Source organism: Bacteriovorax sp. PP10, from assembly GCF_035013165.1.
GTDB lineage: Bacteria > Bdellovibrionota > Bacteriovoracia > Bacteriovoracales > Bacteriovoracaceae > Bacteriovorax > Bacteriovorax antarcticus.
The window spans coordinates 1,784,244-1,841,914 of the sequence record NZ_JAYGJQ010000001.1; the positions used below are offsets into that span (position 1 = coordinate 1,784,244).

At 38.9% G+C, this 57,671-nt stretch carries 55 protein-coding genes, 1 tRNA gene and 1 pseudogene (2 of these 57 cut by a window edge); 30 read left to right on the forward strand and 27 right to left on the reverse strand.

The genetic code is table 11. The features are described 5' to 3' along the window. Together SHI21_RS08765 and SHI21_RS08770 are read right to left on the reverse strand one after the other, a co-directional pair. Positions 1-755: pseudogene (locus tag SHI21_RS08765) on the reverse strand (SulP family inorganic anion transporter); it reaches 776 nt to the left of the window's first position. 335 nt (positions 756-1,090) lie between these two features. Continuing rightward, positions 1,091-1,179 (reverse strand) — tRNA-Leu (locus tag SHI21_RS08770). Positions 1,180-1,331: 152 nt separating this feature from the next. Here SHI21_RS08770 and SHI21_RS08775 point away from each other — a divergent pair. The 7 genes from SHI21_RS08775 (at position 1,332) to SHI21_RS08805 (ending at position 8,903) form a co-directional block, all read left to right on the forward strand. After that, the gene (locus tag SHI21_RS08775; protein ID WP_323575981.1) at positions 1,332-2,690 is read left to right on the forward strand and encodes a hypothetical protein; all 1,359 of its coding nucleotides are present in this window, start codon (positions 1,332-1,334) and stop codon (positions 2,688-2,690) included. A gap of 113 nt (positions 2,691-2,803) precedes the next feature. Then, a complete protein-coding gene (locus tag SHI21_RS08780) occupies positions 2,804-3,388 on the forward strand; it encodes an NADH-quinone oxidoreductase subunit B (protein WP_323575982.1) in 585 nt (194 codons plus the stop codon). 14 nt (positions 3,389-3,402) lie between these two features. Then, the gene (gene nuoD, locus SHI21_RS08785; protein ID WP_323575983.1) at positions 3,403-5,136 is read left to right on the forward strand and encodes an NADH dehydrogenase (quinone) subunit D; all 1,734 of its coding nucleotides are present in this window, start codon (positions 3,403-3,405) and stop codon (positions 5,134-5,136) included. Further along, on the forward strand, positions 5,133-5,645 hold the full coding sequence (locus SHI21_RS08790; protein WP_323575984.1) for an NADH-quinone oxidoreductase subunit NuoE family protein: 513 nt from the start codon (positions 5,133-5,135) through the stop codon (positions 5,643-5,645). The genes nuoD and SHI21_RS08790 overlap by 4 nt, the downstream gene beginning before the upstream one ends. Next, a complete protein-coding gene (nuoF, locus tag SHI21_RS08795) occupies positions 5,645-6,946 on the forward strand; it encodes an NADH-quinone oxidoreductase subunit NuoF (RefSeq protein WP_323575985.1) in 1,302 nt (433 codons plus the stop codon). Before SHI21_RS08790 ends, nuoF begins: the two co-directional genes overlap by 1 nt. Before the next feature lie 2 nt (positions 6,947-6,948). Continuing rightward, the gene (locus tag SHI21_RS08800; protein ID WP_323575986.1) at positions 6,949-8,382 is read left to right on the forward strand and encodes a 2Fe-2S iron-sulfur cluster-binding protein; all 1,434 of its coding nucleotides are present in this window, start codon (positions 6,949-6,951) and stop codon (positions 8,380-8,382) included. After that, the gene (locus SHI21_RS08805; protein WP_323575987.1) at positions 8,379-8,903 is read left to right on the forward strand and encodes a NuoI/complex I 23 kDa subunit family protein; all 525 of its coding nucleotides are present in this window, start codon (positions 8,379-8,381) and stop codon (positions 8,901-8,903) included. Before SHI21_RS08800 ends, SHI21_RS08805 begins: the two co-directional genes overlap by 4 nt. Positions 8,904-8,988: 85 nt before the next feature. Here the strand turns inward: SHI21_RS08805 and SHI21_RS08810 are convergent, their stop codons facing one another. From SHI21_RS08810 to SHI21_RS08835, 6 genes are all read right to left on the reverse strand, one after another. Further along, positions 8,989-9,519 (reverse strand): hypothetical protein, encoded by a 531-nt coding sequence (locus tag SHI21_RS08810; RefSeq protein ID WP_323575988.1) that lies wholly within the window; start codon positions 9,517-9,519, stop codon positions 8,989-8,991. 589 nt (positions 9,520-10,108) lie between these two features. After that, positions 10,109-11,362, reverse strand: a complete 1,254-nt coding sequence (locus SHI21_RS08815) for a YiiX/YebB-like N1pC/P60 family cysteine hydrolase (protein ID WP_323575989.1) — start codon at positions 11,360-11,362, stop codon at positions 10,109-10,111. A gap of 99 nt (positions 11,363-11,461) precedes the next feature. Continuing rightward, positions 11,462-12,097 (reverse strand): leucyl/phenylalanyl-tRNA--protein transferase, encoded by a 636-nt coding sequence (aat, locus tag SHI21_RS08820; protein ID WP_323575990.1) that lies wholly within the window; start codon positions 12,095-12,097, stop codon positions 11,462-11,464. A gap of 3 nt (positions 12,098-12,100) precedes the next feature. Then, a complete protein-coding gene (locus tag SHI21_RS08825; RefSeq protein ID WP_323575992.1) occupies positions 12,101-13,228 on the reverse strand; it encodes an arginase family protein in 1,128 nt (375 codons plus the stop codon). Beyond that, on the reverse strand, positions 13,225-14,175 hold the full coding sequence (locus SHI21_RS08830) for an NAD(P)-dependent oxidoreductase (protein WP_323575993.1): 951 nt from the start codon (positions 14,173-14,175) through the stop codon (positions 13,225-13,227). Before SHI21_RS08830 ends, SHI21_RS08825 begins: the two co-directional genes overlap by 4 nt. Beyond that, the gene (locus tag SHI21_RS08835; protein WP_323575994.1) at positions 14,153-15,862 is read right to left on the reverse strand and encodes a YiiX/YebB-like N1pC/P60 family cysteine hydrolase; all 1,710 of its coding nucleotides are present in this window, start codon (positions 15,860-15,862) and stop codon (positions 14,153-14,155) included. The genes SHI21_RS08830 and SHI21_RS08835 overlap by 23 nt, the downstream gene beginning before the upstream one ends. A gap of 110 nt (positions 15,863-15,972) precedes the next feature. Between SHI21_RS08835 and map the strand changes: the two genes are divergently transcribed. Continuing rightward, positions 15,973-16,737, forward strand: coding sequence for a type I methionyl aminopeptidase (map, locus tag SHI21_RS08840; protein ID WP_323575995.1), 765 nt, complete (start codon positions 15,973-15,975; stop codon positions 16,735-16,737). Positions 16,738-16,743: 6 nt separating this feature from the next. After that, complete coding sequence (locus SHI21_RS08845) at positions 16,744-17,544, forward strand: (2Fe-2S)-binding protein (protein ID WP_323575996.1); 801 nt, start codon at positions 16,744-16,746, stop codon at positions 17,542-17,544. On the opposite strand, the gene SHI21_RS08850 is transcribed toward SHI21_RS08845, so the two are convergent. Continuing rightward, positions 17,497-18,150, reverse strand: a complete 654-nt coding sequence (locus SHI21_RS08850; RefSeq protein WP_323575997.1) for a hypothetical protein — start codon at positions 18,148-18,150, stop codon at positions 17,497-17,499. The genes SHI21_RS08845 and SHI21_RS08850 overlap by 48 nt on opposite strands. A 95-nt stretch (positions 18,151-18,245) precedes the next feature. Between SHI21_RS08850 and tatC the strand changes: the two genes are divergently transcribed. The 7 genes from tatC (at position 18,246) to SHI21_RS08885 (ending at position 23,135) form a co-directional block, all read left to right on the forward strand. Then, complete coding sequence (tatC, locus tag SHI21_RS08855) at positions 18,246-18,986, forward strand: twin-arginine translocase subunit TatC (protein ID WP_323575998.1); 741 nt, start codon at positions 18,246-18,248, stop codon at positions 18,984-18,986. Next, positions 18,986-19,483 carry a DUF4149 domain-containing protein gene (locus SHI21_RS08860; RefSeq protein ID WP_323575999.1) on the forward strand — a complete coding sequence of 166 codons (498 nt, stop codon included), beginning with the start codon at positions 18,986-18,988 and terminating at the stop codon, positions 19,481-19,483. The genes tatC and SHI21_RS08860 overlap by 1 nt, the downstream gene beginning before the upstream one ends. Continuing rightward, positions 19,480-20,457: an ADP-glyceromanno-heptose 6-epimerase gene (gene rfaD, locus SHI21_RS08865; RefSeq protein ID WP_323576000.1), complete on the forward strand. Its 978-nt coding sequence runs from the start codon at positions 19,480-19,482 to the stop codon at positions 20,455-20,457. The genes SHI21_RS08860 and rfaD overlap by 4 nt, the downstream gene beginning before the upstream one ends. Positions 20,458-20,469: 12 nt before the next feature. After that, entirely contained in the window at positions 20,470-20,898 is a 429-nt protein-coding gene (locus tag SHI21_RS08870; RefSeq protein WP_323576001.1) for a FliG C-terminal domain-containing protein, read from the forward strand. A 537-nt stretch (positions 20,899-21,435) separates the two neighbouring features. Beyond that, the gene (locus tag SHI21_RS08875; protein ID WP_323576002.1) at positions 21,436-21,894 is read left to right on the forward strand and encodes a hypothetical protein; all 459 of its coding nucleotides are present in this window, start codon (positions 21,436-21,438) and stop codon (positions 21,892-21,894) included. A gap of 203 nt (positions 21,895-22,097) precedes the next feature. Then, positions 22,098-22,550, forward strand: coding sequence for a TraR/DksA family transcriptional regulator (locus tag SHI21_RS08880; RefSeq protein ID WP_323576003.1), 453 nt, complete (start codon positions 22,098-22,100; stop codon positions 22,548-22,550). Between the two features lie 234 nt (positions 22,551-22,784). Then, positions 22,785-23,135, forward strand: coding sequence for an FHA domain-containing protein (locus SHI21_RS08885; RefSeq protein ID WP_323576004.1), 351 nt, complete (start codon positions 22,785-22,787; stop codon positions 23,133-23,135). Here the strand turns inward: SHI21_RS08885 and SHI21_RS08890 are convergent. The 8 genes from SHI21_RS08890 to htpG form a co-directional block, all read right to left on the reverse strand. Next, complete coding sequence (locus SHI21_RS08890) at positions 23,132-23,953, reverse strand: hypothetical protein (RefSeq protein ID WP_323576005.1); 822 nt, start codon at positions 23,951-23,953, stop codon at positions 23,132-23,134. The genes SHI21_RS08885 and SHI21_RS08890 overlap by 4 nt on opposite strands. A gap of 48 nt (positions 23,954-24,001) precedes the next feature. Next, positions 24,002-25,585, reverse strand: coding sequence for a hypothetical protein (locus SHI21_RS08895; RefSeq protein WP_323576006.1), 1,584 nt, complete (start codon positions 25,583-25,585; stop codon positions 24,002-24,004). A gap of 4 nt (positions 25,586-25,589) precedes the next feature. Next, positions 25,590-27,281: a hypothetical protein gene (locus tag SHI21_RS08900; RefSeq protein WP_323576007.1), complete on the reverse strand. Its 1,692-nt coding sequence runs from the start codon at positions 27,279-27,281 to the stop codon at positions 25,590-25,592. Between the two features lie 90 nt (positions 27,282-27,371). Then, positions 27,372-28,979, reverse strand: a complete 1,608-nt coding sequence (locus SHI21_RS08905) for a hypothetical protein (protein ID WP_323576008.1) — start codon at positions 28,977-28,979, stop codon at positions 27,372-27,374. A gap of 67 nt (positions 28,980-29,046) precedes the next feature. Next, positions 29,047-30,642: a hypothetical protein gene (locus SHI21_RS08910; protein ID WP_323576009.1), complete on the reverse strand. Its 1,596-nt coding sequence runs from the start codon at positions 30,640-30,642 to the stop codon at positions 29,047-29,049. A 16-nt stretch (positions 30,643-30,658) separates the two neighbouring features. Further along, positions 30,659-32,224 (reverse strand): hypothetical protein, encoded by a 1,566-nt coding sequence (locus SHI21_RS08915; RefSeq protein ID WP_323576010.1) that lies wholly within the window; start codon positions 32,222-32,224, stop codon positions 30,659-30,661. 124 nt (positions 32,225-32,348) lie between these two features. After that, positions 32,349-33,005 carry a hypothetical protein gene (locus tag SHI21_RS08920; RefSeq protein WP_323576011.1) on the reverse strand — a complete coding sequence of 219 codons (657 nt, stop codon included), beginning with the start codon at positions 33,003-33,005 and terminating at the stop codon, positions 32,349-32,351. 143 nt (positions 33,006-33,148) lie between these two features. After that, positions 33,149-35,065, reverse strand: a complete 1,917-nt coding sequence (gene htpG / locus SHI21_RS08925) for a molecular chaperone HtpG (protein WP_323576012.1) — start codon at positions 35,063-35,065, stop codon at positions 33,149-33,151. 74 nt (positions 35,066-35,139) lie between these two features. Here htpG and SHI21_RS08930 point away from each other — a divergent pair, with 74 nt between their 5' ends. The 6 genes from SHI21_RS08930 to SHI21_RS08955 all read left to right on the forward strand — a co-directional run bounded on the left by SHI21_RS08930 (position 35,140) and on the right by SHI21_RS08955 (position 39,818). Further along, positions 35,140-35,676 carry an asparaginase domain-containing protein gene (locus SHI21_RS08930; protein ID WP_323576013.1) on the forward strand — a complete coding sequence of 179 codons (537 nt, stop codon included), beginning with the start codon at positions 35,140-35,142 and terminating at the stop codon, positions 35,674-35,676. Positions 35,677-35,679: 3 nt separating this feature from the next. After that, positions 35,680-36,342: a hypothetical protein gene (locus tag SHI21_RS08935; protein ID WP_323576014.1), complete on the forward strand. Its 663-nt coding sequence runs from the start codon at positions 35,680-35,682 to the stop codon at positions 36,340-36,342. 192 nt (positions 36,343-36,534) lie between these two features. Then, entirely contained in the window at positions 36,535-38,367 is a 1,833-nt protein-coding gene (locus tag SHI21_RS08940; RefSeq protein WP_323576015.1) for a hypothetical protein, read from the forward strand. 52 nt (positions 38,368-38,419) lie between these two features. Next, the gene (gene mce, locus SHI21_RS08945) at positions 38,420-38,839 is read left to right on the forward strand and encodes a methylmalonyl-CoA epimerase (protein WP_323576016.1); all 420 of its coding nucleotides are present in this window, start codon (positions 38,420-38,422) and stop codon (positions 38,837-38,839) included. 4 nt (positions 38,840-38,843) lie between these two features. After that, a complete protein-coding gene (locus SHI21_RS08950) occupies positions 38,844-39,587 on the forward strand; it encodes a rhomboid family intramembrane serine protease (protein ID WP_323576017.1) in 744 nt (247 codons plus the stop codon). A gap of 63 nt (positions 39,588-39,650) precedes the next feature. Further along, positions 39,651-39,818 carry a hypothetical protein gene (locus tag SHI21_RS08955; protein WP_323576018.1) on the forward strand — a complete coding sequence of 56 codons (168 nt, stop codon included), beginning with the start codon at positions 39,651-39,653 and terminating at the stop codon, positions 39,816-39,818. Positions 39,819-39,875: 57 nt separating this feature from the next. On the opposite strand, the gene SHI21_RS08960 is transcribed toward SHI21_RS08955, so the two are convergent. From SHI21_RS08960 to SHI21_RS08975, 4 genes are all read right to left on the reverse strand, one after another. Next, on the reverse strand, positions 39,876-40,379 hold the full coding sequence (locus tag SHI21_RS08960) for a hypothetical protein (RefSeq protein WP_323576019.1): 504 nt from the start codon (positions 40,377-40,379) through the stop codon (positions 39,876-39,878). A 123-nt stretch (positions 40,380-40,502) separates the two neighbouring features. After that, the gene (locus SHI21_RS08965; RefSeq protein WP_323576020.1) at positions 40,503-40,985 is read right to left on the reverse strand and encodes a flagellar basal body-associated FliL family protein; all 483 of its coding nucleotides are present in this window, start codon (positions 40,983-40,985) and stop codon (positions 40,503-40,505) included. 197 nt (positions 40,986-41,182) lie between these two features. Then, the gene (gene ald, locus SHI21_RS08970; RefSeq protein ID WP_323576021.1) at positions 41,183-42,289 is read right to left on the reverse strand and encodes an alanine dehydrogenase; all 1,107 of its coding nucleotides are present in this window, start codon (positions 42,287-42,289) and stop codon (positions 41,183-41,185) included. 115 nt (positions 42,290-42,404) lie between these two features. Next, on the reverse strand, positions 42,405-43,223 hold the full coding sequence (locus SHI21_RS08975; RefSeq protein ID WP_323576022.1) for an MBL fold metallo-hydrolase: 819 nt from the start codon (positions 43,221-43,223) through the stop codon (positions 42,405-42,407). A gap of 87 nt (positions 43,224-43,310) precedes the next feature. Between SHI21_RS08975 and SHI21_RS08980 the strand changes: the two genes are divergently transcribed. Both SHI21_RS08980 and SHI21_RS08985 read left to right on the forward strand, forming a co-directional pair. Continuing rightward, positions 43,311-44,732 (forward strand): M16 family metallopeptidase, encoded by a 1,422-nt coding sequence (locus SHI21_RS08980; RefSeq protein WP_323576023.1) that lies wholly within the window; start codon positions 43,311-43,313, stop codon positions 44,730-44,732. Next, on the forward strand, positions 44,732-46,126 hold the full coding sequence (locus tag SHI21_RS08985; protein ID WP_323576024.1) for a M16 family metallopeptidase: 1,395 nt from the start codon (positions 44,732-44,734) through the stop codon (positions 46,124-46,126). The genes SHI21_RS08980 and SHI21_RS08985 overlap by 1 nt, the downstream gene beginning before the upstream one ends. 96 nt (positions 46,127-46,222) lie before the next feature. On the opposite strand, the gene SHI21_RS08990 is transcribed toward SHI21_RS08985, so the two are convergent. From SHI21_RS08990 to SHI21_RS09000, 3 genes are read right to left on the reverse strand one after another with little or no spacing between them, the layout of a single operon-like run. Beyond that, positions 46,223-46,555 (reverse strand): bactofilin family protein, encoded by a 333-nt coding sequence (locus SHI21_RS08990; protein WP_323576025.1) that lies wholly within the window; start codon positions 46,553-46,555, stop codon positions 46,223-46,225. A gap of 9 nt (positions 46,556-46,564) precedes the next feature. After that, complete coding sequence (locus SHI21_RS08995) at positions 46,565-47,419, reverse strand: hypothetical protein (protein ID WP_323576026.1); 855 nt, start codon at positions 47,417-47,419, stop codon at positions 46,565-46,567. Then, positions 47,419-48,456, reverse strand: coding sequence for a L,D-transpeptidase family protein (locus SHI21_RS09000; protein ID WP_323576027.1), 1,038 nt, complete (start codon positions 48,454-48,456; stop codon positions 47,419-47,421). The genes SHI21_RS08995 and SHI21_RS09000 overlap by 1 nt, the downstream gene beginning before the upstream one ends. A 185-nt stretch (positions 48,457-48,641) precedes the next feature. Here SHI21_RS09000 and SHI21_RS09005 point away from each other — a divergent pair, with 185 nt between their 5' ends. Genes SHI21_RS09005 through SHI21_RS09015 form a run of 3 tightly spaced genes read left to right on the forward strand, consistent with a single transcriptional unit; the run spans position 48,642 to position 52,450 of the window. Then, the gene (locus SHI21_RS09005; protein ID WP_323576028.1) at positions 48,642-50,348 is read left to right on the forward strand and encodes a hypothetical protein; all 1,707 of its coding nucleotides are present in this window, start codon (positions 48,642-48,644) and stop codon (positions 50,346-50,348) included. Then, positions 50,349-51,368: a GGDEF domain-containing protein gene (locus tag SHI21_RS09010; RefSeq protein ID WP_323576029.1), complete on the forward strand. Its 1,020-nt coding sequence runs from the start codon at positions 50,349-50,351 to the stop codon at positions 51,366-51,368. It begins immediately after the preceding gene. 5 nt (positions 51,369-51,373) lie between these two features. After that, positions 51,374-52,450, forward strand: a complete 1,077-nt coding sequence (locus tag SHI21_RS09015) for a metallophosphoesterase (RefSeq protein ID WP_323576030.1) — start codon at positions 51,374-51,376, stop codon at positions 52,448-52,450. A 26-nt stretch (positions 52,451-52,476) separates the two neighbouring features. Here SHI21_RS09015 and SHI21_RS09020 read toward each other — a convergent pair whose 3' ends face one another. Then, positions 52,477-52,815, reverse strand: a complete 339-nt coding sequence (locus SHI21_RS09020; protein ID WP_323576031.1) for a hypothetical protein — start codon at positions 52,813-52,815, stop codon at positions 52,477-52,479. 21 nt (positions 52,816-52,836) lie between these two features. After that, on the reverse strand, positions 52,837-54,606 hold the full coding sequence (gene nadE, locus SHI21_RS09025; protein ID WP_323576032.1) for an NAD(+) synthase: 1,770 nt from the start codon (positions 54,604-54,606) through the stop codon (positions 52,837-52,839). Between the two features lie 40 nt (positions 54,607-54,646). On the opposite strand from nadE, the gene SHI21_RS09030 reads away from it, so the two are divergent. From SHI21_RS09030 to SHI21_RS09040, 3 genes are read left to right on the forward strand one after another with little or no spacing between them, the layout of a single operon-like run. Beyond that, positions 54,647-55,552 carry a DMT family transporter gene (locus SHI21_RS09030; RefSeq protein WP_323576033.1) on the forward strand — a complete coding sequence of 302 codons (906 nt, stop codon included), beginning with the start codon at positions 54,647-54,649 and terminating at the stop codon, positions 55,550-55,552. Between the two features lie 53 nt (positions 55,553-55,605). Further along, positions 55,606-56,547 carry an NAD-dependent epimerase/dehydratase family protein gene (locus SHI21_RS09035; protein WP_410198817.1) on the forward strand — a complete coding sequence of 314 codons (942 nt, stop codon included), beginning with the start codon at positions 55,606-55,608 and terminating at the stop codon, positions 56,545-56,547. A gap of 9 nt (positions 56,548-56,556) precedes the next feature. Continuing rightward, positions 56,557-57,654, forward strand: a complete 1,098-nt coding sequence (locus SHI21_RS09040; RefSeq protein WP_323576035.1) for a glycosyltransferase family protein — start codon at positions 56,557-56,559, stop codon at positions 57,652-57,654. Here the strand turns inward: SHI21_RS09040 and SHI21_RS09045 are convergent. After that, positions 57,629-57,671, reverse strand: the 3' end of a protein-coding gene (locus SHI21_RS09045; protein WP_323576036.1) for a hypothetical protein. The gene runs 1,148 nt beyond the window's last position; the window shows 43 of its 1,191 coding nt (coding positions 1,149-1,191); the start codon falls outside the window, past its right edge — the gene reads right to left on this strand; its stop codon occupies positions 57,629-57,631. The two genes, SHI21_RS09040 and SHI21_RS09045, sit on opposite strands and share 26 nt — an antisense overlap.

Here is a 57,671-nt window from a genome sequence, read left to right on the forward strand (position 1 = left end):
AGAGTAAGTAAAGATTCTATTAAGCCAACTCCGGCCATGATTAATGAGTAAGGAAGGATAATTTTTAGTGTTTCAAAATTAAAAGCGATGTTTGGTATTTGAAATATTGGAAGACCACCTTTTATTGAGGCAAGATCACCTACTGACTTTGTAGGTAAATTAAAAAATATAACTATCGCTGAAACAATGACGATTCCTACAAGGGAAGAGGGGATTGCTTTAGTGATTTTAGGAAAGAAATGAATTATTGCCATTGTCACGACAATGAGAGCGATCATAAGGTATAGGGGGGAGCCACTGATCCATTCCAATCCATTTCCTGAAGGAGAAGGGATTTTAAATTGACCAAACTGGGCCATAAAAATGACGATAGCAAGTCCGTTTACGAATCCATAGATTACCGGCTCTGGAACAAGACGAATAAATTTTCCAAGTTTAAGTCCACCTAAGATAACTTGAATGATTCCCATTAAAATAACTGAAGCAAATAGATATTGAACTCCATGGTTAGCAACTAGTGAAACCATTACAACGGCCAGTGCACCTGTAGCTCCAGAAATCATTCCAGGTCTACCGCCAAATATTGAAGTGATCAGGCAGACCATGAAAGCAGCATATAGACCAACAAGAGGTGAGACTCCAGCTACAAATGCAAAGGCTACAGCTTCTGGTACTAGAGCTATGGCCACTGTAAGGCCAGAGAGGATTTCGATTTTTAAATCAGCTTTTCCAACAAAGCGTTCGATATAAGACATAAGTATCCTTAATAAATTTAAAATTAATAATGGAAGAAAAGATTAAAAACTAGAATTCAGGGTGGTGTGATTAAAGAAGATTTTTTTGAAATAAAAAGCATATACAAATTTTTAACAGAGAAGCGTAGTGATTACAATTTTAAAAATTGATAGCTATAGATTTAGAGAATAATCTTTGAACTAAAATTGTTTTTGATTCATACTTAATTATAAGAAATAATTTATGGGGATAAAGTTTTTGTAGAACTGCAGAAATAAGCTAATTTTAGAACCGATATAGAACCGATGATAAAAAATAGTCAAAATTCATGAATGATATTAAGTAGTTATAAAAATGGTGCCCGAGACGAGACTTGAACTCGTACGACCGGTAAAAGTCGGCAGATTTTAAATCTGCTGTGTCTACCGATTCCACCACCCAGGCACATTTGAGATAGTTTAAAAACGAATTCGGCGAACCACGATTTTGAGTAATTTATGAACAATTGTCAATTTAAAAACACGACCTTTTCACTTCTTCTTAAAAGTTTCTGCCTAATCTATTTAGTTGGATGTGCAGAAACCCCAGTTGCCCCAGTGAAAAAGGATGATCGACTGATTGTGGCCCAGTGGAACAAGTTACCACTGAGATTCTCCGATCGTGAAGTCAAAGATGATGCGTTCGTTACAAACCCATTTTTTGATATTGATCCGAAGATTGAAAACTTTAAAGATAAAGAGCCGGACAACTACGGCATTCGTTATTTCGTTTCAACACCAATAGATAGTCAGTTCCAATACAACATCGATCTTTATTCAGGGAAACTCTACCGCGAGAGAGCGTTCTGCGCTCAGGATGATATCTGGGATAACTACAGTGGAGATCTGCTAACCCCAAATTTCACTCAAGGATTTGTTCCGCGAGTTTATGATGAAGCAAAACAACCGCAACGAATGATCGTCATCTCTAATAAGGAAGCGATTGAACCATTTAAAGAGCAGCCTCAGTATTTCGACCTCGCTCGAGTTATTGGATCAGTAGTAGTGGAGCGATGTGAAAATTTCCCATGCGACCAAAATGAAAAATGGAAAGCATCGCAGATTTTAGTAGGTGTGAGTGCGCGTGAAGTTCAGTTGAACTCACTTGACACTTTTACTGCGTTAAAGAAAAAAATCAATTGGAACTATGCGAAAGCGATGATTGCCAACATGAATGGGTACCATAAACTTGGTGGGCGAACTCACGCGGCCTTTAGAATTTCGAAAGAATTAAACTTAAAAGATACCTACGCATACTTCACGAAAAATTCTAAAAAAATAACGAACGAAGAGTTTGCTGGCCTAAACACTTGGCGTGTTGGGTGTATGAAACTTTACGATTCGATATGGGATGAATCAGAAAAAATTAGAACTCAACCACATGGTCAGGCCGAAAGTTTTCTAAAATTATTCAAAGAATTTTATGCGAAAAGTTCAAACGAATTTTATGAATGCCAGAAGCTTGTTCGTCCGGCCAATATTGTTGAAAATCATAGGAGATTATGGTTTTTCTCATACATCCAGGCCTTTAATTTATTAGAAAAAAATGGCTTCTATTATAGTTGTGTAGACAATGCTTGGGCCTACAATCCAAGAGTGGATAGCAGCAAATATTATGTCGATCAAAATAAAGAATTGGCACGATGCCGTGCTAAGAATTTTGAGAAAGCATTCGATCAAGCTATCAATGGAATGAGTTTAATGAGAAATCAAACAAACCGCCAATTCCGTTTTATTGAGTACGATAATTCCCATGGCGGAAGTCATCAAAAAATCTACAGTTGGGTTTTTGACAAGAATCAAAACTTTGCATGTAAATACGACTCGAAGACTCCAAATCAAATTCCTTTTGAGATTTTTCCGCAGGACGTTGTATGGGAAAATTTCAAACAAGAAGAGAACGGCGTAGTTCGATAGCGCATCATGGAAATTTCTCTCTCAAACAATGTAAGTAATTGATTTACATTTCTTCGTAACGTCCATAAAATATAGCCACGTAATGACATTAATTTTTTTCAAATAGGAGACGTATGTCGACTAATAAAAGACTCGTGAGCCCGCTTAACTCGAAAAGTGAAGAAGACTTCGCACTAGATCGTTTAATTGTAACGACGAAGGCAGGTACTTTTTTAGAATGGGCAAAACGCTGGGGACAAGCAAATTCACTTTGGCCGTTTCCTTTCGGAACTGCATGTTGTGCAATTGAGTTCATGGCCGTTGTTGGTCCCAAATACGATTCATCTCGTTTTGGTGCAGAGGTAGTTCGCTTCTCTCCACGCCAATCAGACATGATGATCATCGCTGGTACAATCACAGAAAAACAAGCACCGGTACTAAGACGTATCTACGATCAGATGGCAGAACCTAAATGGGTTATTGCTATGGGCGCGTGTGCATCTTCTGGTGGTTTCTACCGTGCATACCACGTTGTTCAAGGTGTATCTCGCGATATCCCTGTAGACGTTTATATCCCAGGTTGTCCTCCGACTCCGGAAGCAGTTATCCAAGGGATGATGCAGATTCAAGACCGTATTAAAAACGGTGTTTCAGCTTCTGTTGAAAGAATCACAAGACAACAAAAAGAATTAGACAAACAAGCAGCAGCTAATAATTAAATAAGGTTTTACCAATGACGGAAACGACGACAGATTCAACTGCGACTATTGAAGGTGGAAACACTTCAAGTTATTCTGCAGTATTAATTTCAAAGTTTGGCGAAAAAGATTATTCATACGCTTTTGGAGATCACGTTTTATTTGCAACTCCGACAACACTAATTTCAGTGATGACGAAGTTCAAAGATGAACTTGGTTTCAATATGCTTCTAGATGTATGTGGAGTAGACAACTCTGGAAGACCAAAAACAGAGTGGGCACACGGAAAACAATTCGAAGCTGTTTACCACCTGCTTAACATGGAAAACAATGAGCGCGTTCGCGTTCGTATTCCAGTTGATCCAGATGGTGGAGAAACAATTCCTTCTGTTATGCCTTTATGGAAAGGAGCAGACTGGTTCGAGCGTGAAGCTTGGGACATGTACGGGATTAACTTCGAAGGAAGAAAAAAAGAACGTCTACTAACTCACCACGAGTTCGTAGGTCACCCGCTGAGAAAAAGCTACGCAGCTACTCACAACCAACCATTATCTGAATCATTAGATATTAACTTTGATCCAGATCCAACAATCACTCACGAAGAATCATTAAAGCGTGAATGGATTAACATCGGACCTTCGCATCCTGCTACTCACGGTACACTTCGTATCATGGCAGAGATTGAAGGAGAGGTAATCAAGAGATCAAAACTTGAAATCGGATACCTTCACAGATGTTTCGAAAAAATGACAGAAAACCACCTGTACAACCAGGTTGTTCCTTATACTGATAGATTAAATTACTGTTCATCTCCAATGAACAACATCGGATGGTGTAAAGCTGTTGAAGACATGATGGGAATTGAAATTCCTGATCGTGCAAAAGCTATGCGTATGGTTCTTGCTGAACTTTCACGCGTCATCGACCACCTTGTTTGTATCGGAGCTGGAGCTGTAGACTTAGGTGCTCTTACAACGATCTTCTTCTGTCTAGAACAAAGAGAGCGCGTGTATGAACTATTCGAGAAACTTTGTGGTGCTAGATTAACTGTATCACTTACTCGTATCGGCGGGATGGCACAAGAGCTTCCAGTTGGATGGGTTACTGACTGTCTTGAAGTTGTAAAAATCATTTCAAAAAATATTGAAGAAGTTGACCGTCTACTTACGAAGAACCCAATTTACGTTGGAAGAACAAAAGTAACTCCGGTTTCAGCTGCTGACGCTATCGCTTGGGGATACACAGGGCCGTGCTTAAGAGCTGCCGGTGTTAACTACGATATCAGAAAAGCTAATCCATATTACTTCTATAAAGATGTAGATTTCGAAATTCCAGTTGGACACGCTGGGGATCCGTACGACAGATACCTGGTTCGTATGGAAGAGATGAGACAATCTTTAAAGATCGTTAATCAGGTTTTAGCAAACCTACCAAGTGGACCAGTTCAATCTCTTGATAAGAGAGTTTGTATTCCACCAAAAAGAGAAGTTTATACAAACATCGAAGGTTTAATGAACCACTTCATGCTTATCATGAAAGGTGTTCGTCCACCTGTCGGTGAGATTTATTCTGCAACTGAAGCTGCTAACGGAGAATTAGGTTTCTACGTTATCTCTGACGGCGGACCAAATCCATTCAGAGTAAAAGTTCGCCCACCTTGTTTTGCGATTTTCCAATCGTTCAATGAAGTGTGTAACGACTGGATGATTGCTGATGCTGTTGCTCAGCTTGGATCAATGAACATTATCGCAGGGGAGTTAGACAGATGAGTTCGCATACTTCAGAGGTATCAAAAAGCCAGGGCGCGCCTTTTAAATTTACAGATGAAAACTTGGCAACATACCAAGAGCTTCTTACTCGTTACGACGATGTTGAATCAGCTCTTCTTCCAGTTCTTCACCTTGTTCAAGAACAAAACAGATGGATTCCAATTGAGGCCATTGAGTACGTAAGTGTACTTATGAACATCCCTCAAATTGCGATCAAAGAAGTTATTTCGTTCTACGATATGTTCTACGATATTCCAGTAGCAAGAAACATGGTTCACGTATGTACAAACATCACGTGCTCAATGTTCGGTGGAAGAGAAATCTATCAAGGTCTTTTAAAGCACTTTGATACAGATTACTTAACTCCAACTCGCGATGGAAGAATTTCTCTACAAAAGATGGAATGTTTAGGTGCATGTGAAATGGCACCTTGTATGCGCATTAACAACGACTACGTTGGACCACTTGATTTGGTTGCTGCCATTCAAAAACTAGAGGAGCTACCATAATGGAAAGCACGATGGAAAAAAACACAGCAAACTACAAAGACTATTCTCTTCTAAGCTACCACCACATCCCGGAAGTTCATAAACTTGAAATTTTCGAGCGCGCCGGTGGATACGAAATGATGAAGAAGTGTTTCGCTATGGAACCAGACGTAATTAAGGAAGAAGTAAAAGCTTCTGGATTACGCGGTCGTGGTGGAGCTGGTTTCCCAACTGGTGTTAAATGGGGATTCTTCTCTAAAGATAGAAACGCTCAAAAGTACTTACTATGTAATGCTGATGAGTCTGAGCCAGGAACTTTCAAAGATAGATACCTAGTTGAAAAGAACCCACACATCCTGATTGAAGGGATGATTATCTCTGCATGGGCACTGGGAACTCAAAAAGGTTACATCTACATTCGTGGAGAGTTCTACCAACAAGCAATGATTTTAGAGCGTGCTTTAAAAGAAGCTTACGCAAAAGGATACTTAGGTAAAAACATCATGGGTAAAGGTTTCGACTTTGACCTATATGTTCACAGAGGAGCTGGAGCATATATCTGTGGAGAAGAAACAGGAATGATTTCATCTCTGGAAGGTAAAAAAGGTCAGCCAAAACTAAAACCACCATTCCCTGCAATCAAAGGTTACAGAGGACTTCCAACGATGGTTAACAACGTTGAGTCTCTTGCTGCTGTTCCATGGATCATGAGATTCGGAGCTGCTGAATACAAGAAATGGGGAACAGAGAAATCTGCAGGTACAAAACTTTTCTCAATTTCTGGTGACGTTAATAAGCCGGGTGTAATTGAAGTGCCATTGGGAACTTCATTAAAAGACATTATCGAAATTCACTGCGGTGGAATGAGAAATGGAAATAAACTTAAGGCCGTTGTTCCAGGAGGATCTTCTTCTCCAGTTTTCAACCATGATCAATCATACGTTGTAAAAATGGACTATGAAGATGTCGCTGCAAACGGATCAATGCTTGGATCAGGAGCAATCGTTGTTCTTGATGAAACAAGAAACATTGGTGACCTAATGAAGTGGACACTTGAATTCTACCACCACGAATCTTGCGGACAATGTACTCCATGCCGCGAAGGAACTGGATGGCTTGAATCAGTATTCAAGAGAAGAGAATCAGGAAAAGCTCATAAATCAGATATCGACGTACTAGATAAAACTGCAGCTTCAATGAGAGGACAAACTATTTGTGCTCTAGCAGACGCAGCAGCAATGCCCGCTCAAGGTATGATCAAATTATTTAGATCAGAACTTGAAGAGTATGTAACGACAAACGTAACTACAGGTAAGAGATAGTCATGACTGAAAAAGTAAAAATCACATGGAACGGAAAACAAATTGAAGCTGTAAAAGGCTCAAACCTATTACAAGCTGCTCTTGATAACGGTCAAGAAGTGGCGCACTACTGCTACCACGCAGGTCTATCGATCGCGGGTGTTTGTCGTATGTGTATGGTTGAACAGGACGGTGTTCCTCGTTCATTCCCAGCATGTAATGCAACTTGTGGCGAAGGTATGGTTATCCGTAACGATACACCAAAAATCAAAGCTGCTGTTGAAGCGACTCTTCAATTCCACTTATTAAACCATCCGCTTGACTGTCCAGTTTGTGACCAGGCCGGAGAGTGTGGACTTCAAGATTACTACATGAAGCACGGTCAGTACGACTCTCAAATGATCGACAAAAAAGTTCATAAAGAGAAAGTTCAAGATATCGGTAAAAACGTTATGCTTGATGCTGAAAGATGTATTCTTTGTTCACGTTGTACTCGCTTCACAGAAGAAGTGACAAAAACAAATGAACTAGGAATCTTAAACAGAGGTGACCACGCGGAAATCACTGTTAACGAAAACCTAAAAAATGATTACGCTCAAAACCTTGTTGATATCTGCCCGGTTGGAGCTCTAACTTCAAAAGACTTCCGTTTCAAACAACGTGTATGGTTCCTTGAAGAAGTGTTCACAACTTGTATCGGATGCGAAACAGGATGTTCGGTAAAAGTTTCTCAAAACAAAAACGGTTCTTACAGAGTAAAACCAGTATTTGATGAAGCAGTTAACGGTCACTGGATGTGTGATGATGGTCGCTCAATTTACAAACACGTTTCAAGTCCAACAAGACTTCAAAACGCGTCTGAAAACATGAACGGTCTATTCGTTCCAGCTGATGAATTAAAAATCGTTGAAATGGTTAAAGGTAAAAAGTCTAAGTTCATCTTATCGACTTCTTTAACAAACCAAGAATACGCAAGCTTCTTTGCATCTGTTAAAGGATCAAACTCAGAAGTGGCACTATACACACTTCCATCAGTTGGACCTGAGTTCGATGGAATCCTAAGACGAGGGGACAAGAACGCTAACCTTCGTGGTGCTCAAGCGGCCTTCTCTGCAGCTGGATTTGATCACACTCAAGCAGGCCTTGATAAAATTCTTAACAATGTTGGATCATCTGATGTTGTGTACGTTGTAGTTCCAGAAATTCTTTACAACGAAGATCACTTCAACACGCTTCTAAAGAAAATCGAAAAAGCTTCTACAAGAATCGCTTTAACTCCAGGTGAAACTCTTTCTTCAATGAAAGTTTTCAACTACCTGTTACCAGTTCCAAGCTTCCTTGAAAAAGAAGGCGACATCGTTAACTTCCAAGGAACAGCGAGAAAGTTAAACGCAGGTCTAAGCTACGGTGAAACAACAAAAGACATTAGCTACTACGGAAAATGGGTGAACGTATGATTTTAAAAGCTGACCTATACAAACAACACGGTTTCTTAAAAGGTTTATACCTTGGTCTAAAGATCACGATGATCGGGATGCTTAAGAACATTTTTAAGCACGATCGTATGACTTTAAACTATCCAGAAGAGAAGTATTTCTACTCTGATAGATTCAAAGGTAAACACGTTCTAACAGTAAAAGAAGACGGAACACTAAGATGTACATCTTGTATGCTTTGTTCAACATACTGTCCTGCTCAGTGTATCCACATTGTAGCGGCAGATGACTCGGATAAAGAAGTAGAGAAGGCACCAGTATCTTTCGAGATTGAAATGCTTCGTTGTGTATTCTGTGGGTTCTGTGAAGAAGCTTGTCCTGTTGATGCTATCCGTTTGACTGGAGAGTATGAGCTTGCAGGACATGCTGAGCAGGAGTGGGTTGCGGATCATTATGAGCTAGCGTTTAGAAAGTCTCTGAACGGTGGGCGTGGGATTGTGTCGACTGTTGATGATAAGGATAGATTGAAACTACGTTTATAGTAGGTTCTTGATCGTATATTTTTCTTCCATAAAAAAAGGCTTCCTTAGGGAAGCCTTTTTTATTTCAGTATTAAAGTTTAAAAGATTATCTCTTTAGAAAAACACAACGACTCTGACGCCCTTTAAGATTCGACATTTTCGTAAGAACACCATTGCTCTCAAGAACTAATGTATTCGTAAACGCCATATTCGCCACTCTCACAACCGATCTCAACTGATTCGCTTCCTGAGTTACAACCACAGCACTATCTGGTGGAGGTGGGTTACGATCTGGATTCGGTGGATTTCTGTCGTTACCGTTAAGTCTCATTTCACCTCTATTAACGTTACAGAAGTCTTCTGGGTTTGAGTTGTTGCTTAACAATCTATATCCATTGCACAGACGCTCGATTCTAATGGCAGCTCCACAGTCGCTAGAGTCCATTCTTACGATGTCGTAGTTCCCTTCGAAGTTAACTAGGTTAGCAGGGGCCGGTGTATCAAGACCGTTCGTTCCTGTTGTCCCTGTAGTTCCAGTTCCTCCAGCAGCGCCAGATCCTGAGTTAACAGTATTTTGAGTTTTGCTTCCGCACGAGACGACAGCAAGAACGCTTAAAAGTAATAATAAATTTTTCATTGTGAACTCCTAATTATGTTCAATAGAAGTGCTTGGTATCACCTCGAAGAATTTGATGCAAATTTGTTTTCACGATTAGGTGATATTTACATCTTCATTGGGAAATGTGAGTTTTTTGGTGTCGTAGTGACACTGAAAAAGATTAAATTTTTCGATAGCTTCTCTCTGTAGACAAAACTTCTTAGGCAGAATTTAGTTTTATGGAAAGTGATGATTACAAATTAAGGACTTAAAAGGAGCGGTGACTCAGTTGAAAGGATTTTTTTGTTAAAAAGCCAAGGTTTTAAGCAGTGGGCAGCATTTGTTTTCAGTAAAATAAGATAGATATGATTAATTAACGGATTGTCGAGTGCTGACTCCAGTAGGCCATAAAGAATACATAAAAGGAGCGAGTCCATTGAGAATTATCCAGACCCGTATTAACCTCTATACAACACAAGAACAAACACTTTTTGAAATCGAGTAGGAGTTAAGAATGAAGCTTGTAGAAACAAATCTTCGCATTGATGCACTTTGAGTTCTGGCAAACTCAGTATCAAAACTGCAATAAGAGATATGTGGATAACAAGAAGGGAGTAGAGGGCCTAACCTATTTGGCGAATAGTTTAGACCACTCTTCGAATCCTAAATTTTGAAACGTAGTTTTATCCTTATTTCCCTTAAGAAAAAGGACGAACTCAGACTGAGCATTATCTCCCAGCGTAGTTAAGGCCATATCGTCTGGACGAAGGCTTACCTGGAAAAGAGTTTTAGTTTCATGCCACTTGATATCTCCATAGCTGAAAGCAATGAGTTCCGTACAAGTTAATTTATCAGCAGAGCGAGCGTCGAATTTGAAATCGTATGTCTTATTAAGTTGTTCACTTAAATTAGAAAAAACATACTCAGCATTGTCGAGAATGTTTTTTACTCTCGTTACGGCCATCTCATCTAGATTGATAAAAGAATCTAGAGACTGATAATTGATCCCTTGTTTTCTAATTTCAACAATATGCTTTCCAGCTTCAACCTGAGCTCTGAAGGGTTTAAAATACTCTTGATCCCAAACATTTAAAGCGATCAATTCTTCTTTTGTTCCCAGCCAAATTCCCACGTGTCCGAAGTGTCCAGGGATAGTGTAGTTAGAAAGAACGAAAGTTCTTTTTTCATACACAAGATCTAATGGTTTTAATTTTGAAAGTAATAAAGCTTTTACTTCTTTATTATCTTTCATGCGGCCTTCTCTCCAAGACAAGTGGTCAGAAATAAATCCCCACGCGCGAGCGATACCGGCAACAACCGAAGTAGTTCCTTTAATTCCATAGTCAGAAACAGCAATCGTAGAAGGAGATCCTTCGATTGACTCAAATTGATCTTTTTCAGCTTGATCAATTTCTTCAGACTTTTCAATTTTTTCCTGAATGTACTTAATCAATTTTTTGTTCGTGTATCTGTCGTAATAAGCTTTGAAGTCAGTCAATTTGTAGTCAGGGTGTTTTACAAATCCTAAAACTACACGGCGAAGAACTTTCGAAGAAAAAACAGTGTCTCCAATCTTGGAAAAATCATAAATTGCTACTGCTGTCGGCATGATCTTAGTAGGGCAATTTAGTACTTCATCGTCATACACATTGAATAAATTCTTTAAGCTTAAAAATCTCTTCGTTAATTTCTTTTGTAATTGAGTAATTTCATATGAGCTGATCTGGCCCGCGTGCTCATTGATTTGCCTGATATAAGTATCAGTCGTAGTGATTAATTCTACGTGCTCAGCAAGAGTGGTTGTACACACATTCTCGTCAGCAGCATAAGAGTTGCTAAAACCAAGAACCGCCATAAATGTCATAAGTATTAAAGTTTTCATGGACAAGACTATAGAATGAAAAAAAATTCTGATGTGAAATGTTGAAATTTTTTCAGGAAAAAAGTGACGACTAGTTAGACAGTCGGATTTTCGGAGGGTCTATTTGATTGAAACTGCGAGCATTTTTAGGTAGGTCTCCCGTGTAATTTCTACACCCCCCAAAGATTCAACCACCGGAGTTACCATCTGAGTGTCGAGCCAGCCGATGTCTTTTTGTTTAAGCTGGTACAAAAGAGCGATCAGCGCCACTTTAGAAGCGTTGTCGGCCGTATGGAACATAGACTCGCCTGAGTAGAAGCGGTTGATGCAAACGCCGTATACGCCGCCTACTAAGACGTCATCCAGATAGGTCTCAACTGAATAAGCGAAGCCATGTTTGTGGAGATTGATATAGCTGTCGATAATATCCTGTGTGATCCACGTGCCCTGATTTTCAGCGCGGGGGACCTTTGCACAATTCATGATGACGGCCTCGAAATTTGTATTGAATCTGATTTCGTAAGGATTTTTTCTTAGAAACTTTCTTAGGCTTTTTGAAAGATGTAATTTATCGAAAGCGAGGATCCCACGCGGGTCCGGTGAAAACCATGCCAGCGGGTACTCTTCGGAAATCGGCCATGGAAAAATTCCACGAGAGTAGGCAAGTAAAAGGGATTCAAGTTCAAGATCTCCACCAAGGGCAAGAAGCCCGTGTTCATCAGCATGTTCTAGTGGTGGAAAATCCGCGATGGCCATGACTTACTTACTTCCCATTGCCTGGATTAAAAATGTTGAAAGGCTGCTTGCCACCATCAAAGTTGTTTCCGGTTCGATTTGTTTAATCGCGGCCGATTTTACCTGTGGAGCAATCTCCACCATGTCCGCTCCAGAAATTCTGAAATTTTCAAATAGAGTTTGCATGATGAGCATTGGTTCGTGTGGGCTAAGGCCGCCTGTTTCAGGAGTTCCAGTGGCACCAGCATATTCCTGGTCAAGAACATCAATATCAAAACTGATATAGATCTCTTCAACGTCTAATGCTTTTAACTCGGCAACAATTTGGTCAGCGACAGCGTTTGCTCCGCGATCGAAAACTTCCTGTGCCCAGATTTGCGTGTGGCCAAACTTTTTTTCCCAGTGGTCGCGCTCTTTTCCGCTCGCACGGATTCCGATTTGAACTAAATGTTTTGGGCTTTCCAGATAAGGGATCACTTGAGAAGTCCATGTTCCAAAACATAGATCAATTCCAAGACGCTCTTCCATTAAATCAGTGTGAGCATCAAAGTGAACTAACGCCACTTTTTTACCCTGAGCTTTTTTAGCTTCAAGATAAGCTCTGACCATTGGATAACTAACCGAGTGATCGCCACCAATCATGAAAATCGTTTTTGATGGGAACTGTTCGTGGAATCCTGTCGCGAAGTCATAAGCAATCGACAGTGGTGAAACTGGCAAATTGATATTTTCACTTTGGTATAAAGCTTTACGACATTTTTTAATGGTCTCTTCGTTTAAATATTTATCGTGAAGCAGGTGAGGGATAACTCTAACGTCACCAACATCATAAGCATTCAATTCGTCTTTTGAGTTGATCAGTGTTTCACGAAGAAACAATGGTCCCCAGTTAGCTCCTCTTTGAATTCCACCACCAGCATCTGAAGCGATTCCGAAGATCACGCATTTTGATTGGGGTAGAGTTGTCGTTAGGCTTTGCTCCCATACTTCACGCACGCGCTTTTGTGCCACGGCATCAGCACCATACATTTTCTTTTGTAGGCTTTCTCTCTTGTCACTTGCCGTGTGAACAGTGAAGACACCTTCACCAGCTGGTACCAGGTAGTGTTTTAGTTTTGAGATAAACTCGTTACGCGATTGTGATGTGCTCATATAATTCCTATTTCTGGTCTTAGTTTATTTTGCAGGATCATCTTCTGATACTTGTTATTGAAATCGAAACTTGTGAGTTCCAAAAAGTCGCTTACAACTTCAGTTTCAAAATCAATAGTGTGAAGATCGATATTTTTGTAGACGCCTGCGATGTGAGAAGTCAGTTTAATGTTGGTTAAGTCGACGAAGTCAGTGAAGTTGTTTGGCTCTTTTTCAAAGACGTCCAGAACAGCATAAGCTTCATCGTTTGCTTTTAAAAAATTCACCAGGTCATGGGTTTTAATCAATTCACCGCGAGCGGCATTGATGATTAAAGCAGTGTCCTTCATAGCATTTAAAAAGTTCTTATCAATGATGTGACGGCTTTTAGAATTTAATCCACAAGCAAGAATCACAACATCAGAATTTTTATTATTTAATTGAGTCAGGTTTTCAAAAGGGTCGTAGACATTTAACTCTTTCACCATTGGAGCGAGAGTCGTATGCAGGATTTTTCCAATATGGCCGAAACCGATAATGGTAATTTTTAAATCAGAGATCAGTTTTCTAGGCCACTTACGTTCCACGTCCCATTTTGTATGAGTAGGGATGGAAGCGAAGTGAGAAAATAATGAGCTTAAAATGTATTGAGCAACGGCCTGAGCGCGGATGGTACTGCCAATCACGATCGGAGCTTTTGAGCCTTTAACGAAATCTACCGGAAAATTATCGTAACCAGAGTTCGGGTGAATGATGAGTTTTAAATTATCAACTTGCTCACCACTTAATAAATCAAAGTTAGTGTGAGTGTTGGTGATTAAAATATCCGACAGGACTCCCGAATCACTCGGGAGCATGTCGATGTATTGATTTAATGATTCTTGTTCTAATTGATTAAAGGTCGGCGAAAAGTAAGGCGATGTACTCGTTCTTTTAGCTGTTAATCTAGAGGCCTGGTTGTTCTTCATAATAGAATTCTTTATACGTCGTTTTACAAAATCTCGAAAAGATCCCCGCCACCTTAGATGTCGGTCCTTTCTCTTCAGAAACTTTATAGCACTTTGTCTCTTTTTTCCAGAAGCTATTACTTGGATCCTTAGTATCTTCGATTGGATCTCCGTTCTCTTTACGTAACTCGTAGTCATAAATGTCAGCAAGGTTGGCCATATTAGACATTTCGATTCTATGACGCTCAGTAGATACTACGTAGTCAGTCATTTTGAAGCGCGTATTCTTCATAAACAATGTTTCACCAATATCGTCAGGTGTAATTGTCGGGCGTCCAAGGCGGTACTGTGTCGGCCAGTTTACGTGTCCAAAAACGATGTAGATCAACTCTGAACAAACAATTTTATCCAGCGTCGAAATATCGAAATTGAAGTCGTAGTCTTTACCTAGTTGATCAATCCCGCGGCTGATCTGTTCCGCCACCTGAGCTGAAGACATCAGGCCATCAATTTTTCTGATGATCGTGTACTCATCAATATTCATGAATCCTTCAACCGAATTCAAGCGAACACCTGGGCGAACGGCCTCAAGAATTGTGTTCCCAGCTTCGATTTCCTCTTGGTGAGGAACGATATCCGGGTGGTTCCACATTCCGATTTCTTCTAACTGAGCTTTTGTTCCAAGGTAGATTGCTACGTGACCGTAGTGACCCGGGATTAATTTATCAGTCAGTACAAACGGACTCTTCTCAAGGATAATATCCATTGGGCGAAGAGATTTTTTAGCGATATCAATCGCCGGTTCATTTTCAAAAAGATAACCCTTTCTCGAGTGGATACTTCCGGCAATGTTACCGAAGAATCCGCTTAGGAAATTTGTAATCTTGTTAAAGATGCTAACGATAGCATCGCTGATACCGAAGATTTGTAACTTGAATTTTTTCTTACCTTGAGCAATATCTGTGGCCACTTTGTTAGTCTGAATTAAATCAACTAAAGAGATCGCCGCTTCGTCATCTCCCAATGTATTTTTAATTTGCAGGGCCGTTTCACGAACCAGGATAATTTGTTTTGCAAATCGTGGAGCTTCTAGCGTCTCTACCAATTGGTTCATTTGTTCAGTTAACTGTTTAAGTGTCGTCTTTTCTTCCAGTGATAATTCACTTGGAGAGAAGGTTCCTTTAAAAATTCTTCTGAACTCGCTGTCTGTCAGGTAAAGAATTTTATGAACAGCTTCAGTGTGCTCCATGACCGCGATATTGGCGTTAAGCCAGATCAGATGGGCCTTTATAACAGAGACCTTTGCTCTACCTGAGGCCAGGCTTTTTGTGATCGTCGTTCCTCTGAACTGATATAAAGAAGCGAATTCAAGGATCTTCAGGTTAAACTTGTAATAAGTCTGAAATGTTCTCTTAATTAAATAAAGATCATTTCCTGAAAGTGTATTTCTATTCTGGATTTTTTCTAAGATTTTTTGAGTCAGTTCCGTATCGTAGCTCTCGAAGTTCTTATAAAGATAAAGAAGTTCATGAAAGTTACTTAGGTTCTGATCGATATCTGCTAGCGGGTTCTTTTTTGAGATAGTAATAGCATCAAGCTCTACATCGTAGTTATCCATCGGGCGAATATCAATTTCGCCAGCAGCGGCCTCTACTTTTGGATTGTAAAGGACGAGGAAGGTTAGTATAAATAGACATAATGTCTTCATTAGGCGCTCCACTTGGCTTAATACAGACGCGTACATAACACTTTTATGGATTTAACACTATGCGTCCGTTGCAAAGGTGAAAAATCTTCAGACTCATTGGAAAATTATTTATGATCACTATAAAATCCGCACGTGAAATCGAACTAATGAGGGCCACTAGTAAGCTCGCTGCTCAGACTTTGGAGTATATTGAACCATTTGTCGTACCAGGTGTCAGCACAGAAGAATTAGACAAAATCTGTCATGACTTCATTATTAAGAACGGGGCCTACCCTTCATGCCTGAATTATCACGGTTTCCCGAAATCTGTGTGTACTTCACTAAACGAAGTCATCTGTCATGGGATTCCAAGCAAGTCTGATATCGTTAAAGACGGGGACATCTTAAATATCGACGTTACGACTTACTTAAATAAGTTTCACGGAGACACGAATAAGACTTTCTTAGTTGGAAACGTTTCAGAAGAAGTAAAAAAGTTAGTTGAGATCACATATCTTTGCACGCGCGAAGGAATCAAGACTGTTCGCCCTGGTGGACGTATTGGTGATATCGGTGCTGTTATTCAGGAAATCGCTCACTCGCATGGTTACTCGGTAGTTGAAGACTACTGTGGACATGGGATCGGCCGCGAATTCCACGAAGCTCCTCAAGTTGTTCACGTTGGAAAGAAGGGAACTGGCGCAGAAATGAAGCCGGGGATGACTTTCACGATTGAGCCCATGATCAATCTTGGTAAAAAAGAAGGGCGCGTTTTAAAAGACGGCTGGACTGTTGTAACAAGAGATAAAAAATGGTCAGCACAGTTTGAGCACACAATTCTTGTGACTCCAGACGGGCACGAAATCCTAACTCTTAGATCTGATGAGAAGCCGTAACTCTATATGATGGAGTCGACAGCATTCTTTAACGCTAAAGCGGTCTTGCCGGATGTGAGTCTATTTTTAGATATCGATCCTAAGCGCGATACCATTAAAGAATTTCATTTTGACGGGCCTCGTGCCTCACACTTTGCTGTCGAGATGGAAGAGCTGAAGCTTTTGACCCTTGGAAAGACTTTAGAGCAAATCAAAAAAATCACACGTGAAAGTATTTCAGTTGAAACCAAACTTCCCAATGGAAAAACATCGATTTTACCGGTTGGACTTTGGCTTTTAAGAAAAGCGATTGCCACTTATGTTGGTGAAGGGCGCTTCTATAAAGAACAACACGACATGGTCTGCCTTTGTTTTTCTGTTACCAAAGCTGACATCGTTAAAAAAGTTTTAGCGAATAAAGACTTCGAATTGAAAACTCTGATCCATGAAACCATGGCCTCAAGTGCTTGTGGCAGTTGCAGAATGCCGATTGAAAAATTAATTATTGATACCCGTAACGCTCACGGATTGATTAAAGGTCTCGATCATTCAAAGGCCCGTAAGGATGTTAACGGGAATTGGATTAAAGTCGCAGGAATGTACCCAGGGCCACTTCTGATTAAGCTCGATGAATTAAAACGCGAGTGGATGGAACGAGAAAAAATTACGGATCAATTCGAGATTGAGTTTACGAATATTGAAGGTCTGCATTTAACAGTATCGATCAATTCTACCAATGAAAAACAGATGGCAGGACTGATGTCGGCGTTAACTGATTTCTTAAAGTCCAGACTGGGCATTTTGTTTTTTCTTAAGAGCATCGATTGATTTTTTCTTTTCAATCGCACACTGCCTTTTAATCTCATGAAAATTTTGTAGCTTCTTAAAAATAATATCAATTTTATTTTTCTGTGTGATCAATTGGTGTGTTGAAAGCTCTTCTTCAAGATACTTAATTTTTTCGTTAAAGCCTTTGAGTTCCGGGATGGCATTTTCCAGGCAATCAGGTGTCGCCAGCTCACTTTGCAATCCTGAAAGGTACTGGATGAACATGCGAGGGACTTGCTTTTGGAATTCGTTGATATAGCCCATTTTAAAAGGGCGCATGCTGACATCGACGCCGCTTAAGCTTAAATCGTAGATCTCATGCTCTTTCATTAAAAGCATTCTTAGAAGGCCCACTGATGGAGAGTAGGTTTTCGATTTGCAAATCTCGTCTACATAGTTCTTTTTTAGGTTGATATCATTGGTGCTTGCCAGCTCGTTGACGAACTCTTGGTTCAAACGAAACAAAGCGTTTTGAATTTCTTTCTTGTGAAGGGCCTCTTCTTCTTTTGCTAAGCATTGTAAAAGCAGGTTGGGTGCAGCAAGAGTCTCGGAACTATGCCCGATAGACATGATCAACAAAAGCGTGAAAGCTGACTTCTTAAACATAGATAATCCCACTCAAATTTTTACAATTATACTCTCTAAGTATATAGTTCTACCTATATATTGCAAGAAACACCGGTGAGTTTAATTTGAAAGAAATGAGTTTTTGGGAACACGTTGAAGACCTTCGCAAAGTTATCATGCGAATCATCTATATTTTGGTCATTGCAATCTGTGTGACGACTTATTTCGTTGACGACATCACCGAGTGGTTACTAAAGCCAATTCGTATGTCATTACACGACACCCATTCAGGTGTTCTGGTTTATCACAGTATTTTTGAGAAAGCGTGGGTGCAAGTCGACGTGAGTATCTGGTGGGCGATTATGATCTCGTCACCATTTTGGTTTTATCAGGTTTGGAGTTTTATCAGACCAGGTCTGCACGAACATGAAGTGCGCGCCGTAAAACCATTTATGATTCTTGGATGGTTTTTATTCATTGCTGGTATGGCCTTTGGATACTACATCGCTTTCCCGGCCGTTTTTAATTTCCTATCAGCAGTAGGGGTTGGAGACATTCAGGCCAACATCAATCTTCGCGACTACATTTCGACATCAAGTCAGATTCTTTTATTTTTAGGTTTCATTTTTCAGGTTCCCAACATTCTTTTGATTCTAGGGTTCATGGGAATTGTAACCAAGCAGTCACTTCGAGCAATGCGTAGATACATCTACGTTGGTCTTGCGGTTTTCGCAGCGATCTTCTCACCACCAGATGTTATTTCAATGATGGCCGTATGGATTCCATGCTGCGCTCTTTTTGAAATTGGTGTCTTGTTAGTTGCATGGGTTGTTCATCCGTATCTTAAAGGCGTTCACATGAAGGAAAATAAATAATGAAGAACTTAAAAAAAATTAGCGTTGAAATGGTTCTGCCATTTCTTTTGGCATGGTTTTTAATGACGGTCTTAGTAGACATCATCACGATCCCTACAGTGTTTAGAAATTCAACGAGTATCGTTGATGCCGGAAAAATTGGAATGACGGTTTTTGGCCGCTTCAATGCTTTTGAAATCGTTTTTGGAGTGATTGTTCTGATTGGATCAATTGTGAACTTCAAAGTTTTAAAAAATAAGAAGTGGATGTTTTTTGCAGCTCCGCTTTTAGTCTTAGCTTTTATTTATAAATTCTACATGACTCCGATGATCACTAACACGACTTATGAAATTCATAAAACAGAAGTGTCTGATCCTCGTTATGCTGAACTTCAAAGTCAGCATGCTCAGTACCACAATATGTACAGATACTTTGATACGTCTAAATTAATTTTTCTTCTGGTATTCATGGGAGTGGTCTTATCTGATCGCGTGAAATCAAATAAGGAGATCGCATGATTTTAGTTACTGGTGGAGCGGGCTTCATTGGAAGCGTTCTTGCTAAAACGTTAAACCTTCTAGGGCACACTGATCTTGTGATCGTGGACAAGCTGGAAGATTCTACAAAGTGGAAAAACCTTCGCGGTGTAAAATACATCGACTACATTCACGCTGATGAATTATTCAGTGGCGAGTACGATGACCTGATTGCTGAAACCGATTTAATCTTTCACATGGGTGCTTGTTCTTCTACAACAGAAAAGAACATGGACTTCTTGATGAAAAACAATGTGGCGTACTCGCAAGCGTTGTTTAGATTTGCAGCGACTAAAAATATTCCTTTTATCTACGCCAGTTCTGCTGCCACTTATGGTGATGGTGAACAAGGCTATAGTGACGACCATGTTGGTCTGTTTGAATTAATGCCGATGAATCCTTATGGATACTCGAAGCAATTATTCGATGAATGGGTTTTAAAAGAAGATAAAAAACCAGACCATTGGTTTGGATTTAAATTCTTTAACGTATTTGGCCCTAACGAATACCATAAAGAAGATATGAGATCGCTGGTTCATAAAGCGTTCGAGCAAATATCATCTGGCTCACCAGTAAAACTTTTCAAATCTCACCGTCCGGATTTTAAAGATGGGCAACAGTTACGTGACTTCGTTTATGTAAAAGATGTTGTAAGAGTGATGATTGAATTAGCTGATCCGGAAAAATCAGAATTCTCTGGGATTTATAATTTAGGAACAGGGAAGGCGAGAAGCTTCCTTGATTTAATCAATGCGACTTACAAAGCAATGGATAAAGCTCCTAAAGTAGAATTCATCGATATGCCTGAGGCCATCAGAGGGCAGTATCAGTATTACACGCAAGCTGAAATGGGAAAACTTCTCTCAGCTATTCCTGGATTTGAGTTTTGCTCTCTTGAAGAAGGCGTAAAGGATTACGTGCAAAACCATTTAATGAAATCAAACCCTCACTGCTAAGGAGTAAACTCAATGAAGTTTCAAGGCGGAGTTAAAGAAGCAGCAAAGATGCTGGCGGGACTATCAAAGTCGGCCCGTGAAAAAGTGTTAGATCTTATTTCAAAAAAAGATCCTAAGATGGCCGAGACCCTTCATAAGAGTATGTATACTTTTGATGACCTTCAATACTTAACGCCAATGATGCTTATTGAGCTTCTGCGCTCGGTAAAGATGAGTGACATGGGTCTTGCTCTACGAATTTCATCGAACGAGTTAAAAGACCATATAATGAAGAATACTCCGCGTGGGATGCGCCAGGAAATAGAAGAACTTTTATTGGGCCCACCACAACTGGCCTCTAAAGTAGAAGAAGCGCAGGAAAGGATCATGGTTATCGTGCGCGAAAAAATCGATAAAGGTCAGCTTATCATCAATAAAGATTCATCAGAGACCTACGTCTAGTTAGAATTCGTTTGTTCAGTGTCATCTCCGCCCTGAAAAAAGTGGTGGAGACAAATTGTCAGTGTCATTTCCCATCATTCAAAGCATTAGTGAACCACTTCTGTAGGACCAAGTCTGCGAATAACCGTAGGACCAACTTCGCAGTGTCTTGGCACGATTCTCGCTTTATATAATATTAAGAAAGCAGGAAATCTAGGATGGGTTTTTTGTCGAAGATCTCTTCTAGGATGGATGAGATCGTGAGTTCGAAAGCAAGGACGGCTTAGATCAACTTTTATTAAGGGGACTATTCACATGAGTAAAAAAGGACTTTTCACACTGACAAACATGACTGATCTGCTGAATAAAATTCTCCTCGTCTTTAATCCGCCCCTCCGCAATATGGAGCGAGTTTTAGTCCGAGTCGAAGCACAGCAACAGAGGAAAAAGTATTGACCCTAGAAGCTATATAAATATTAGCTAGCTAGTATGAAAAAATATTGTTTAACTAATTAATTCAACGGGCGTACTTACATAGAGAACTTTAAAGGAGTCTCTATGAAGTACGCCCTTTCTATTTTAGGCCTATCATTTTTTGTTTCAACATATTCAAGCATTGCTCATGCACGCTCTATCACATCATTCGGTCAATCAGATGCCATCTCAGCTGTTGCTGACTTCATGTATGATGTAGGTGAAGACATTCCTGTCTCAACTCGCATGACAGATAAAAAAATCAATATAAAGGATCTTTCGAAATGCACGACAGTTACTTCAGAAGAAGTTGTTGATGACGTGAGTGCGGCCATTAGAACGGTTATGCGCTTCTATCCTGATGAAGACATTCCTTTTGAAGCGGCCCTGGCAGATATGGAAGATTATCTTGATCACCAGGTTTTCAAAAAGTGTATTCTTATTAAGAGGAGAGCTCACTCCCTTGTAAGAAGTTCATACTATTTGAATTCAGAAGATAAAATTCATTTACGCTTGGACAATATAGCACTTACACCAGAGTAAAATTGGCCACCATTTAAACATATCTTTTAGGAAAAGGGCCGCTCTGGCCCTTTTTTATTATCAAAATACACAATACACGTTCAAAAAAGTTGGCATAGCTAGTGCAATACTAAGTTCGAGTCACTCAGGAAGAGCGACTTTACGAGAGAGGATTTTTCGTAACGTATCTCAGGGATTGATAAATAGTAATATAAGGAGTTTTTATGAACGCTGAAATGATGAAACAATTTGAAAACCTTTTTATTGAACTTAAGAAATCAACTCTTAACGAGATGAAAATGGAAACTCCATCACTTGAAAAAGGTGACGAGATTGATCTTTCTCAAGAAGACCGTCAGCGTGAACTTGATCTTAAACTTTTAGCAAGACAAAATTTCATGCTAAAGAAAATTGATAATGCTCTTTTTCAAATCAAGAACGGTACTTTTGGAATTTGTCATGAATGCGATGGTGAGATTGAAATTAACCGTCTTCGTGCAAGACCAGTAGCTACTCAGTGTATCGCTTGTAAAGAAGAGTCTGAAAGAGGCGAAGGACATATGATGTATGAAAAACGTTCTCATACACAAGGTAAGAGTTTACATGGAAATGTTATTCCACTTAGAGCTCACGCTGAAGATTTAGCATCAGTTCTTACTGGAAACTCTGATTACTAATATTGGAATTATTTAATAATTAAATAAATATAAAGATAAAGTGCAAACCTTAAGACGGTTTGCACTTTTTTTGTTTAAAGCCCAGCTATCTTGGCAATTTTTTTCACATCACATTTTTTTGATTTTATCTAAGTTATGAATATAATTTAATTAAATCTTCTTTCTGAGCAAAGTCTTGTTTCTAACTATAATTTAGGCTGAGCGGAGATTAAGAATCTAACTAGGTAATAAAAAATGGCAGTAGTACTAGTAATCACCAGACACGACAATCCTCAGGATATAAAAGAAATCACAGTCACAAAAAAATTGGTGCTTGGGAATTCTATTTACTGTGATGTGATTCTTGAAGATAAGACAGTTGCGAGTATGCAGTGTGAAATTCAGCCATCGAAAACTGGTCATATTATTGCTAAAAATTTAGATGCAAAAAAAGAAGTGTTATTGAATCAGACACGCCTTAAAAAATCGGCGCTTAATAGCACGGACATTTTAAAGATCGGCCCGTACTTGTTGAGCATTGATAAAGATCAGCTAACTGCTGAAGAGCTTGCCGTCATTAATACAGAGTATGAAGAATTCGTCTAAAGCAGTTGTTTAAGTTTTTCTTCGGAAAATTTTGTTGGATCGATTGCTGTGCTTGAATCAATGTGAGTAGACTCCAGACCATTTGTCGTAAGCCATTTTTGTAGACTCTCTGCACTCTTTACTAGATCACTACTTTTTTTCACTTCAGCTTCCAGCTCGTAAGAGATGACACCGCGGTTATTTGTTTCACCGACCTGAACTGTGAATTGGTCTTCTGCGATTTTAAGTTTAATCTTCACTCTTTTTTTATCGTTCATGTGAGTAGAGAAGTAGCGCTCTTCTTTTGTACATTGAGGACACAGCGCTTGCGTGAAAGTGATAATACCTTTTTCATCTAATAGATTTTGAATGCTGCCGGCGATTGTTAGCGCGTAGGGATCAAGAGCTTCGAGTTTGGAATGATAACTTTGAATCGTTTGAATAAGTGAACTGTCGTTTACGATATCCATCGAAATGGATTCAGTCTTTTTTGCGCTAAAAATCGAAAGTGTTGATGAGCTTAGTACTTTTTGAGTTTGCCACGTTAGAGCAACACCATCCCACTGGAAGCGGATCTTTACTGTAGGCTGAGCTGTTTTTAACTGATAGGCCTCGTTTTTAAAGATGTCGAAGTAGAAGTCTGAACGACCTGATTCTTCACCTTTAAACTTCTGCAGGAAAACGCTTTTAAGCTCATTAAAACCTGTTTTAGTGAGGTTGATCTTTAATTCCACTTCAGTCTTTGAAGGAAATCCAAGATCGCCGGAAGAGGCCATTGCGGGCGCCTGAAGGCCTAATAAGAAAGTAAGCGTCAATGTAGTGGTAAGGTGTTTCAACATGCCCTATGGTTTATGATAGGGCATTGAGATGGTCAAATTAGTTTTAGATTAATTCAAGAATAATTTAATGATATCAACACATTTATCAGTGGTTTTTCCAGCTTCCACTTTAGGAAGTTTTGCAATTTTTTTAGCAAGTGCTTCTGTTTGGGCCTTTATGGATTCCTCATCAAATTTCATATATCCCATTGTACCAAAGTAGTTGAGAGAATTTTTAGTAACCTTTTGGTAAGTCAGAATTCCTTCAGTTTCGCCTAACTTTTTTTCCAGATTAGCGATGATGGATTTTTGAATAACCATATTCATATCGGTGGTCGGTTCTGGATGAATTGCGTAGTCGTAGACTGCTGCGATTTCATCTGGAAATGTGGCCAGTGGGGCAAGAAACTCTTTTTCATGTGCATAAGTGCTGGCGTAATTAAACTCCAGAGCACGTGGATCAATTAAGTAGGCCGAAATTCTTTTTTGTCCAAATGTCTGAGCTGTTTGGATGGAAGGAGTAAAAGAAAGAAATGGACTCCCGTCAGGCTTGGACGCATGATTCGAAAAGAGCGTTGTGATTCTTGCAGCTTTAGTAAATTCACTTGAACCCTTGTTATCGGTCCCTATAAATTTTTCGTTCATAGATGTTAGAGAGCGAAGCCTTCTATTCCAAGAACCTTGATTTTTTGTCATCATGGTCGACATGACAAAAATGTTCTGATCTAAAATAGCATCGGCCTGAGAAAGTTTTTTTCCTGCTTCAATAGGAGTTTGAATCATATCATCGTCAATCCCACGATAGATAATGACTCTTTGATCAAGTGGAGCGGGATTTCTAATAATATCTAAATGTGTTTCCCAATATCTTTTTTCAAAAGGGGCCATTTCTTCCCAAGGCAAATAGGCCTGCACTAAATCAGCTGCACCTTTTCTATCACCAATCGATACGAGATACCTGAACTGTTTTTCTTCAGGGGCAGCATCAAGAGCGGCCATTCTTGCTTTTCTTTGTTCCGCTAATGCTTTTTTCTCAGCATTTCTTTTTTTATCGAGCTTGGCAAACTCAGCAAGTTTTTTATCCCAGACAGCTGCTTCGGCCAGGATAGAACTATTAAGTTTTTCGCTGGCCCCGGAATCCGGGCCAAGTGGAGTTAAGACAGACCTTCTTATTTTGGCGACAGCATGGAGTGAGGTCGGATCATTATTGATAGCATTGTAATAGAGTTCAAAAATAAAATGAGGGGATGAGAAATTTGATCTGATAAGCCCATCCAGAAGGCGAGATAAGTTTAAAGTTGCTGCATGATCTTTAAAAGCACCATTGGCATATCTGATTTTGATAATGTTATTATTATCTTCAATGATTGGTTCAATCTTAAACAGGACATCATCTATTAAATTATTATCTTCGATGAGATTAATTTTAATTGGAGTGTTATTAGTAAGTCTTGTTGAATTGTTTTGGACAGTTTCTAAAAAGTCTTCTTCTCCAGCTCCTGCTTGTGAAGCTTTTATGGTAAATAATGTTTCTACCGCAGCTTCTGCTTCTGCATTAACTGCCTGAGTAGCAATAGTTCTGTTGACGTTCATGCTTGAGCATGAAGTGAGCAAAAAACTTGCAAGGATGATAAATGAAAAAAACTTTTTCATAATTTTACTTCCAGAATAACTGAATTAAGTCTTTGCAAGCAGCTTTACTAGTGTTCATTGCTGCTATTTCGTTTGCCAGCTCTTGAGCAGCACTTTCTTTTTCTAAAGCTTCATACGTTTCGAGAGCACTCTTTTTTACTTCATTTAATTGCTCGGGGTCATCTTTTAATACATCGGAAATGGTCTTAACAAAGTCATCTACAGCATGAGCTTTTGTTATCGCTGCATGAGGATTAGGATTAGTTGATTTGAAGTCTAATGAAGCAGTAAAAAATTCTGAAGAGTTTTTTACAATGCGCTCAAATATTTCTTCACCTTTACCGGCACCCATTTCTCGCTCAATTTTTTCAATGGCCGTTTTTCTTAAAAATTTCTCTACCTCATCTGGATCGACATCTGTTTGAACTCGGTAATCATAGACGGCCGCAAGGTCTTCGGGAAAACTTGCCAGAGGTATTAAAAATTCAAGTTCTGCTGGAAATCGAGAAGCAAAGTTAAAATACATAAGTCTTGGGTCAACAAAATAAGCAGTATTGGTCTGCTTACCAAAAGCGCTGGCGATTTTAAAACTAGGAGAGTAGGAAAGGAATGGACTTCCTGATGGCTCTTCTGCATGTTTGAAAAACATGTTACTTATACGAGCGGATTTTGTGTATTCGCTTGAGAGAACTTTATCAGTTCCCATATATTTGTCATACATAGTATTGAGAGATCTTAAACGTCTATTCCACGTCCCTTGATTCTTAGACATCATCGTCGACATGAGAAAAACTTTCTGATCTAGGATGGCCTCAGTTCTTGATAATTTTTTTCCGGCCACTTCGCCTGTCTGGATAATATCGCCATCAATTCCGCGATAGACCAAAACTCGTTGATCCAGTGGAAGCGGATTGACCATAACATCTAGGTGAGTTTCCCAGAATAATTTTTCAAAAGGAGGCATATGCTCCCATGGAAGGTAAGACCTCAATAACTTTGCTGCTCCTTTACGGTCATTTCTTGCGATAAGGTTTCTAAACTGCTGGTCATCGGAAACTTTATCAAGAGCATCCATGACACTTTTTCTTGCTTCAGTTTTAATTTTAATTTTTTTCTTATAAAGAGTTTCTTGCTTCTCAAACTGCTCTTGGATATTGGCCCAATAGGTTCTACGTTCATAAAGGCTTGTGAGGTCACTATCACCAAAAGGATTGTAGGACTTATCGGTCAGGCCTAGATATCTGAGTTTCGCCAAAGCTTGAAGCGAGAGAAAATCTTGTGACTTAGCATTGTAGTAAAGTTCAAAGATTGAATATTCAGACACAAACTTAGAATGAATTAATTGATCATAGAAACGCAAAAGTTCATTAGAAGCATTGCGATCATAGAAGGCTTCATGAGAAAATAGAATTTTAACTTTATGTTTTTGATTTTCAATCGTTGGTAAAATTTTAAAAGCAGTTTCAGGAGGAAGTGTAGGATCTGAAACAAATTCTACGTGTATAAAGGCCGAAAGAAATATGTCAGACCTTTTTTGGATATAGTTTATGTCTTTAGTAAAATTAGATGAGGATTTAATTGTCATTAGCTGATCAACATTTAAAGGGGCAAGGGCTTCATTGGCAATTGATCTATCTAGGTAAACGTGTTGATAGTTACTCGAACATGACGAGATCAATAGCGTGAGGGCAAGAAAAGCAGGTAAAAAAAACTTCACATAAACCTCAAAATTACAGACAGACCTAGTAAACTTGTCGGTTATTTCGTTAAAAATGTTTAGTGATTCTTTTGTCTAAATTTTAGACAGTTATTTCCAAAATAGCTGAATTAAATCTGTGCAAGACGTATTCGTTTTACCCGTTTTTAAGTTAGAGACCTCGGCCGCTGGCATTCCTAACGTTTTTTTGAAAAAGTTAGTCAGCTTTCCATCTGGCCCGATCCCCTGAACTGCTCCACCTCTAGCTTTCTGCAAAGGTGCAAAATACTTTTTAGAATTTTCTTCTATGAGCTCAAAGGCCTTAGCTCCTTTTCCTGCACCTAGTGTTTTTTCTAACTTTGCTATGGCCTTCTTTTTTAAGAATTCTGCTTGATCTTCGATATCTGGATAAATGTCTGCATCGTAAACAGCGGCCAGCTCATCGGGAAAACTCATCAGAGGTGAAAGAAATTCATATTCAGTCGGATACTTAGAAGCATAATTATAATAAAGGATTCTAGGATCAATGAAGTAGGCACCACTTCTTTGATTTCCAAACTGCTTCGCAATGTAAAACATAGGAGTATAGGAAAGGAATGGACTTCCTGATGGATCAATAGAGTGTTTTGCAAACATGTTAGTGATTCGTACGGCCTTAGTAAGCTCAGTTGATCCTGTATATCCAGTTCCAGGATTCATAACATCGTTGTTAATAAATTTGTCATACATCGAAGTCAGCGACCTAAGACGTCTGTTCCATGATCCTTGATTTTTAGTTAAAATACTCGACATGATAAAAACGTTTTGCTTTTTGATGGCCTCTTCAGTTGTGAGCTTTTTTCCTGCGCCTTCTGCAGCCTGAATGGCGTCGCCATCGAGACCACGATAAATGAGAACACGTTCTTCAAGCGGAAGAGGGTTTTCGATAATGGAAAGATGATTTTCCCAAAACAATTTTTCAAATGGTGGCATTTCTTCCCATGGAAGATATTGTCTTAAAAGTTTCGCTGCACCTTTTCTATCATTTTTTGCGATTAGAGTTCTAAACTGCTGGTCCTCGCTGACCTTATCAAGTACGTCCATGACAGCACGTCTTTCATCTGCGTCGATTTTTTTTGATTTGGTATAAATGCGTTCTTGCTTTTCGAATTCTTCATTAACCTGGCCCCAGTAATCAATACTTTCTTTGTTGCGGTTAACGAATTCCGGATCAGCAACTTTAGTAAAAGTCAGTGCTCTTAATTTCGCCAGAACTTGCAATGCTGAAAAATCTTTTTCCTTAGCATTGTAGTACAGCTCAAATAGCGAGTAGGGACTGGCGAAATTTGTTTTACCATCCATGAATAATAGTGTTTTAAGTTCAGTTATTGCATCGAGATCAGTTTTGGCAGAAACAGAATGAAATATTTTTACAACGTATTTTTGCTTTTCAATTGTAGGAACAATTTTAAAAGCAATATCATTGCTCATCTTAGGATCTTCAATGACCTGATAGTCTATTTGAAGTTGAATTCCAAACTTTTTAGGGGCGAGAATTTCAGGTAATGATTTTGCCAGGTCCATTTCAGGGCCAGTATAAGTGGAAGACTTGATAGTCATGGTTTCATCAAGAGTGACCGGAAGTTCAACTTCATTTGCAATGGAGCGGTCAGTGTACTGACTTTGGAAAAAAGTTGAACATGATGATGTGAACAAAGTGAAAACGAGAAGTGCAGACATAAAGAATGTCCTTTTCATTTTCGTTTTATTTGTATTCACAACTTTCACGATATTGGATCCTAGCTAATTATTTCCAGAACAACTGAATTAAATCCGTACAAGGCATATCATTTTGTCCATTAAGGACTTCGGCCGCTTGTTTAGTAGGAACTCCTAATAAACTTTTAAAGAGGCCTATAAACTGACCTTCAGGTAAAGCTGCTGATTGAACAGTTCCTCCACCGTGATAAACAGGCTTAAAGTAACTAATAGAGTTTAATTGGATGCGCTTAAAAGCATCGGCACCTTTTCCTGGGCCTAATTCTTTTTCCAGTTTAGCAATGGCCTGCTCATGTAAAAGTTGTTCAGCGTTACCGGCAATGTTATGAATGCTTCGATCATAAACCCCGGCAAGGTCATCAGGAAAACTTGCAATAGGTAAAAGGAACTCAACTTCGGTTTCATAACCTGAAGCAAAGTTAAAATAAAGCATTCTTGGGTCTATAAAATAAGCAGTGTTTCTCTTACTTCCAAAACCATTTGCGACACCAAACTTCGGTGTGTATGAAAGAAAGGGGCTTCCTTTTGGATCTTTCGAATGTTTTTTAAACATATTAGTAATACGCGTGGCACGGGTGTATTCACTAGATTTACCAGCTTGATTCGTTCCCATAAATTTATCGTACATGGCATTCAGGGATCTCAAACGTCTATTCCATGTCCCTTGATTTTTTGTCATCATCGTCGACATTAAAAAGATCTTTTGTTCTTTAATCGCTTCTTCTTTCGTGAGAGTTTTTCCGGCATCTTGGGCTGTCTGAATGATATCATCATCGATTCCGCGGTAAATGAGAATACGGTCTTCAAGCGGAAGAGGATCGGCCATTACTTTTAAATGAGTTTCCCAAAATAGTTTTTCAAAAGGTGGCATCTCTTCCCAAGGAAGATAGGAACGTATTAAGTCGGCTGCACCTTTGCGGTCATTTTTAGCGACAAGATTTCTAAACTGTTTATCTTCAGAAACCTTATCAAGGATATCCATGACAGCTTTTCTTTCTTCTCTTTGAACTTTTACTTTTTTATTATAGGCACGTTCTTGTTTTGCAAATTTTTCAACAATGTCATCCCAATAGGGAAGATATTCAGGAATACGCTCTTGAAAAGTTCCTTCTGGAAAGTTCGTCGTAAAAGTTTCGGCCAGGGCACTTCTTCTTAGTTTGGCCAATACCTGAAGCGAAGTAAAATCTTGCGACTTTGCATTGTAGTAAAGTTCAAAAATTGATAAATTGCTTGGGAATTGTCTTTCAAAAACCTGTCTTAAAAATCTTGAAACTTCAGTACTGGCATCTTGGTCAAATTTTGCATTCACTGAATGGTAAATCTTGACTCTGTATTGCTGATTTTCAACGACAGGAACAATTTTATAGGCGATTGAAGAATCCATTTTAGGATCTTCAATAATATCCAGAGGAAATAGATAATAAAGCTGATTTTTTAAATTGTAAGTCAGGTCCTGCACTTGACTAGTAACAGCTGTGGACTTGAAGGTCAGAAGTTCTTCGACATCAAGAGGAGCAATGACCTCATTGGCAATTGATCTGTCACCATTAGTCGTCGAATAATAACTCGAACACGACGAGATTATAAAAGTTAAAATTAATAAAAAAGAAAATGAAAACTTCATTTAAATAATCCTTTAATTATTTCCAGAACAACTGAAGTAAATCCGTACACCCCATATTCGATTTTTCATCGATCACTTCAGCTACTTGCGGTGTCGACATTCCAAGTAACTTTTTAAAGAAGCCTACAAACTTCCCATCAACTGTGGCAGGAGGAGGTGCCACAACTTTTCCAGTGGCACCCATAACTGGCGCAAAGAATTTATTAGAATTTAATTGGATTCTCTCAAATGCTGCTGCACCTTTACCAGCACCAAGCGCCTGATCAAGTTTTTCGATCGCCTTTTTATTTAAAAATTGCTCAGGACTCGTTCCATGAACATCAACATCGTAAACTGCAGCAAGGTCATCAGGGAAACTTGCGACTGGAAGTAAAAATTCAATTTCACCTGCATAACCAGAAGTCATGTTGAAATAAAGTAGGCGAGGGTCCAAAAAATAGGCAGTGTTCTTTCTACTTCCAAAGGTATTAGAGACGAGAAACTTCGGCGTATAAGAAAGGAATGGACTTCCTTTAGGATCCAGCGAATGCTTTTTAAACATATTAGTAATTCGAGTCGTACTCGTAAATTCACTTGAACCCATTCCATCAGTTCCCATATATTTTTCATACATGGCCGTAAGAGATCTTAAACGTCTATTCCAAGTTCCTTGATTTTTAGTCATCATCGTCGACATTAAAAAGATTTTTTGTTCTTTGATCGCTTCTTCTTTAGTCAAAGTTTTTCCACCTTCCTGGGCCATTTGAATGACGTCATCATCAATCCCACGGTAAATAAAGACACGGTCTTCAAGTGGAAGAGGATCGACCATAACTTTTAAGTGTGTTTCCCAGAATAGCTTTTCAAAAGGAGGCATTTCTTCCCATGGAAGATATGATCTAAGAAGATCAGCTGCACCTTTACGGTCATTTTTGGCTACCAGATTTCTGAATTGTTTATCTTCAGAAACTTTATCGAGTACATCCATGACTGCTTTACGTTCTTCTGTCTTAACTTTTTTCTTCTTATTGAAAATTCGTTCCTGAACATTAAATTTTTCATTGATATCTGCCCAGTAAGCAGCTCTGATCCCACTATCGTTATCCGTTGACACGTTTGATAACTGTCTAAGTTTTGCCATGGCCTGTAGTGAAGGGAAGTCCATTAATTTAGCGTTATAGTAAAGTTCATATAAAGAGTAAGGGGACATGAATTTTTCAGCTTGGAATTTACGGACTAAGTTTGATAATTCTATGAAGGCCGAGTGATCATTTATTGCTCCGACTGAACCATAAATCTTAATTTTGTATTTCATGTTTTCGATTGTCGGCTCAATTCTATAAGCAAGATCACTAGGCATTTTAGGGTCTTCAATATATTGGGCCTCTATACCTAGATCTCCGCGGATCATATACTCGATATTTGAAGCAGAATTATTCAGCTCTTTATTAATATTAGTTGTGCTCTTGATAGTGAAGAGTTCTTCCGCATTTAAAGGCGGCTCTACTTCGTTTGCAATCGATCTATCCCAATGGTTGTATGTGCTCGAGCACGACGAGACAAACATAGAGACAGTAAGCAATAAAGGAATAAAAAATTTCACGACGAAACCTCACAGATAATTAAACCTAGTTAACTTGTCGGATATTTTTCGGGAATATTTAGTATTATTTCTGTCTACACTTTAGACAATTTTGAAATGAGTAGTGTCTGTGATTTAGACAAGATTATTTCGCGACCTGAGCAGGCTTCCTTTTTTCACTTTTGATTTTCTTTTCAAGTTTCACGTACTCGTCGACCTTTTTCTTCCAAAGGGAAGATTCACCGGCCACAAAGCCATTATATTGAGAAGTGTTCATCACGTAACAAGTTGGTTTGTCCAGTGGAGTGAGAACGTCTCTTCTCATCTTGGCGACAGTCACAAGGGTAGTGGGATCGTTAGCAACAGCATTGTTGTACATTTCAAAAAATGAAGTGGGAGCTTCTGCCTTCGGGTCAAAGAGCGCATCTAAAAAGCGCGTAAGATTTAATGTTGCTGAATGATCTTGAAAAATATCGTCAGCATATTTAATGACTATCGTTGGAGTTTCTTTTTCTAACGTCGGTTCAACCTTAAAGGCGATATCGGTATCAAGCTTTTCATCTTCAATCCATTTGACTTTTATTTTTGCTTGTTCAACCAGAAGACGAACATGCTCTTGTGCTTTATCAAAGAGGTCATCATCGGCCGGTGACATGTTGGATTTTTTAAATGTGAAGAGGACATCGGCAGGTGATGATAGAGATTGAGTATTAGCTGTAATTGAAGGCGCAATGACTTTAGTGCTTGAACACGATGATAGAACTAATCCAGCAAGAATCGAAAGGGTAGAAATTCTAATCATAAGACTCCAGTTAAATAATCTAGCAGTCTTGTCGGAGAATAAATAAAAAATATGATTTAATTTATGATTTAGATTTGTAAAAGAAGATATAAAAAAGGCCCATTTGCATGGGCCTTTGAGAAAAAATTACTTTGGGTGACTGCTTATAGTGCTAAGTTAGTCAGTTCCTGCATTAGCTCTTGAGTACGGTTAACGAAAGCTTCTCTGTCTTCGTGCTTAAGTCCTTCACTAGAAATATGAGCAAGGTCTTCAACATGGTGGCAGATCTTCTTAACAAGAGCGTCGTTACCTTTTTCATGCAGCTTAAGAGCGTTTTGAATGATAGGGCTTCCTGGATTGATAACCAGAGTTTTCTTAATAGGGAACATGTGGTCTGTACCCATGTTCTTTGCCATCTGATTCATTCTCTTCATTTGCTCATCAACTTTGAAGTAAGCAGGCGAAGTAGAATTTTTGATTTTTACTATTTCGATATCTTTTAATCCACCATGGTTTAGTGAATCAGCATCTTCTTCCTCTTCAGTGTGAGCTCCGTGTTCAGTTTTCCCAATTAGGATATTTGTGAACAGGTCTTTCACTCTGATATCAGATTCAGTTGTTGCATCTTGCTCTAGAAGAGTTGCGATTTCTGAATCAACAGAAACAAACTTGAAAGCGTTGTCACCACGTTTTGTGAATTCTACGTGCTGAGTGAAGTGAGGATCGATGTATGATTCTGTTTCAATCGCTTGAAGACCATTAGCAAGAAGTTCTTTTCTTAGAGCATGGTCAGACTTTCCTTTTTCAAAATAAAGAACTTTGTCTTCCATTTTTGTCTTGAAAGCTTCAGGGATTGATTCTTTGTACTCGTTAAGAGTTACGAATTTTCCTTCTGAATTTTTAAAGATAACAAAGTCTCTCATCATCTCATCAAATTTTGGATCAGAGATTGCTCCGTATTTAATGAAAAGAGAGATGTCCTCCCAAATAGTTTCATAACGAGCACGATCGTTGTTGAAGAGTTTCTTTAATGACTCAGCTACTTTTTTGATGATGTAGTTTGAAATCTTTTTAATGTTCGGGTCACCTTGAAGAGATGATCTCGAAACGTTAAGAGGGATGTCGCTTGAATCGATTGACCCTTTTAGAAGAGACAAGAATTCAGGAACGATATCTTTTACGTTATTAGAAACGAAAACCTGCTTGTTATAAAGCTTGATGTTCGATTCATTGAAAGGCTTGTTTGGGTTTAACTTAGGGAAGAATAAAACACCATCTAGTGTAAATGGGTGATCAACTTTTAAGTGAATCCAAAATAGAGGATCGCCATCCATTGGGAATTGTTTTTTGTAGAATTCTTTATAGTCAGCATCTGTAAGAGTTGCGACATCTTTTTTCCAGATTGGTTGTGTTTCGTTAACAAGACCAGGATTAGCTGACTCTTCAACTGCTTCAGCGTCTTTTACCCAAATTTCATATGGCATGAAATCACAGAATTTTTTCAGCGTCGTAGAAACGTGCCAAGCATTTAGGAATTCAATTGATTCTTCATTGATGTGAAGAGTGATTTTTGTCCCTACTTCAGTTTTTGTTGAATCTTCAAACGAGTAATCTGTTTCGCCTTCACAAATCCATTTCGTTGGAACTGATCCTTCTTGCATAGAAAGAGATTCAACTTCAACTTTCGTTGAAACCATGAAAGCAGAGTAGAAACCTAAACCAAATTTACCGATGATATCAGAGCTTGGAGTGTTTCCAGCTTCTTTCATTTTATCGACGAACTCTTGAGCTCCAGAGAAAGCAAGTTGAGCGATGTATTTTTCAACTTCAGCTTCAGTCATTCCCAGACCGTTGTCTTCGATTGAAACAGTTTTTTCAGCTTTATTGACAGTTACCGTGATCTTTCCCGTAGGAATCTCTTGGTTTAATGTACGGGCAAGCGTCGATCTTTTTGTGATTGCGTCAGTTGCGTTGGCCGTAAGCTCTCTTAGGAAAATATCGTGTTCAGAGTAAAGCCATTTTTTAATGATAGGAAAAATGTCGTTAGTATTTACACTAATCGTTCCTTTGCGTGACGTCATAATTGCAATCTCCTGTAAGTATACTTAAAATAGTTGAACTACAATATGGTTACGGTTTGATCAGAGTCAAGGTTATGGAACAAAAAAATACATTAAAAAACGCACCCAAAGATATTTTAATTATTACTACAGGCGGCACAATCGAGAAAACCTACGATGAATTCGATGGTTCACTGGAAAATCGCGGGACTTCGATTAAAAACCGCATCCTCTCAAAGCTGCGTTTACCTTACACAAACATCATTGTGCATCCGGTTTTATCCAAAGATTCATTGTACATGGACGATGCTGACAGAAAGTTAATTGCGGAGACGATCGCAGCGGACCTGGAACTTAATGCACCAATCGTTATTCTTCACGGAACAGACACGATGGCGTTAACGGCCAACTACTGTTTTGAGCATATTCAAAATATCACTGTGCCGGTTGTGTTCACAGGGGCCATGGTTCCGATGGGATTTGATGATACAGATGCCACTCAAAATGTAACGGAAGCGCTGTTATCAGCAAAATTATTACCACCGGGTATTTATATTTCATTTCACAACCAGATTTTTAAAGTTCCTCACGTTCAAAAGAACAAAGAAAAAAGAACTTTCGAGGAAATTTAGATCATGGGTTCAGTTAAATTATTTTTCTCACTCCTGATTGATTCTTTCAAGGCCTTCAAAAAAGAATTTCCAGAATACTTAGGCAGCTATCTTGCGATGCTGATTCTCAATCTGGTTGCCTGTTATCCATTTGAAGGAATGGGGTTTGAACAAAATAGTTTTCATGAAATCGTTCTGCAAATCATTGTTGGAATCATGAGTTTAATTGTGATCGTCAATGTCATCTTGATTGAAAAATCAAAAGCAAAAAATCTTGATAAAGAAGAGTTGATGTACGCAGCTCCGACTTATTTAATCTACACACTTTATTCAACACTCTTAATTCTTGCCGGGCTTTTTTGTTTTGTTGTCCCGGGAATTATCATTGCAGTATTAGTAGGGATGGTGCCACTTGCTTCAGTTTTAATTGATAACGACAGTGTAAATTATTTTAAAATCTCTTACCGCATGGCCCGCAAAGATGCTGTGCTGGTGATCTGCTTTGGATTAGCGACACTCATTATGGAGCTTCCAACTTTTGGGTTAGACCTCATTCCAAACTGGAAAGTACAACTTGGAGCGAGTTTCGTTTACAGCTTTTTTGATTCAGCTGTGATGGTGATCTTAACGATTACGTCTGTCAGAGTGTTTTATCACTTAAAGCGCGCGCTCAACGACCCTAGCTAGGCAAATAAATGAAGTCCATTTGATTGCCCACAAATGGACACAACTTTTGCCTAGTGGATTTCTCCCATAATCTTCCATAATTGCCTCTAAGTCCCTAAAACATCACTTCTTGAGTCTAAACCTCGGTCATTTTCCCCAATTCGGGAGCGTTTAAAATTAAAATAGTTAGTACCAACAACCGAGAAGACGAGTATGAAGACTTTAGTCAGAACTCACATTCTTTTGCATAAACTAACGCTCACACTTGTGACGTTAAGCTTAGTGCTTTCTTCGTGTGTGGAGAACTCGGGCGTAAAGGGAAAAACGGCAAAGAGTGGATCGAATTTAACATCAGGATCGGGTGGTTCTGGAAGTGGTGCAGGTGCGATTCCTTCGGACAATACATCGACTGATACTGCACTTCAGTCAATCAAAGTAGAGTTGTCTCACTTGGTAGATCCATTTGATGGAACTTACAAAAAGAAAGTTTCTATTCCAAAAAACTATAAAGGATTTTTATACATTGCTGGTCTGAACGTTTCAGCACTTCAAAGTAAATTAGTTAAAGTGCGCTTTAACTTTGGTCTTGAAGGCCAGTCAGTAACGTTAGATGCAACTGTTGGTAGAGCTCCTGGGATTATTCCACAAACAGACATTCAAGTCTTAATGGTTAACATGAACTCAAAGCCGTTTAGTAAAATGGTTTTAGGTTATGATCTTTATGACTATAACGATTACAATACTGATACAAGCAAAGAGCCGGTGACTGACCCTCGTGACAGTGGTCTTTACTGTCGTGGTTTAAAACTTGAAGACGATCCGACTTTTGATAATACGACAGCGAGCAATTCAACTTGTTCTCTTCCTGGTGATAAATGTCTTTATGCTTACGCAAAAGTGGCAGATGCAACACTTTACAATACAACGACTGGCTTTACATCAATTCCATCACGCCCTCAGGTGTGGTCATTGAGCAGTGGAACTAGAAGTCCTACTATTGCAACAAGTGCAACTTCAATGTGTCTTCCAGACTACGGAAATTTTAGCAGCTTTAACGATCTATTCTCATTGAGCCCAGCAATTACGGCCATAGGTAGTAATGACCCTATTCTTGGAGCTACTTATCACGGTCCATACAGAGCGATCAATCCGTCAGGATGGAAGATTCAGGGGAATGCGATTTTCAATGGTACAACAGGACTATTTAAAACAACGTTTCCAGGACAAACATACGTAGGTCTTCAATCATTATTATTCCCACTTGCCGGAAAAATAGATCTTAATCAAGACGTACGCTACCTTGGTTCAACGGATCGTTTCGGTGTGAGAAACACACTGGTAGCTGACTCAACTGGAAGATCAAAATACGTTGACGGTTGTAACCTGCGTGTAATGAATTACAACGTAGCAACAACTGAAAGTATCAGTTCATGTAACGTAAACGGATCAATTGATATTTTTTACATGAAAGATAATGCAGAAGTAAGCATTACAACTGATAGATCAATTAAACTTCAACTTCTTCGTCCTTCATTAACGAACTTCGAAGGAAAAGAAGTCTTAACTTCAGCTTTCAAACGTTGTGAGTCTTCTTCAACTTGTGGTTCAAGTGAATGTTGCTTCAATGAACGTTGTTGGTCAAAAGATTTAGTTACTCAATGTGTGGATCAAGTTCCGGGGATTGGTAACGAGCCAATCGGAAATAGTTGCGTATCTGATTTTGAGTGCTCAAGCTTATGTTGTGATCAATCAAGAGGTGCATGTGCTCCTCACAATCCAAACGGAACAGCTCCAGTATCATGTAACAAAACTTCAGGTCAGTCTTGTGTGGCCAAAGAATTCTGTAAACCTGAGTTCGTTGAAACTTGTAAACTAGTCAAACTTCCAGGTCTAGATGAGCAAGGAAGAGCAAAGTGTACTCTTAGATGCCCTCCGGTAGAGACTTACGGTGAGTGTACAGCTGGAAGGTGCGTACCTCCTGCCATTCCACCAGTTCCAACATTTGATCCAGCAAATCCTGACTGCAGAAACGCAGTTGACCCTTAGGATTTCAGTCACTAAAATAGAACAGTTATTATTATTAAAATAAGGCATACGAATGTTTAATAAAGACTGTTATCTGGATCACGTTGCTATTGCTGTTTCTAACCTCGACCGCGCTCAGAAAATATGGGAAGACATCGGACTCACTTTTAATTCAGAACGCGAAGAAGTGCCCTCACAACAAGTGACGACGGCATTTGCACACGTTGATGAACACGCTCACATCGAACTTGTTTGCCCGATCAATGAACAAGGTCCCATTCAAAAATTCATTGAAAAAAATGGGGAAGGAATTCACCACATGAGTTTTAAAGTTCCTGATGTTCAGAAAAAAACCGAAGAGCTCATCGCTGCCGGATATAAAATGATTTACGAAAAAGCAGTTCCAGGTGCGAACAACTGCCTGGTTAATTTTATTCACCCAAAATCTACGGGTGGAGTATTAGTAGAAATTGCGACGACACAAAAGGTTTAAGTAAATGAATGCTCAATCACAAATTTATCTTCCGAAACTTACGCTGGTTAATAAATCGTTAATCATTGTTTCAGCAGTGGTTTTTGTCCTGGATTTAATTCTGACAAAGATGACGAGCACGGGAAGTTTGTTTTCAATGTTTGGTCTATCAGCTAATAGCGTTTTTACTGGTCACGTTTATACGATGATCACGTATCCATTTTTCTCACGCTCAATTATTGAAGTGATACTAAATTGCTTGATGCTTTGGTTGATGGGTTCTGAGTTTGAAGCGAACTGGGGAACAAAGAGATATGTGAGTTTCATCTTAACAACGGTTTTAGGTGGAGCACTTTTATACTTAGGAATTGTTGCTTTATTTTTCCAAGGCAGCGATGTTTACTTTTTCCCACTAACGGGTTTTGCAGGAATCGTTGGGGCCTTGTGTTTGGCCTACGCTGTAATTTACCCTGATCGTATCTTTTCTTTCTTAATGATCATCCCGGTTAAAGCTAAATATTTTTGTATGATTCTGGTTGTGATCTCACTTTACCAAGGTATTGCGAGTCCGACGGGAGTTGGGGCATGGGGTCAGTTGGGAGCGATCGCTTCGGCGTATTTGTTCATGATTGCCATTTCTCACCGCAATTTTAAGACTCTTGCGGATAAAATGAGTAAAATGACGCAGAAGCGTCCGGTGAAAAAGAGCAAAGCGAAGCTTACAATTGTAAAAGACGACAATGATCAACCGCCTAAGTATTGGCAATAAGCGTTTTAAGTGGTACCTTTCCATTTCAAATAGATTTATAAAGAACCAAAAACTGGGGCATATATGAGATTAAGTAGAGCATTAACAGAAAAGCTAATGGACGTTCGTTTAAGAGATAAACTTCTTGCTGAAGATAAATTATCTAAAGAAGAAGTTAAAAAGTTCCTTGATTCTATTCCTGATGAAGCGAAGAATTCTTCGTACACAGAAGATCATTCAGAAGAAGAATAGTTTTTCAAAAAAAATTATATAATAAAAAAGCCACCTTTAAGGTGGCTTTTTTTATATCTACATATCATTGTATCCAAATTGATACACATCAAACGATTCTCTCAAGCTGCTATAATAAAACATATCATCACCTTTTATTGTACATGTCAGATTAACTGTTTTTAAAGATCCTTCATTATCTTTAAAAGTTACAACGGCATCACCAGTTGTTTCGTAAACACCAACAGGCTCAACTTGATCCAATTTATTTGCTAGATGTAATTTAAGCTTTAAATCATTATCTCCATTTTCAGCGGCATAAAGGCCACCTTCGCGCGATTGCTTAAGATTTTTTTTGGAATTTGATAATTGTAATTTAAAACGTTCGGTACGTTCTTCTAGATTGTAAGTGTTTTTGATCGTTGCTTTCACTTTATACTGTTTAGAAACGTCTGTGCACTTAGCATCGAGAGCTGTGTTGTGACGGTTATAGTTAAGGCTAAAGTTAAAGGCAAATGCAGATGTTGAAGTTGTAAGTGCCATTGCAAGGATAATAAGAGAGTTTTTATTGATAAATTTCATTTTATACCTTTCATTTGTGTTGTTTTAAATTAATAACACAATCAAAAAAAAGATGTTTGATTCTGAAAAATATTCAGAGAATTGTAAAATTTACAGGGGAAGTACTTAAAGTTGAAATAGGTCTTACTGAACGATGAAAGAAGCGAAAAAGATGTTTTTAACGACAGGTTTTTTCATGGCCTTGTTAATCTCACGCTTTAGTCTGTCTTCTAATAAAATTTTTCCAGATAATGAATTCAATTCATCCGGTCCCATTTTTGAAGTGATATCGATGATTCTATCTTGAACGATAGGGAGGCTAGCTTTCATTAGTTCGTTGTCGGCAGCATCGAAGAGTACAAGGTGCATTTCGATTTCTAGCCATCTCATGCGGCTGTTAGCGGCTTCGTTACGAGGTACTAAACTTACTGTCATCTTATCAACTTTAAAGAAAGTAGGGATCGCCTTGGCGTCGACAGAGTTTAGTAGAGCAGTCTTTTCTGCGTTCTCATCGATAGGTGGTTTTTTGTACATTTTTTCGGTGTAATAGAACAGGCCTACAACTGCGAGAGTTGCGAGCATCATTACGCCTAGGAGAATCATGTCGATTAATTTTTTGCCGGTCATTTTAACGATTTTAACACTTGCCTGACAAAAAGCAACCGAAGTTGCTTTTTGACTAGTCTTGAAAATCAAAAAGAGATGAACGACTTTTGATGAGATCAGGCAAGCATCGGACTAGTTTAAAATGTGTCTTGATCGAAATGGTCAGGTAGAAAATAGGCAAAAAAAAAGGGCCGCCAATGGCGACCCTCTATTTAAAACTAGAACGGAAGTTTTGTGTACGGTAATCCAAGGTCAGTTGCTACTTGTTCGTAAGCAAGAGTCCCTTTGTAAATGTTGATCCCCGGACGGAAAGTTTTATCTTTCTGAGCAGCTTCTTCAACACCCATGTTAGCAATCATTCGAGCGTACTTAAGAGTTACGTTTGTAAGAGCGAACGTTGATGTACGAGCAACAGCACCTGGCATGTTAGCTACGCAGTAGTGAACTACACCGTCTACTACGAAAGTTGGATTTTCGTGAGTTGTTGGCTTACAAGTTTCAATACATCCACCTTGGTCAACAGCGATATCAACAACAACAGATCCTTTACCCATTTTTGAAATCATGTCGCGAGTTACTAGCTTAGGAGCTTTTGCACCTGGAACTAGAACAGCACCGATAACAAGGTCAGACTCAAGAACAGCTTTTTCGATGTTGTCTTGGTTAGAGTAAATAGTTGTGATGTGTGATCCGTAAAGAGCGTCTAGTTCAGCTAATCTCTTAGTTGAAAGATCGATCGCAGTTACAGATGCTCCCATTCCCATTGCCATTTGAATTGCGTTTGTTCCAGCAATCCCAGCTCCGATAACAGTAACCTTAGCGCGTTTAACACCTGGAACACCACCAAGAAGAATCCCTTTTCCACCTTTATCAAGTTGAAGGTATGAAGCTCCGATTTGAACTGACATACGTCCAGCAACTTCTGACATAGGAACTAGAAGAGGAAGTGAACCATCAAGGTTTTGGATTGTTTCATATGCGATTGCAGTACAACCTGAAGCCATTAGGCCTTTAGTTTGTTCTGGATCTGGTGCAAGGTGAAGGTAAGTGTAAAGAATATGATTTGGCTTCAGCATCGCAATTTCTACGGCCTGAGGCTCTTTTACTTTAATGATCATTGTAGATTTTTCGAAAACTTCAGCAGCAGTATCAAGGATCTTTGCTCCAGCTTTTACGAATTCTTCATCTGTAATACCGATTCCAAGACCAGCACTTTTTTGAACGTAAACTTGGTGTCCGTCTGCAACTAGAGCGCGAACTCCACCTGGAACCATACCAACACGGTTTTCATTGTTCTTAATTTCCTTAGGTACTCCGATAATCATTGTTATCTCCTTTATAGGTTTTTTGACTGCTAAAAATGTAGATTGAGAATTCCATAAAACTCTCTAAAAAGAAAGAGGGGAATAATGTCTTTTTGGGGAGCAGGACGGCATAGAGTCAATAAAATAACTTTTGTCCGTCATACAGAGGAAATACGGCGTCGCCAAATTCCTTTTTTGCCAGGTCCAGAAGCACAGAATGGGACAAATCGTGGGCGATATGGATTAAACCGGTCTTCTCAGGGGCAATTTCCTTGATGTAGTGAAAACTCTTCTCCACGGTCAGGTGGGTTTTATGGGGCTTTCTTTGTAGGCAATCAAGGATCAAAAGTTTGAGCTTTTTTTCTTTGAGGATTTTTACGATGTGATCGGGGAGTTCAAAACAGTCGACGATGTAGGCGAATTCATCGTGGATAAATCCCATCGTGACACCATAGCCATGAGGGTAGTTGAAGAAGAAAAAATTTTCACCGTGAAGAGTGATGTTTTTTTCAAGCTCCACAGCTTCTAAATTTAGTAACGGAATTCCTCCGCCAATTAAGGGAAGATCTCTTTTTTTGAAAATATAAGGAAACTTTTCTGTCATTAATTCTTTCGTCGTCTCGTTCGTATAAACCGGAATCTCTCGCATCGGAGGTCCGAAACAAAAAGGCCTGATGTCATCAATGCCATGAAGATGATCTGCATGATCATGAGTGATAATCACAAAGTCTAATGCGGAGATCTTATTGGTCAGTAGTTGTGTGCGAAGATCTGGAGAGGTGTCGACTAAAATGTTTTTACCATTTTTTGTCTCAATGAAAATACTTGAACGCATTCTCTGATCGCGATGATCAAGTGAAGAGCAAACAAGACACGAACAACCAACTTGCGGTATTCCTGTGCTCGTTCCTGTTCCAAGAGCAGTAATTTTTGTTTTATTCAGAGATTTATTCATTTAATTATTCGCCCACTTCCACGATTGTGCGGAATCCAGTCTACGGTTATAATTTTAACTCAACTTACTGAGTTCGAGGAACAAAATATGATAACGAGTTTGTTTAAACAGAGTAAATCTCCACGCGTTTTAAAGATGTTGTCACTTATGACGGTCGTCTTTCTTTTTGATGCATGTTCCAGTATGGGCATTGGATCAAAAGCAGCGCCACTAAAAGCGGGATTTAATGTAAAAAAAGTCGTGTTAAAAAATGGTCTAACTGTTTTAGTTGCACCCAATCCAAAACTTCCGATTGTTTCTTATTATACATTATTTGATGTCGGTGGAAGAGATGAAGGTCCCGGAACAACTGGTGCCACTCACTTTCTTGAGCACATGATGTTTAAGGGGGCAAAAAAATACGGGCCGGGAGAGTTTGATACTCAACTTGAGCGCAGTGGTGGATCGACGAACGCTTACACGACTAATGATATGACAGTTTATTATCAAAATATCCCGGTGGGATTTTTAGATACCATCATCGATATGGAAGCTGATCGTATGCAGAATCTTTTGCTAGAGCCAGTTTCATTTGAAAGTGAAAGACAGGTTATCTTTGAAGAAAGAAAAATGCGTTATGAAAATAGCCCTGATGGATTGATCTTCTTAGAACTGATGAAAAAAGTTTTCGTAGGAACTCCTTACGGACAATCTGTTATTGGTGAAGAAAGTGATTTAAAGCTACTTTCACGCGATCAGATGATGAACTTCTTTAAGAACTTCTATGTTCCAAATAACGCCATCGTTGCTGTTGCAGGTGACGTTGACCCGGATAAAGTGATCGCGAGCATTGAAAAAGCTTACGGATCAATTCCTATGGCGACGAACCTTAAAGAATTAAAGAATGGTTCTTCTAATGAAGAGATTTTTAAATCAAAAGCAGAGTTTGGTCGTGAGTATAAAGTTTATGCAACTAACCCGATTCCAAAATTCATTATCGCTTTCCAAGGTGAAAAAGTAGGAACAAGAAAATCTTACGTTATGGATTTACTAGCGATGATTTTAGGTAACGGTGGAAGTTCTTACTTAACTCAAAAGTATGTTAAGTCTGACAATCCAATGCTGACAGAAATCAACCTTTCAAACTTCAACTTAATTCACTCGGGAGTTTTTTACTTCGCAGGGGATTTAATGGAAGGGCAGAAGATTGAAGATGTAAAAACAAAGATCGAAGCTGACTTTAAAGATATGTGTGACAACTCTATCAACAAAAGATCTCTGCAAAAATCTAAGAATCAAATCTTAGCTCAAGGCTACAATCAATTAAAAACCAATGCCGGTGTTGCTTCAACAATTGTTCGCAATGAAAAATGGCACGGGGATTATAACTACGGTCTAAAAGAAATGGAAATCTACAATTCTATCAGTGAGAGCGAAGTTGAAAAAGCTTGTCGTGAAACTTTAGAAGAGTCGAAATCAATCTTCATTTCTACATCAGATAAATATCCTAGAACAGCGGGGACGAAATAATGAAAAAGCCTGTATTACTGATGGCCGCAATGGCATTTTCACTTCAAGCGATGAGTGCGACAACAAAACCACCTTCGATTGAAGATAATATTAAAAAACTAAACTGGAATGGGATTGATGTTGTTTATATTGAAGACAATCGTTTCCCGACTTATGACTTAACCATTTATTTTGCCGACGGAGCTCTTAGTGAGCAAAAAGGTCAGGCAGGATTAAGTGTTCATAGTTTTAACTTAATGGACTCGGGGACTGATAAACTTTCTCAAAAAGAAATTTTAGAAGAAATGGAATTTTTAGGAACGGACTTCGGAGCTGACGTCACTCACGAGTACACGACAGTGAATGTGTCAGGTTTAACGAAAGATCTAAAGACTTCAATGACTCAAATTTGCTCTCTGATGAGATCGGCAACATATCCTGAAGCTGTGATTAAAAAAGAGCTTGAATTAGAGCGTGCGGGGCTTCAGAGCATGGTGGCCTCTCCTCAGGCCTTATCTGAGAGAGTGTTCCGTGAGATCTCAATGGGTGGGACTCCTTACTCTTATCCAGTTGCAGGAAAAATTGCAGATTTAAAAGCACTGACTCCAGCTGCTCTTCGCAACCAATTAAATTACTTCCTGGATAATGTTAAAAAACGCATTTATGTAACAGGCCCAAAAAGTGTTTTAAGTTTAGAAAAGATTTTAGCAAGTGAATGTCAGTTAAAAGGTTCTCCAAACGATTTCGTAAGAACAGTAGAGAATCCAGTTAAGCGTAATAGCAAAACGGAATTTGTTTTTGTACCAGTTCCAGATGCTAACCAGGTTCAGCTGCGTGTTGGTCGTTTCTTAAACTACGATGAAACAGGTGAGAGAAATTTAGATGCTCTAGCTTCTGACTTTTTAGGTGGAGGATTTACTTCTCGCCTGATGAGAGAAGTTCGTGTGAAGCGCGGTCTTACTTATTCAATCGGATCATTTATTTCTTCTCAGAAACAATATGGCCGTTCAGGGATTTCAACTTTTACAAAAAATCAGACGATTGATCGTTTGATTGAAGTGATTGATGAAGCTGTAACAAAGATTAGCAAAGAAGGAATTACAGACGAAGACCTGGCACGTTCAACTGATGGAATGATCGGAGCGTATCCCTTTAAGTTTGAAAATAACCATGCTTTCTTAGCTCAGCTACTTCTACTAGATCATATTGGAAGACCTTACTCTGATCTTTTTGATTTTAAGGAATCAGTAGCTAAGTACAATGCCAAAGACGTAGCAAAGAAAATTGAAAATGTTTTCAGTATGAAAAAGCAGACGATTTTTGTTTTAGGGGATAAGTCGATTGAACCAAAACTAAGAAAGTTAACTAAGAAATATGGACAGTTAAGAGTTGTTGATTTTAAGCCTTATTTATAAGTGAGTCGGTTGGTAGCTTGAATTCTTGAAAAAAGAGTTCAGCTTTTACTGATCTCTAAGCGAAGTAAAAATGCTCCTCTGGAGCATTTTTTCAAGCTACTCTTCCGTGTGCCCGTTGATATTAACGACGGCACCCGGAAGAATTTCCAGAGACTTTGCAATAATCTTCCCATTCACAACAGCAGTCGGATATAACGTTACATTTCCCGAAGCTTTAATCTCCCCAGTAAACTCCCCATAAATTTCCAAATCAAAACAATTAAGAACAGCATCCGTCATTGAACCAATCTCAAGCACCAGCTTAGAGCGTCCTTCCAATGTCACTTCACCAGAAAGATTTCCTAATAGGTGAGTGGTCCCAACGAAATTAAAATTTCCTTTTAGGACTGTAGACTTGCCGATAGTCGTGAACGTTTGATTTTGAATCATACAAAGTGCCTATAGTTTTAAGGGAATGTTTACTGATTGGAAGTGGATTAAATCTCCCGTGCGCGAGAAAATGAAAACCGTAAAAGAGTAGTTTCCTGACTTTCTAGGCTTTACAAAACCAGCGTCCACTGGCCTGAATCTTTGAGTGGCAAAGGGCTCACCCGCAGAGTAATTAATTTGAAAATCATTTCCACCCAATGCTTGAAGTGGGTAGGCCTGAATTGCTAATTCATTTTTCATAAGAACGATGATGTGACCTGAGATTTTTGAATCGTCAGTCACAGCAGGAATAATGTTGAACTTTAAGTTAACATTGTCGCGTCCGATTTCTGCTTTAAATCCTGAAAGGTTTAAAACAGCAGGGCGTGTACGGTCTTTTTGGCCTTGAATCGGTTTAAATAAAGACAGTGTTGAAAGGCCAATGGAGTTGATCGTTCCACTCACAGCAGGTGCTGGGCATGCTACCGGAGCAGGACATTGAGCTGAACCTGTCGTTCCAGTTGTTGCAGCGACTGAAGTCGTTGCTGCTGCTGCAGGAGCTGTTGCCGCTGCTTTAGCTTGTTCCTGAAGGGCCGCAATTTCCGATTTTAATTCTGAGTTTTCTTCTGCAAGATTTTCATTTCTTGAAAGATCAGCGCGTGTCTTTGAGGCCATTCTGTAATTTGTTAACAAATGAAATGGGCTGGTATTAACAAGACCAATCGCTCCGATGACCAGAGCGATTAATGTAATAGTAGGAAGTCCGATGAAGAATAAATAAACTCTGGAACGTTTGATCTCAAAGTGTTTAGGAGAGTCATTTCTTTGGTGATAAATAATCGAAATGCTATCTTTCTTATTCGAATCGTTGTTTTGTTCGCTCACTAGTTATTGCCTTTTTTCGACTCGATAGCTTCGCCTTCTTTGAAGAAACGAAGTGAAGGCTCAAACGATGCAACCTTATCTAAATTTTCCATACCATTCTTAGTGAAAACTTCGCTTACGATTTTCCAGTTATAGTTATCGTCTTGTCTTAAATAAAGAAGTTTTCTACCAGTGTCGTTGATAGTCTTTGATTGGTAGCTTTGAGTGAATGTAATCACTGCATAGTTTTTAGATTTTAAAATTGAAATATGTTCCAGGTCAATTTTAGGTTGTCCAGGATTAGAGAAGACTGCTTTTTTGTAATTTTTGTAGGCAGCAAACTTTCCTTTTGAGTCACTGAACTCAGTCGGGTGATAGAAGCTTGCATAGCTTTCGATATCTTTTTTTCTCCAAGCTTCAAGCCAGTTATCAACTAATTTTTTAAGTTCATCTTTTTGAGTGTTGTAAGTCTTCTCGTTTAAATAAAGTAGATCTTGCACGATGACGATTGGAGTTTTGTTAAGCTCTAAGTATTTTGAAACATCGATTAGCTCGTTGTTTGCAGTAACAACACATCCTCTTGAATCAAGACCTTTATCAATTCTTGTTTCATCGTTAGTAGAGTGAAGCCAGATTCCAGAACCAGTCTTCTTCATGTTTCTATCAATGACGTTTGGATAATCTGTAACGAAAGCTCCAGCTCCATAAATCGCAGCTTGTGGGCCGGCCTGAGAAAGAAGTTGTTTGTTCGTTAAGAAATCAGTGAAATTATAAATTCCTTCCGGTGTTCTGAAGTCTCCTTCAGTTTCCTTATCTCCCGCTTTTTTTCCAGTCGCGATTTGATAAGTGCGAACTAACTCCGGTCTACCATCAACATTTTTAAAAAGGTGAAGAGAGTGAGTTGATTTTTCTGCAACCAAAACATGGTGAGCAAAAAAGCTATCGGTCATTAAAAGTGGAGCAGGCATAACGTTATTTGTATTTTCTGCATATACGCTACTAATAGGTAACGACAGAAAAAAAGCGAACGATAAAGCTTTAGAAATCAAATTATTCATTGAAGTAACCCTCTAAAATAGTCAGGTAAGGAATAGGAACTTACTTTATTTTAGACAAATCCCAGCATTCGATCAACTTAAAAGCGCTACTAGGCAGTTAGTACTATGATTTTCCTCACAATCAACCGATAGGATAATAGATCAAATCAAGCAAACGTAGAAAAGTATTATCCTAAGGTACGATCATGAATGGTGCGAAGAAAATTGGGCCGGTATTTGACGATCAAATTAACGCTAAAATTCAGCGTAAATTCGATTTAGTTTTTACTGAAAAAACTTCTCCAAATACCACTTTCTCCAATGAGAATGGCGGTGATGATTTCAACGAATCGATTAATTTTGATATAGACGAGATGGTTATGGAAAGAAATGATGGCAGTAATAAAAATGATAAATCAACTCCCGAAATAGGATTGGATTTTTCTATGGATGATGAAGCTCCGGTGATTCCCGAGAAAGCTGGTCAGTTAGATTTATCTAGCTCAGATGACGATTTAGGGTTTTCTCTGGATTTTGATAACGAAGATGCGGCCCTGGATATCCCAGTAAAAACTGCGGTTACCAAATCATCTTCGATTAGTAACGATATGGACGGGGGATTTACCCTGGATGACAGCGATATTGGTGATGTGGACTTCAATGCTGATGCCACTCAAAAAACCATTGTCGTTAATATGGCCCAATTAAAACAATCTAATTTAAATGATTTTAAGCTGGATAAAACCAGCACAAATGCTTCTGTTGATATGATGAGTTCAGAAGAAGTAAAAGCAAATATCGAATCGACCATTAAAGATATCATTCGCCCTAATTTAGAAGGGACGACTGAAATTGAAGTGTCGAAAACTCATAGCGGTCTTAGTGATATCGAAGACAGTGAGCTTGATTTTAGCAATACACCATCACGTGGATTTGTATTAAGCGAAATTGATGACGGGGCCTTTGCACTGGATTCAACTGACTCTAGAAATAAAACTCTTGCCACGATTGAAGACGATAAAAATGATGGCTTCGATCTGGATTCTCCAAGTGTGAGTTCATCAATTTCAAATCCTGATTCCACTGGGGATTTCGATATTAATTCTCTGACAATGGGCACGCCTCAAGAAGTAGAGGAAGATGCAGCAACGAGAATTGCAGATTTTAGTTTTACCGAAGCACCTGTTCCGGCACCTAAAGCGGAACCAGTTCAATACCGTGAACCTCCAAAGGTTCATGAAGCAGAAATATCGACTCCAACTCCAATGCCTACAAGTGCAGGAATGGGTGGAACAAGTCTGAACGCCGAAGATTCTATGAGATTCCAGGCGACAATCAGGGCCCTTCGCGAAGAAAGAGAGGAGATGCTTTTACAGATTAAAAATCTAAAAAGTGACTCTAAAGAACTGGAGCAGGATAACCTGACTTTAAAAGCAAACTTAGATGAAGCAAAAATTGAAATTACGATTTTAAGAAAGCGTCAGATGGTAGAGCTTGAAGACTTGAAATACCGCCTTGCTCTGAGCGAAGAAAAGAAAGCGATGTCAGTTGAGTTGGCAAAACAAGCGGATATGCGCAGAGAAAAACTTGAGCAAAAAGTTAGAATTGACTTTAATCAGGTTAAACAAAGAGAAAAAGAACTTGAGAGCAAGCTTGAGTTGCTTTCAATGGATGTAGATTCGCAAGTTCAAAGTCGTGATCAGAAAATTTTAGAGCTGAGAAGAAAAATTGACGCTCTCGAATTTAACATGGAAAATGCTTCTATTAAGGAGCAAAAATCCCTTGATGATAAACGCAAACTGGAAGACCGTCTAAATAAAATCATGAAGACGTTGAGACATTCAATCAAGAACCTGGAAGATGACATTGACCAGGTAGAAGACGAAAATGACCACCAAAAGGATAAAAATTAAATGAATCTTTCTCTGGCAAATTTTTTAAGCGAGTTTGAATTTTTTGAAAATGAAAAAAATCTCATCGCCCATATTGAAGAGTTTCTTGCTAAAGAGCATCTGGTAAGGCCACTACTGGTTTACTCGATTCATAATAAGATCCCGCAAATTGATTTTAAGAAATGCCGTACGGTCCTTGGTAAATCAGACCGTCAGCAACTTTATAGTACGAAGCTTCTGGATGAATTGTTTATCAAAAGAACTGATATCAAAACTCTTCCATGTTTAAGCATCAAAGTCGAAAGCTGCTATTACTATTATTTGAACTTAGGGTTTAAAAAGAACCAGTTTCACTTTGCCGTTTTCTCAGCGCCAAGTGAAATTTCAACGGATGTACTGACATTTTTATCTCAGTTTGCAACTAGCCATTTAAAAATTATTCAACGCTTTGAAGACCTGTATAAAATGCACGACCTGATTCACATTGATGATGTCACTGGTTTATACAATCAAAGAAAGCTCTATAAAGATTTAACTCTTTTAGTAGATAAGTTCCAAAAAGAAAAAGACCCGTTTTGTATCCTGTTTATCGATATCGACTACTTTAAAAAAGTAAATGATAATTACGGGCATCTAGTGGGGACAAAACTTTTAGAAAGTGTCGCAAAAGACATCAAGAGTTTGCTTCGTGATAGCGATATCAGTTACCGTTATGGCGGAGATGAGTTCGTTGTTATTTTAGTTAATTCGGATGCGGACGCGGGAAAAATCGTTGGTGAACGTATTTTACAAGTCATCAAAGAAAGACCATACGATGTCGAACATAAAGGTGAAAAGAAGACCATCAATCTAAGTGTTTCAATAGGTGTTGCTGAATTCCCAACGGATGCAGTGAACTCACAAGAGATCCTTTCAATTGCCGATCGTATGATGTACGAGGCGAAAGAGTCGGGACGTGGTCTGGTGTTTAACACTCAAGATGTTTTCAAATCAAGCCTGCATAAAGCTCTGAAGGAAAAAAAGATCGGAAACGGGGAATAACTAAAATGATCATCCTGGTTTTGAGTGATCTGCATTTAGGAAAAGGAAAATTTCTTAAAAACGGACAGCTCAATCTGTTAGAAGATTTTTTAGAAGACGAAAAGTTTTTTGATTTTTGTGATTACTATTCAAAAGGAGACTTCGAAAAAGAAGAAGTTCATCTGGTCTTGAATGGTGATATTTTAAATCTTATTCAAATTGATATCGACGGCGTTTTCTCCAGCATTATTGATGATGAAGTCACTGTTCGTGCAATTGATGCCATCGTTAAAGGTCACCCGAAATTTTTCGAAGGCCTGAGACGTTTCTTAAAGATCCCTGGTAAAAAAATCACATACGTCATTGGAAATCACGATTCTGGTATGGCCTTTAAAGAGGCCCAATTGGCATTAAAACGCTACATCGGCGATGTGGAATTCTGCTTTGAAGTGAACCTGTGTGGAGTGCATATCGAGCATGGACACCGCTTTGAAGTAATCAATACAGTTCCAAGTGATAAGTATTTTATGGAAGGCCCGAATGGAAAGATGATCTTAAATCTTCCATGGGGAACATTGTTTTGTATCAACCTCCTGCCTGTTTTAAGAAAGGACAGGCCAAACATTGATAAAGTTAGACCGCTGGGAAGTTATGTCCGCTGGTGTTTCTTTTATGACTTTGCTTTTTTCTGGAAAATGGCCCGCATTGTTTTAACTTATCTTTTTCAAAGTAACTTTGATGAAAACATCAAACAAAACAGAAATATTAAAACCAGTCTTGCAATTCTAAAACAGATTACGATCTATCCACTTTATGGGAAGAAGGCAAAACAGATTCTAAAGCGCCATCCAGAAGTTCATACAGTTGTTATGGGTCACACACACGTGCAGGAATGGCTAAGATTCCCTGAGAATAAATACTACTTCAATACGGGGACGTGGAATACAACACCGTATCTTGATGCCGGACAAATGGAAGCCTCAACGCGATTTACATACGTACAGATTAAGGTCGATAAAGAGCATAGAACGCTTTTGACTGGTACAATGAACTTGTGGCAGGGGAACTGGAAGCCTTATAAAGAAGAAGTCTCTGCTGTTTAAAACAGAGACTTCTACCAATTCAAAAATTATTTCTTTGAAACTTTCTTAGTTGCTTTTTTAGCTGACTTAACAACTTTTGCTACTTTTTTAGTCGCTTTCTTAGCAGACTTTTTCTTTGCACCTTGTCTCTTAGAGATAGCTGCTTCAACTTTTTTCTGAATCTTATTCAGTTCTTTCTTTTGTTCAGTCATGAATTTTTTTGCTTTCTTCACTTCATCAACAACAGTTTTTTCGATTCTTTTTTCAAGAACTCTTTTTTCTGCGTGGAATTTATCAACAAGACCTTGAACTAAGTGTTTCTTTCTTAGGATTTCAATTTCTTTTTTCAGGTCCTGGAATGATTTCAATAATTGTTTCTTGTTCACTTTGAACTCCTATGGAAATGGTTAAAGCATTTTCTTACTAATCGGCACTCGGTGCCCGAAGCCAAAACTTTTTGGTTTCACTTTTATTATAGGGCAAAATTGTTTTCGTTTATACTCTGATTTTGATAAAAGTTGATAAACTTTTAAAACTTCATCTTGTTTATGGCCTCGCTTGATCAAATCCTGAGGGGTAAAACGAGAAGAAAGAAGCGCTTCAAGGATGGGATCGAGCCTGTCGTAAGGCGGAAGGCTTTGTGAGTCTTCTTGATCCTCACGAAGTTCAGCACTTGGAGGTCTTGAAATGATATCAGCAGGAATCAGGTTCCCATGGTGTTTATTGATGTAGTGAGCGAGCTCAAAGACTTCTAATTTGAAGAGATCTCCAAGAACCGACAGGGCCCCCACGGAATCTCCATAAATAGTCGAGTAGCCGACCGATAGTTCAGATTTGTTTGAAGTGTTCAAAACGGCCGAGTTCATATCGTTTGAGCGCATATAAATTAAGGCACCACGTAGACGACTCTGGATATTTTCATCGGCAATCCCTTTGAGTTCATTGCCAAAATTGTCTTTGTAAGCAGACCTGATCGTTGAGTGGATGAACTTAATCGGCATCGTCGTCAGTTTAATTCCGAGGTTGCGGCAAAGATCATATGAAAGATCATAGCTAATTGAGCTCGAGAAAAATCCCGGTAAAAAAATCGCTTCGATTTCTATAGGGTAAGTTTTTTGAAGTAGTTTTAGAATCGTGACCACTAAAGCGGAGTCCATTCCACCTGAAAGCGCGATGGAGAATTTCTTTAATCCATTTTTTTCAGAATAGTCGCGGATTCCCAGCAGTAGAGCATCCAGGACTTCACGGCATCCAGCTTCACCCATTGGTTGAAGTGTCAGTGTATCGCTTGAAAGGCGAGTTGAAAAAATAGTCGACCAGCTATTTGTTGATGAATGATAAGGACGAACGTTTTGTTTTTCCGGCGACTGATAAACTGGCAAGTCCAGGTTCACAACTTGAGACTTAAACCCAGCACCCATTTTTACAACGCTATTTCCATCAACGACAAAGCTATGGCCGTCGAAGAGGATTTCATCTTCAGCGCCAACACGGTTGACGTAAATAAATGGAGCTTCTAAAAATTGTGAAATTTCCAGTGCGCGATTAATTCGTGTTTCAACTTTTCCTAAATGGTATGGACTCGCATTGATAGCAATAACCGCATCACATTTTTGTTCGTGAGACTTTAATTGCTCAACCGGATCCATGTCATGCAAGTGAGAAAACCAGATGTCTTCGCAAATTAAAAGACCAAATTTTTTTCCACAAAATTCAAAAACTTCAGATTGATGACCTGCTGTGAAGTATTTTTTTTCTTCGTAAATATCGTAGTTAGGAAGAAGTTGTTTAGTATACAGAGAGCGAAGTTTTTTTCCCGGCTCAAGAATGTACATCACGTTTTCAATGTAAGATGGCCATCCCAGTGTATCAAATTCATAGCGTAGTCCGCCAAAAAGTAGGGCCAAAGGGCCTTTACTTTTCAATTGGCGCTCTGACCAAACAGATAAATCTTCCAGGAATGCCTGATAGTCATCAATAAATGTCTTTTTTAGAGGTAAATCCTGCAGGGGGTAGCCTGTAAGAAAGAGTTCAGGAAAGACGTGAAGTCCTTCGTGGTTTCCCTGCTGAAATGTGGCTGTAAGGTACTTGAAAATACCTTCGAAATCCGCAATTTCATGGTGTGTTTGATGAAGATTTAATTGCATGAATGCGTCCATTGATCTAAATTTACTCACTAGATAATAATACGATTTTTGATCTTCGGAAACCCATTTTATGTTAGGAATAGTTTTCGTCATTTTGGCCGGAATTCTCTGGGCAATTGACACCCTGATTAGATACCCGCTTCTTGGAGCTGGAGTATCGGCCGAAAAAATCGTCTTTATCGAAGTTCTTTTTCTATCAGTCCTATTCATTCCCTTAATTTTAAAAGATGCAAAAAAGTTTGGCGGGATTAAACTCTCGACCCTTTTCTATTTTATGGTGATCGGTTTCGGCGGGCAGGCGATTGGTGGACTGGCATTTACGAAAGCTTTCATGTTGATTAATCCTTCGCTGGTTATTTTATTGCAGAAGCTTCAACCGATCGTGGCGATCTCACTTGCTCGAGTCTTGCTTGGTGAAAAAATTAAAAAAGAGTTCGTGCTATGGGCAGCAGTTGCATTAATCGGTGGCCTACTAATTTCCTCAGTTGATATTCTTCCGGGCCTTGGGCACTTAGATTTTACAATGGGTCTATTAACGAAGAACGCTATCTGGGGTTACACACTGGCCTTGATCGCAGTAGGGTGCTGGGGAGCTTCAACAGTTTTCGGAAAAAAACTTTCTAATCAGGGATTTGATGAAATTCAAATCATGGGCGGGCGTTTTATTTTCGGGTTAGTGTTTATGACATTTTATTTATACTACCGTTTTGGTGGATTATCGCTTGAGTGGAGTGCGATAACTTATGGTAAAGTACTGGTGATGGTTCTGTTGTCAGGACTTGCAGGAATGTATTTTTACTACAAAGGGTTAAAGACTATTTCAGCTCGTGCATGCGCTATTGCTGAGTTATTTTTTCCTTTTTCTGCAGTTGTGATCAATTGGGTTTTTCTTGGGGCCAAGCTTTTGCCGGTGCAAATTTTAGGAGCAGTCCTCCTGATTCTTTCATCAGCTGTTATTCAATTAAAAAAATATTAAGAAATAGATAAAGAGATAGGAGTTATATGACAAAAATTATTCTACCCACATCAATGGAAGGAAAAACAGTATTAATCGCTGGAGCTGCGGGGTTCGTTCCTTCAACACTTGCTGAGCACTACCTTAATCTTGGAGCTAAAGTTATCGGCCTTGATAACTTCATCACAGGCTCGCAATCAAACATTGATTTACTTTCAAAAAATAAAAACTTCGAATTTCATAAGACAAATGTTTATGAAGCTCTTCCAGATTTTAAAAATCAAAAAATCGACTACATCATGTCGATGGCAAGCCCAGCTTCACCAATTGACTTCGCTATCATCCCAATTGAGATCATGAGAGTGAACTCTGAAGGGACATTAAAATTATTAGAACTAGCTCGCGAAAAGGGAGCAAGATTTCTAGAAGCTTCAACTTCTGAAGTATATGGTGACCCAGAAATTCACCCACAAACAGAAGACTACGTAGGGCACGTTAACCCGATTGGGCCACGTTCATGTTATGACGAATCAAAGCGTTTTGCTGAAGCGATGACTATGAGTTTTCACCACAAATATAAAGTCGACACGAGAATCGTGCGTATCTTCAATACATATGGACCTCGCATGCGTCCAAATGACGGAAGAGTTATCCCGAACTTCATCACGCAAGCGATGAGTGGGGCAGACCTGACTGTTTACGGAGACGGAACACAGACCAGATCATTTTGTTACTCAACTGACTTAGTTGCAGCTATTCACAATGTTTTAATGAGTGATGATGTCACTCCATTTAACTGTGGAAACCCTGACGAGTACACAATGCTTGAAACAGCTGAACTGATTATTAAGATCCTGGGAAGCAAATCAAAAATTAAACACCTTCCGCTTCCAAAAGATGACCCGAAGAGAAGAAGACCAAACATCGGAAAACTTCAGGCCGTTTCAGACTACGCACCACTTGTGAAGTTTGAAGATGGAATTAGAGCAACAGCTGAATATTTTAAAAGTTTATAAGAGTTAATTATGAAAGTTGCCATTACATGTGATTTTTTATTAGAGCGCTCTCACTATGTTGAGATCATCGAAAACCTTTGCGAAGTTTTTCCTGATGCTGTGATTTACTGTTTTGCTCACAAAAAAGGAGCGATCTTAGGTCATATCGAACAACGCTCAATCAAGTCGACGTTTTTAAGCAATGTTGTCTCGACTGAAGAAGAGTTCTACACGCACTCTAATAAACTGCCATCTCTTGCTAAAAACCTTTTTGTTTCTTGCGACTACGATTTAATCATCAACGTTTCAAAAGGCTTCTCTCAAGGTTTTGCAAAATGTGAGACAACAAAACTCATTACCTATTTATACGACTTGGATCTTGACCAAAAAATTAAAAAGACTTTTCTGCAAAAAGTATTCTCTCCATTTGTTCACTCATGGATTAAGAAAACTTTGGATCAGGCAGATATGGTTTTATCTTCGAGAGAAGACTTACTTAAAACTCTTGAAGGATTAAAAACTCAAACAGAAGTGGTTCCGCCACCATTTAGAGTTTCAGACTATGCACTTTTTCCAAAGACTATGTTTAAACACCATTTCTTTTTAATTGAAGCAAAAGGTGTGAATGAGGAGCGTGCTAAGCTTCTTGCCGAGTGGATGAAGGAGTGGGGATTCTCATTTCAATTCATCGGGCCGGACGCTCAACTAACAAACATCAAAAAAGATTACGCAGAAAATGTATTTTTCGGTGATAAATGTAGTGGAGAGCATGCTCCAGTTATGGCCGCTTCAAAAGCATTAATCAGCTTTAACGAAAACGATTTCCCGGCACTTGCTATGGGAACTCTGGCAGTAGGAAGACCAGTCATTCTTATCAGCTCACTTAAAAAATGGTTGTCTGGAGTAGGGATTGGATTTGTTGATTCGTTTGATAAGAACGAATTAAAAAAGGCGATTGATAATATCATTACTGATGAAGTTCTGGAGCCTCAGAAAGTTCGTGCCCATGTTATGGAGTATCACGATATCAAGTTCAAGGCCCAGATGAAGAGAACGCTAGATAAGTTCTATCACGAAGTTCATAAAGCAGATGCAGCTCACCCTAGTGACTGTTCTCAATGCAAGTAAATAGCTCATTCATGTTA

Excerpts from the sequence above, each read along its gene's own strand:
- SHI21_RS08780 (WP_323575982.1), top strand. The coding sequence starts at position 2,804 with ATGTCGACTAATAAAAGACTCGTGAGCCCGCTTAACTCGAAAAGTGAA.
- nuoD (WP_323575983.1), top strand. The coding sequence starts at position 3,403 with ATGACGGAAACGACGACAGATTCAACTGCGACTATTGAAGGTGGAAAC.
- SHI21_RS08790 (WP_323575984.1), top strand. The coding sequence starts at position 5,133 with ATGAGTTCGCATACTTCAGAGGTATCAAAAAGCCAGGGCGCGCCTTTT.
- nuoF (WP_323575985.1), top strand. The coding sequence starts at position 5,645 with ATGGAAAGCACGATGGAAAAAAACACAGCAAACTACAAAGACTATTCT.
- SHI21_RS08800 (WP_323575986.1), top strand. The coding sequence starts at position 6,949 with ATGACTGAAAAAGTAAAAATCACATGGAACGGAAAACAAATTGAAGCT.
- SHI21_RS08805 (WP_323575987.1), top strand. The coding sequence starts at position 8,379 with ATGATTTTAAAAGCTGACCTATACAAACAACACGGTTTCTTAAAAGGT.
- SHI21_RS08810 (WP_323575988.1), bottom strand. The coding sequence starts at position 9,519 with ATGAAAAATTTATTATTACTTTTAAGCGTTCTTGCTGTCGTCTCGTGC.
- SHI21_RS08815 (WP_323575989.1), bottom strand. The coding sequence starts at position 11,362 with ATGAAAACTTTAATACTTATGACATTTATGGCGGTTCTTGGTTTTAGC.
- aat (WP_323575990.1), bottom strand. The coding sequence starts at position 12,097 with ATGGCCATCGCGGATTTTCCACCACTAGAACATGCTGATGAACACGGG.
- SHI21_RS08825 (WP_323575992.1), bottom strand. The coding sequence starts at position 13,228 with ATGAGCACATCACAATCGCGTAACGAGTTTATCTCAAAACTAAAACAC.
- SHI21_RS08830 (WP_323575993.1), bottom strand. The coding sequence starts at position 14,175 with ATGAAGAACAACCAGGCCTCTAGATTAACAGCTAAAAGAACGAGTACA.
- SHI21_RS08835 (WP_323575994.1), bottom strand. The coding sequence starts at position 15,862 with ATGAAGACATTATGTCTATTTATACTAACCTTCCTCGTCCTTTACAAT.
- map (WP_323575995.1), top strand. The coding sequence starts at position 15,973 with ATGATCACTATAAAATCCGCACGTGAAATCGAACTAATGAGGGCCACT.
- SHI21_RS08845 (WP_323575996.1), top strand. The coding sequence starts at position 16,744 with ATGATGGAGTCGACAGCATTCTTTAACGCTAAAGCGGTCTTGCCGGAT.
- SHI21_RS08850 (WP_323575997.1), bottom strand. The coding sequence starts at position 18,150 with ATGTTTAAGAAGTCAGCTTTCACGCTTTTGTTGATCATGTCTATCGGG.
- tatC (WP_323575998.1), top strand. The coding sequence starts at position 18,246 with ATGAGTTTTTGGGAACACGTTGAAGACCTTCGCAAAGTTATCATGCGA.
- SHI21_RS08860 (WP_323575999.1), top strand. The coding sequence starts at position 18,986 with ATGAAGAACTTAAAAAAAATTAGCGTTGAAATGGTTCTGCCATTTCTT.
- rfaD (WP_323576000.1), top strand. The coding sequence starts at position 19,480 with ATGATTTTAGTTACTGGTGGAGCGGGCTTCATTGGAAGCGTTCTTGCT.
- SHI21_RS08870 (WP_323576001.1), top strand. The coding sequence starts at position 20,470 with ATGAAGTTTCAAGGCGGAGTTAAAGAAGCAGCAAAGATGCTGGCGGGA.
- SHI21_RS08875 (WP_323576002.1), top strand. The coding sequence starts at position 21,436 with ATGAAGTACGCCCTTTCTATTTTAGGCCTATCATTTTTTGTTTCAACA.
- SHI21_RS08880 (WP_323576003.1), top strand. The coding sequence starts at position 22,098 with ATGAACGCTGAAATGATGAAACAATTTGAAAACCTTTTTATTGAACTT.
- SHI21_RS08885 (WP_323576004.1), top strand. The coding sequence starts at position 22,785 with ATGGCAGTAGTACTAGTAATCACCAGACACGACAATCCTCAGGATATA.
- SHI21_RS08890 (WP_323576005.1), bottom strand. The coding sequence starts at position 23,953 with ATGTTGAAACACCTTACCACTACATTGACGCTTACTTTCTTATTAGGC.
- SHI21_RS08895 (WP_323576006.1), bottom strand. The coding sequence starts at position 25,585 with ATGAAAAAGTTTTTTTCATTTATCATCCTTGCAAGTTTTTTGCTCACT.
- SHI21_RS08905 (WP_323576008.1), bottom strand. The coding sequence starts at position 28,979 with ATGTCTGCACTTCTCGTTTTCACTTTGTTCACATCATCATGTTCAACT.
- SHI21_RS08910 (WP_323576009.1), bottom strand. The coding sequence starts at position 30,642 with ATGAAGTTTTCATTTTCTTTTTTATTAATTTTAACTTTTATAATCTCG.
- SHI21_RS08920 (WP_323576011.1), bottom strand. The coding sequence starts at position 33,005 with ATGATTAGAATTTCTACCCTTTCGATTCTTGCTGGATTAGTTCTATCA.
- htpG (WP_323576012.1), bottom strand. The coding sequence starts at position 35,065 with ATGACGTCACGCAAAGGAACGATTAGTGTAAATACTAACGACATTTTT.
- SHI21_RS08930 (WP_323576013.1), top strand. The coding sequence starts at position 35,140 with ATGGAACAAAAAAATACATTAAAAAACGCACCCAAAGATATTTTAATT.
- SHI21_RS08935 (WP_323576014.1), top strand. The coding sequence starts at position 35,680 with ATGGGTTCAGTTAAATTATTTTTCTCACTCCTGATTGATTCTTTCAAG.
- SHI21_RS08940 (WP_323576015.1), top strand. The coding sequence starts at position 36,535 with ATGAAGACTTTAGTCAGAACTCACATTCTTTTGCATAAACTAACGCTC.
- mce (WP_323576016.1), top strand. The coding sequence starts at position 38,420 with ATGTTTAATAAAGACTGTTATCTGGATCACGTTGCTATTGCTGTTTCT.
- SHI21_RS08950 (WP_323576017.1), top strand. The coding sequence starts at position 38,844 with ATGAATGCTCAATCACAAATTTATCTTCCGAAACTTACGCTGGTTAAT.
- SHI21_RS08955 (WP_323576018.1), top strand. The coding sequence starts at position 39,651 with ATGAGATTAAGTAGAGCATTAACAGAAAAGCTAATGGACGTTCGTTTA.
- SHI21_RS08960 (WP_323576019.1), bottom strand. The coding sequence starts at position 40,379 with ATGAAATTTATCAATAAAAACTCTCTTATTATCCTTGCAATGGCACTT.
- SHI21_RS08965 (WP_323576020.1), bottom strand. The coding sequence starts at position 40,985 with ATGACCGGCAAAAAATTAATCGACATGATTCTCCTAGGCGTAATGATG.
- ald (WP_323576021.1), bottom strand. The coding sequence starts at position 42,289 with ATGATTATCGGAGTACCTAAGGAAATTAAGAACAATGAAAACCGTGTT.
- SHI21_RS08975 (WP_323576022.1), bottom strand. The coding sequence starts at position 43,223 with ATGAATAAATCTCTGAATAAAACAAAAATTACTGCTCTTGGAACAGGA.
- SHI21_RS08980 (WP_323576023.1), top strand. The coding sequence starts at position 43,311 with ATGATAACGAGTTTGTTTAAACAGAGTAAATCTCCACGCGTTTTAAAG.
- SHI21_RS08985 (WP_323576024.1), top strand. The coding sequence starts at position 44,732 with ATGAAAAAGCCTGTATTACTGATGGCCGCAATGGCATTTTCACTTCAA.
- SHI21_RS08990 (WP_323576025.1), bottom strand. The coding sequence starts at position 46,555 with ATGATTCAAAATCAAACGTTCACGACTATCGGCAAGTCTACAGTCCTA.
- SHI21_RS09000 (WP_323576027.1), bottom strand. The coding sequence starts at position 48,456 with ATGAATAATTTGATTTCTAAAGCTTTATCGTTCGCTTTTTTTCTGTCG.
- SHI21_RS09005 (WP_323576028.1), top strand. The coding sequence starts at position 48,642 with ATGAATGGTGCGAAGAAAATTGGGCCGGTATTTGACGATCAAATTAAC.
- SHI21_RS09010 (WP_323576029.1), top strand. The coding sequence starts at position 50,349 with ATGAATCTTTCTCTGGCAAATTTTTTAAGCGAGTTTGAATTTTTTGAA.
- SHI21_RS09015 (WP_323576030.1), top strand. The coding sequence starts at position 51,374 with ATGATCATCCTGGTTTTGAGTGATCTGCATTTAGGAAAAGGAAAATTT.
- SHI21_RS09030 (WP_323576033.1), top strand. The coding sequence starts at position 54,647 with ATGTTAGGAATAGTTTTCGTCATTTTGGCCGGAATTCTCTGGGCAATT.
- SHI21_RS09035 (WP_410198817.1), top strand. The coding sequence starts at position 55,606 with ATGGAAGGAAAAACAGTATTAATCGCTGGAGCTGCGGGGTTCGTTCCT.
- SHI21_RS09040 (WP_323576035.1), top strand. The coding sequence starts at position 56,557 with ATGAAAGTTGCCATTACATGTGATTTTTTATTAGAGCGCTCTCACTAT.